Here is a 57,671-nt window from a genome sequence, read left to right as displayed (position 1 = left end):
ACCGGAGAACCTGTCAGCGACATTTTGCCATTTAAGACCGACTTCGAAAGATTTAGTTTGTTCTGGGTCAAAAGCATTTCTGTCTGAATCAAGCCCAGGATTAGGTCTGAAACCTTCAGCGTAGCTGGTGTAAACATTGATATTGTCATCCAATTCATAGACAAAACCGAAACGAGAAGATACTTCAGTTTGATCTTGCTCTTGAGACTCATTATCCAGTTTATTGACAATGTGCTGATTAAAGCTATCGACTCTGAAGCCCAATAACAGCTTGGCTTTATCAGTCAACTCAATTAAATCTTGGGCGTAAAAACCAAGGCCTTTTTGCTCTTCAAAGGTTAAGGTTGTTGGTGTGGTTTCAGGCTGATACATGGTGTAATCAGGGTTATTAGGGTTGATTGAGTATGTCGCATCGCCTGAACCCCAAGCGGTTCGCCACACTCTATAATCAGTATCTAGCTGGAAGTTATAATAATCTAACCCAATTAATAGATTATTGGTCATTCCACCAAGCTCTACGTCACCGCTAACTTCAAAACGCGCCGAGAAGTCTTGCGCCTGATAATCACGCTCTCTTCTTTGTCTTGATAAGGTATTTGGGTCGCTATAAATCAGCTGGCGGCCGTCAGATAGTTCAGCATCTGAAGATTGACCTTTAAAGGATGAATCCCGATAAGCTAAACCGGCTAATAAGTGCCACGAGTTATTAAGCTGATGATTTAATAGTAGTTGGTGTCCTAGCGCTTCAACTTTATGGGCTCCGTCTCGGGTATCACCATAAAATGCGGCAGTATCGACAGCGTCAAAATCATTATCTAATACATAGACACCGCGATCTAACGGCTTGCTTTGATGTAGAATTTCCATTTCATAACTTAAGCTGGTGGCGTCAGAGATATTCCACAAAAGTGACGGGCTTAAATTCAAGCTTTCAATATCAACATGGTCACGAAAGGTATCTGAATCTTCGTAAAAGCCATTGATGCGGTAAGCAACATCGTCACTAATGCCTTTGGTGTGATCAAATTCCACTTGTTTTTGATTGAAATTACCTAAGGTTCCCTGAATATAACCTTGTTCATCAAATTGCGGCTTTTTAGTGATGATATTGACCGTGCCACCCGGTTCACCTTGTCCGTACAGTGCTGAGCCTGGCCCTTTCATTACTTCAATGGTTTCAATATTGGCGGTATTTCTGTTGCCGTTATAACCTCGCGAGTTAAAGCCATTTACTAAGTAACCTGTCGGGTTATTTTCGTCGCCCGAAAAACCGCGAATAGCAAAGCTATCAAACATACCGCCAGAGTTATTTTGCCTTACGATACTAGGCGAAAAGTCCAAGGCGTCCATGAAACGAGTAATGCCCTCGTTTTTGATGGTATCGGCATTAATTCTATCTACTGCTTGGGGAGTATCAATCAATGGTACGTTGCCTCGGTAAGGCTGCCAAAGTCTATTTACCTCAATGCGCTCAATATCATCATTAGTTTCTGAGGTTGGGTTATTGCTATCTTGCGCTAACGCACCATTAGAAATGACAATAATTGAATATAGAAAATGCTTTTTCACGTGCTTTGCCCTATCAAGGATGGATTAAAAAGGCAATGTTATAACATATCATTTATTTCGTCAAAGTGAAGCCAGTAACAAACAGTCACTTTGGCCACTTAAGGGTTTTGAAATACATAAAGCTATTGAGAACGGCAAACAGAAAGTCCGCTGCTGGTACTTTTTAGCGGGGACAGTGAAAAACCAGTTAATCCCAAAGGAGTTTCGAGGTTCAGAAAGGGCGCATCTGGCTTAAACAGGAGATCTTTATTAATCCCATAGTTAAATACAAATAGTTAAATACAAATAGTTAGATGCAGAATGTTAAATAAAAACATTTAAATACAGTAGGTTAGGAGTAATCTGTTAGGTGGAATTAATTAGAGACAAATAGTTAGGTGCAATTTATTAGGTGGGATTAATTTGGGACATATAGTTAGATGCGATTTGTTAGGTGAAATTAATTCGAGACAATTAGTTAGATAGCATTATTAAACTATAAATAGTTAGCGGCAAATTGCGCTAATATCGCACCTTTTTCCTGTCGATTTAGAGTCCTTATCAAAGGCTATTTTAAGTTTTACCATTGAGTGTGTTACTGCTGCAGATAAGTTCACATTTTCAATCACGAAACAGCCTTTCGACTCGCATCTTTTATCAAAACCTATGTGTTCATCACCATGGGATCCTATTCCGTAGCTGTCAATAACGATAAAGGCGGGCGCGTTAAGTAGAATTTGCTCAATAGCATCACTGGTTAGCGCAGTATTCATAACGCCATAGTTTGGCGTGCCGTAACCATTTTGCTCAATGTTTGCGGTAAAAAGTACCAATGCTTTGTCTGCTAACGCTAAAGGCTCTAAATCATCCACTGACGGCATTTCGTGAGTACAATTTATAACAACGACATCGACTTCATACTGTGCTTCTAATGGCTCTGAATCGTAACAATCAATATGAGTACCTATGTGACCAAAAGCGCCGACGGCGTCAGACTGCTTTTTTGCCCATTCATAGGCAGGGTGGCCGCTTTCAATAACAAGGCTTAGCTTTTGTTCATGCATATGTCATCTCTTTAGGATTCATCGCCAACGAGTATTGGGCGGGGGCAACTAATGGGCAATATATAGATTATTATATGATTATATAAGCAGTAGTGTCCTAACTTATGTGTCCTAACTTATGTGTACTAACTTAGAGGTTATGGCTATGCATTGATTACTCTGTTGCAAGCGCCAATGATAAGCAAACTTTAAATCAGACAATAAAAAGCCCCTTAGAATATTAATCCTAAAGGGCCGATTATTGCTCTATGTTGCAAGAGCTGTTTTGCGCTAACAAAACATCAAGGGTAAACGTCCAACGGATTTAGCAAGCAATTGCATACTTAATGCGTCTTTAGTTTTATTGCTGCTAACACTCACCTAAATTGTAGGTATTGATGCTAGCAACAACATAATAGCGTTTAGTACGATTTGTGCATTTCAACAAAGATACGTTTGTAGCTGTTGATTACGCGATCAAATAATTTAGTCATCTTTTAAATCTCCACTCAGTAATAATTTCAAATTAGTAGAGTTGGGGATGTAACTTGAAATCCATTCTGTTCAAGTCCAATCGACCTTCTCTCAACACGGGGCGAATATTAAAGCCTGCCGATGTTTTTCTCAAACGAGTTAAATTAATCTAACGCATTAGCAAAACTAATGAATGAGGTGTGGGTGCCTGCTTTGTTTTCGAACTATTATTTTTATTTGTTATTTATATTCAATAGTTTAATTATTTGAATTAAAGCTGTAAGGGTTAAAATATATATCCCATGGTTTTGTTTTGATCTAATTTTGTTACTTAGGCTAAATTCATTAGCAAAACATGGATTAGGGAACACTATTTTAAAAAAATGTAAAAAAATTCCTAGCAATATTTGGGGTATTAGTCAATACATAAAAGTTGGTAGTTTGCGCTATTGCCCAAAACCCACAGAAAACCCATTAAGGGTGGCAAGTTTGATTGATTTGAATCAAATTTAGATGATATAAAATAGAGGTGTGCACCATTAATTATTTTTATAAGTAACTGTTTTTGCTGATTTTATGATTTTGGTGGGCTTGGTTTGTTTGCGCTGTGTCACCCTTTACTATCTTGGTGTGATAAACGTCTCACTATTGTGGTGCTAAGGCGAAATAAACTAAAAACGAAATTGAGTTACGGTAGTCTTAAAATAACAATTCATTAACCTGTTTTTTTGGGTGCTGCTTTAGATTAATAAATTTATTTCCTGCAATAACACTTTTGTTTTTGAGGAAGTCGACATGACATTTGGATGTACTGGGTAAGGAGTCGCCAATGATTATTGAAGAGGTTGTTGAACTGTCACGGTTACAGTTCGCGCTAACAGCCATGTACCACTTTATATTTGTACCTTTAACCTTAGGTCTAGCGTTTATTTTGGCTATTATGGAATCCGTTTACGTGATGACTAATAACCAAATCTACAAAGACATGACTAAGTTTTGGGGTAAGTTATTCGGAATTAACTTTGCTTTAGGTGTTACCACCGGTTTAGCAATGGAATTCCAGTTCGGTACTAACTGGGCGTATTTCTCACATTATGTGGGTGATATTTTTGGTGCTCCACTGGCGATTGAAGGCTTAATGGCTTTCTTCTTAGAATCTACCTTAGTGGGTATGTTCTTCTTCGGTTGGGATCGCTTTAGTAAGCGTCAACATTTAGCGGTTACTTGGTTAGTTGCTATCGGCTCTAACATGTCAGCTTTATGGATCCTGATTGCTAATGGTTGGATGCAAAACCCAGTAGGGTCAGTGTTTAACTATGAAACAATGCGTATGGAAATGACCAGCTTCGCTGAAGTACTGTTCAACCCTGTTGCGCAAGTTAAGTTTGTTCATACAGTCGCATCAGGTTATGTTGCCGGCGCGATGTTCGTCTTGGCAATTAGTTCTTACTTTATCCTTAAAGGTCGTGATTTACCGTTTGCCCGTCGCTCGTTTGCGATTGCTGCAAGTTTTGGTATGGCGTCAATCCTATCGGTAATGGTACTAGGCGATGAGTCTGGCTATGAAGTAGGTGAAGTACAGCGCGTTAAATTAGCGGCAATTGAAGCGGAATGGCACACTGAGCCAGCACCAGCGGCCTTTACTGCAGTGGGTTTCCCAAATCAAGAAACCATGCACACTGACTACGCGATTAAGATCCCATACGTAATGGGGATCATTGCAACGCGTTCTTTAGATGAGCAAGTGACTGGTATTATCGACTTAATCGACGAGCATGAAATTCGTATCCGTAACGGTATGATTGCTTACTCTTTACTAGAACAACTTCGCGCAGGTAATGAAACAGAGCAAATTCGTGCTGATTTTGAAATGACCAAAGGCGATTTAGGCTATGGTCTACTGCTAAAACGTTACACAGAAAATGTAGTCGATGCGACAGAAGAGCAAATTAAAGCTGCCGCTAAAGACTCTATTCCTAACGTTGCCCCTATGTTCTGGTCATTCCGTATCATGGTTGCGTGTGGCGTGATTATGCTATTGGTATTTGCTGCGGCATTCTGGCAAAGCACCCGTCATAAAATTGAAGAAAAACCATGGGTATTACGTGCAGCGCTATACAGCTTGCCACTACCTTGGATTGCAATTGAATGTGGTTGGTTTGTGGCAGAGTATGGTCGTCAACCTTGGACCATTTCAGAAGTCTTACCGACCTTTATGTCAGCATCAACGCTAACGCCAGGTGATATATGGTTCAGTATCATTTCAATCACTGTGTTCTACTCAATACTATTAGTGATCGAAATGTTCTTAATGTTTAAGTTTGCTCGTCTTGGCCCATCATGCCTTAAGACAGGTAGATATCATTTTGAAAACCAAGATGCTTAATCTGAGGACCTGATTATGTTTGATTATGAAATGCTAAGATTTATCTGGTGGGCTCTGGTTGGCGTATTGCTAGTTGGATTTGCTGTGACAGATGGTTTTGATATGGGTGTGGGTGCGTTATTACCAATTATTGGTAAAGACGACACTGAGCGCCGTATCATGATTAACTCGATTGCCCCTCACTGGGATGGTAACCAAGTTTGGTTAATTACTGCAGGTGGTGCGTTATTTGCCGCTTGGCCAACAGTATATGCCGTGTCGTTCTCGGGTTTTTATGTGGCAATGATGTTGGTGTTATTCGCCTTATTCCTGCGCCCTGTTGGTTTTGATTACCGCTCAAAAATTGAAGATCCAAAATGGCGTAAGTCGTGGGATTGGGCCTTGTTTGTCGGTGGTTTTGTACCTCCATTAGTTATCGGTGTTGCTTTTGGTAACTTATTACAAGGTGTACCGTTTGAGTTCGATGAATACCTACGTGCAACTTATCAAGGTGGCTTACTAGGCCTACTAAACCCATTTGGTTTATTAGCTGGCTTAATCAGTGCACTTATGATGATGATGCAAGGTGCTTCATGGTTACAAATGAAAACCGAAGGTGAGCTACGTGTTCGCGCTGCTAAAGCATCACAAGTGTGTGGTTTGTTAGTGACAGTGTTGTTTGCTGCTGCGGGTGTTTGGTTAGTAAATGGTATTGACGGTTATGTGGTTACTTCAGTAATCGATACTGCTGGTCCTTCTAATCCAACGGCTAAAACTGTTGCTATAGAAGCAGGCGCATGGTTAGTTAACTATGACAAGTATCCTCTGACTATGCTGTTCCCAGCATTAGGTTTGTTGATGCCAATCTTGGTGATTCTAGCAAGTCGCTTTAACCGAAGTGGTTTTGCATTCTTATTTAGCTCACTAGCTATTGCAGGCATTATCGTGACATGTGGCGCATCAATGTTCCCATTCGTCATGCCTTCATCGCTTGATCCAAATGTGAGCTTAACGATGTGGGATGCAACCGCAAGTGAAATGACCCTTAATGTGATGACTTGGGCGGCGATTATTTTCGTACCGACAGTATTAAGTTACACCATTTGGACTTACTACAAGATGTTTGGTCGCTTAAACCGCGACTTCATTGAAAAGAACAAAGCATCACTTTATTAATTAAGGAGCCATTATGTGGTATTTCGCTTGGATTTTAGGTGTATTACTGGCCTGTGCTTTTGGCATCATTAATGCGCTTTGGCTTGAAAACACTGAAAACTTAGACCGTATTAGCGAGTCTGAAGCTAAAAATAAGTAAGTGTTTTAAGTTGTAAAATATCAAACCCTGCCTAGTGCAGGGTTTTTTATTGTTTAAAATTAGCTGATGGGTGAAATAAGGGAAGCAAGCTTACAAAGGTTGAATGAGTTATCGTTTTTAAAGCGCTTAAATAGACTGGTACTGGGCTGCGGTAATAAACTGACCAAAGCTTTCACACCAAATAATGATGGTGTTGTAAGTTGCGATATCCACCTCTTTTGGTATTGGCACTAAGAAATTGTTGAAGGTTTTGATGTCGGCCACTTGCACCATCGTTGATTTTAAACGGTTAAAATCCGCTTCTGTTTCTACAAACTCTTTGGCCAAATACACTTTAAAGTCAGGACCTGGTGACAGCTTGCCATTCAGTGCAATAAATTCATCGCCTAGGGTCACTTTGCCTTCGCCCCAATGCAATGCGTCGCTATCTTTGAGGTTACGGCTGAATTGACCTGTAAAGCGTTGCACTGAGTCAATTGACTGCACTTGCTCGCGACTTGGTGCATCTGGTGCAGTAAGAATAGGCAAAGCATAAATACCCGCGCCAAAGCCAATGGCGAGTACGAGTGCATGGGTTGAAAGTAGTGCGATAACGGTGCGTTTTTTCATTCTGTACCTGTTCTGTCATTAAAGTGGTAGTTAATCGTAACCTCATTATCAAATAAAGGGGCATGAACTTTACCGTTCATGCCCCTTATAACGACCTGAGTTAACAATCTTTTATTACAAACAAATGATTAAATTTTAAAGAAGTTAATCTTGGTTTTTAGCTCTCCTGCTAGCGCTGTTAGCCCGTCAGCGACTTCAACGGTTTCTCCGGCGCGCTCTTGCCCTTCATTGGCAAGGGACGATATCTGATGCAAGTTGCGGGTGATTTCATCAGCAACGGCGCTTTGCTGCTCTGTGGCGCTAGCGATACTGCTAGAGAAAGTGGCAAGTTCACCAATACTGGCTGTGATTTGACTTAACTGCTCACTGGTTTGCATTCCCTGTTTGGCTGAAACACCTTGTCTTTCTCGCTATCAGAAATACCTGGGCCGTTATCACTAATGATAAAACCGTTGGCGGTTAGCTCAACGTTAATGGCGGCATTAACGCCTGCGTATTTAGTGGCGTTTTCTAATAGATTATATATGGCCCGAAACAGCAGTGTGGCATCCCTTTGAATAGACAAGCGCAGGTTTTTTTATTGTTTTTTCCTTGTTCTAAATTAGTAGGCTGCTGATTCTCATTATTTCCCCAATAAGGCCCATAACCCACTAGGTGACAGAGGGACTTTTTATTACAATAGTTATTTCGCTACCAGAGAGTTGATATGTCCAATAATGCCGGTGCCGAGATTGCGCTAATCCATTTGTTTGTGCATTTAGTCAATGCGGGTAGTTTTACTCAAGTGGCCAAAGAGCTGCAAATGCCTGTGGCTACCGTAAGCCGCAAAATTTCGAAGCTTGAAGCCCACCTTAATACGCAGCTGATTATGCGTAGTACTCGGCGAATTCGCTTAACAGAAGAAGGCGGGGCATTGTTTGAACGCTATCAAGGGGTGATAGCGCAACTTGATGTGCTAAACCATCCATCGAAAGCGAAGCCCGAAGGTACCCTGCGTTTAGCTACGCCAATTTCTATTACCTCGATGTTGCTGATGGAAGCGATAACCGAGTTTTCTATCGCGTATCCTGATATTCAATTGCACATTAGCCAAAATAACCAGACCATTGATTTAATTGATGAAGGTGTTGATGTCGCCATTGTAGGCGGAGCGCAGCCAGATTCATCTTGGGTGTCTAAGTTATTTGGGGTGCTGCATTATGGTTTGTTTGCCGCGCCTAGTTATTTAGACAAAGCGGCAGCAGTGAGCCATCCTAAGCAGCTAGTTGAGCATAATTTAGTAAAAATGTGGCCGCTGTTTAATTGGGTTTTAATTCATAAACAGTTGGGGGAGTTTTACTATGAGGGCCCGGCAAAACTGACCTTATCGGATATTCACGGCGCGGTGAAAGCAACTGTAGCAGGAGCGGGGATCATGTATGGTCCCACTAAGTTTGTTGAGCAAGAAGTGGCATCTGGGGCGTTAGTGCCAGTGCTACCTCAGTGGCAGGGTGAGACCCGGCGTATTTCGCTGTTATACCATCAGCGCAGTCATCAGCCACTAAAAGTACAATTGTTTTTAGATTTTATGTTGTCAAAGTCAGCCTCTATATTTGGCTAGCAACTGAACTGTTGCTAGCCAAAAACAGGGTGTAGTTTGTCGATAGATGCCTAAACTAAGTAAACATCTAAACTACAAGCCCCATGGGCACCGACGACTAAGGCTTGCTCAATATCGGCTGTCTTTGAAGGGCCTGCAATAAACACCCCAAATGACGGTACAGCACTATTAATTAACTTCATCGCTTGATGCATGTCTTGTACTATGTCGTCGGCAGCAATGGTGATAATCAGGTTTTCACAGATAAACGGCGTCACTCGATGGCTTTGGGGTAACGATACCCAAATTGCGCCATTTTCAGCTACTGCTATCTCGCCTTTCAGTACGGTAAAGTCAATGTCTTGCATCGCATGGGCAGTGTCAGGCTGCTGACGGTTGCCGCTGACGCCATCAACCATTGATAACACTTGTTTACCTTGGCTGATCAGCTCATGGGTATAGCTGTTTAAGGCAGCAATACCACCTTGTTGAATCAGTTTACCGGCAACGGCGCTGAGGTTAGTGTTAAATGCACTGACTAAGTCCATATCTCGTAATGGGATATCGATAACTGGCATAGTGGCTGTTGCCACGGCAGATTTTTGCAATGCTGCCAAAATGGTATTTTTACTGGACATATTATTGGCCTCTATTACGTTTAAACCAAGCTTCAAAGCTCGACTTTGGTGCCTGTGGTAATTCGCGGTATTTACCCCAAGCGCCAGAAAATGGCTTTAATAAGCTATGGGGTAAAATACGTAATGATGTTCTTGCCGCGCTCATTGAGCAGTTCATCGCTGTGGTACTACTCATAAATTTACCGACTAATGGCATGTAATGCTTTTTGCCATAAGGTAAGCGGTTTTGCTCGGCTTTAATGCGGCGGTGGCGGGCAATAATTTTATCCAGCGGCACTTGTGTTGGGCAGACAAAGCTACAACTGCCACAGAGAGTACATCCCCAAGGCATAGAGTCCGTTTTGTCGTGCTGCGCGCCTACTGCAATCCCAATAGGGCCAGGGATGGTGTAGTTATAGCTATAACCACCAGAGCGGCGATACACAGGGCAGGTATTTAAACAGCCACCACAACGAATACACTTCAGTGACTCGGCTAAAATACTGTCTTGCATCATTGCGCTGCGGCCATTATCAACAATAATAATGTGCATCTCACCATCTGGCTTTGGCGCGTTGTAGAAAGACGAATAAGAGGTAATAGGTTGGCCAATGGCATTTCTAGCTAAGGTTCTTAATAGTACCCCAGCACTGTCTAAATTGGGCACGACTTTATCAATGCCCATAGAATGCAATTGCAGCGCAGGTAAGTTTGCCCCCATATCAGCATTGCCTTCATTGGTGCACACCATGACGCCACCTTGATCGGCAATGGCCATGTTGACCCCTGTCATTGCCGCATCAGCAGATAAAAATTGCGCTCTTAAATGGGCGCGAGCTGCGCGGGTCAGGTAAGTGGGATCAGACTCACCAGCAGTGGTGCCAAGCTTGTGGTGAAATAGTTCACCCACTTCTTCTTTTTTCATGTGAATAGCAGGCACCACAATATGTGATGGCGGCATACCGGCAAGCTGAATAATGCGCTCACCTAAATCGGTATCAATAACTTCAATGCCGCGCTCTTCAAGGTACGGGTTTAAATGACACTCTTCAGTGAGCATTGACTTTGATTTGACCAGCTTTTTGACATTATGCTTTGCCAAAATACGATGGGCAATTTCATTATGCTCAGCGGCATCTTTAGCCCAATGAACCTGCACGCCATTTTCAAGGCATTTAGCTTCAAATTGCTCAAGATATTGGCCAAGGTTACTTAAGGTATGCAGTTTAATTTCAGAACCTAATTGGCGTAATTTTTCCCACTCAGGAATTTGCTTTGCAGCGCGATCGCGCTTTTCTCTGAGTAACCATAAGGCTTTTGAATGCCAATCGACGCGAGACTCATCGCGGCAAAAAATGTCGGCCTTTCTAGCGTGAGTCGCTTCAGATGAATGATTGTTTGACATAGCAAAGCCTCCTATAGAACTGAGTTAATTATTTGCGCGATATGGCGAGTTTGGATCGGTAATTGTTGGCGGCGGATCATGCCATCAAGGTGCATTAAACATGATGGGTCAAACCCCACAACAAATTCAGCTTGGGTGGCTGCGTGGGCTTGGGCTTTATCTTTGCCCATTTTTGCCGATACTGCGCCTTCGTCTACGGCAAAGGTGCCGCCAAAGCCGCAGCACTCATCACGGCGATCAGGATAGACAATGGTTAAGCCGTCAATATTTTGCAGCACTGCTTCGACTTTATTAAATTGTCTGCCCATGCTTTCGCTTGGAGTGGCAAGACTCAGCATTCTGATCCCGTGACAGCTCATTTGTAGGCTAACCTTGGTATTCAGAGGTTTCGAAAATTGCTTAATTGGGGCAATGTCATGTAAAAATTCGGTCAGTTCATACAGCTTGCTGATAACCTTTTGGGCTTCTGGGCTATTGTCAAACTCATGGAAATTTTCTTTGGCAGCCACTAAGCAAGATGCAGCAGGGCAAACAATGGCATCACACTCAACATTTTTAAAAGCGTTAAGTAGCTTCATGGTGGTGTTTCTTGCTTCGTTAAAGCAGCCTGAGTTAGTCATCGGTTGGCCGCAGCAAGTTTGACCTGAAGGCAATATCACTTCATGGCCAAGCTTTTCTAATAATTCAAGCGTAGCAACGGCGACTTCTGGCAGCATTTGATTGACGAGACAAGGTATAAACAGTGCAATTTTCATAGCATATTCTCTGTTAAGAATAAGAGTAACTGATAGGTCACAGCGCTAATTAAGGTCATAAAAATAGCGCTGTGACATTTAGGAGGATTAATGTACTGTTTTAAATTTGCAAAAAGTAGAGGTAAAAAAGCAAATGTGCGGGTTTACTTTCTCATAAATGCAATAAGTAATCGATGAGGGTTAGGGCATTGCTAATTAAGTAATTGGTTTTATAGTCGCTTTGCCAAATACCTGATGATTTTACTCTATGATCATTTCTGTTTGGTTTTAACAAGATGACTGTTGTTTAAGTGTCAAAAGTCACTTGCCTTGGTTCATGTGTGCGTTTTTGTGTTTATCGCTTATGCTCTTAAGGTATCAACTTGGGATCTTGCTATGAACTACGATGTCTCTTTGCTCGACATAAAACTGTTTTTAATGGCGCACCAGTTTGGCAATTTTTCTGAAGTTGCTCGCAGGCTGGATATGACGCCGTCTTCAGTGTCACGCAAAATGAATCAATTAGAAGAGAAGGTCGGTACTAAGTTACTCCACCGTCATACGCGGGCTATTTCATTAACTGAAGAAGGTATTGCTTTTGCTAAGCACAGTGCTGAGATTATCCGTCAGTATGATTTAGTATCTCAGCGGATAGAGCAAAAAGCTGATAGCCCCCGTGGCACTGTTAAAATTAGCGCGCCAGTGGCTTTTGCTCGGTTACATATTTCTCCTTTTTTATCCGAGCTGTTAGAGCTGTATCCACTCTTGAATCTGGAAATACATCAAACCGACAGTTTTATGGACCCCGCCCAAGAGGCCATTGATTTACTGGTGCGCATTGGGGTGCCACAAAACTCATCAATGCGGATGAAACAATTTGCCACCCAAAACTATGTCATGGCAGCAAGCCCAAGTTATTTAAAATTACATGGTGAGCCTAAAACCCCAGAAGAATTACTCGGGCATAATTGTCTGGTTTTTATTGGCACTAAGGGCTTACAGCGCTGGTTTATTGGTATTGAGCAACTTGACGCATTTGATGTCAGTGGCTCACTTTACAGTAACAATGCCGATACCTTAGTGTCGGGCGCAGTGGGTGGCAGCGGGATTGTGCTGTTTCCATCTTGGCTTATCAATGAAGAATTAAAAGCCGGAAAGTTGGTCGCCATTATGAAAAATTACCGTGGCTCCACTTCAGCTGAGCAGCAAACCGTAAGTGCTTTATATCTTAATACTGACAAATTAGCCCCCAAGGTGAGGGTGGTGATTGATTTTCTCGCTAAAAAATATGGCACCCCTTGCTACTGGGATCGCTGATTTCATATCAATGCTTTTGCACAATAATGACTGACTAGTCTTCAGCTAACATTTGACGCGGTTTATTCAGCTTTGTTATGACTTTTCTGGGGGATATTAGTTTGCTGGTGATATTTTTTAGTAAAGGAATAAAAATAAATACCGCTAAACCAACCACCATGATATCGCTCATAAAGACCCCTAAAAGGCTTTTAGCGGGGATCTGTATCAGCTGTAATAACGGCAGCATAAACATCGGCACAATCAAGGTTAATGGAAAAATAACGGCCAATACGTGAAGGTATTGATTCACAGTTTGTTTGGTGAAAATGTTCATTGCAGGACTCCTTAAAATAGATGACAGGAGTTTAGCGAAAATCTTATTACTGATTAAGCCACCTAGCTTACTAACAGTTATGCAGAAATTGCACAGATGAGCTAATTTACCAAGCTATAAACACGAAAACGGCGCTTAATAGCGCCGTTTTGTTATAGGTATAACCGCCTTTATATTAGACGCTTATTGGCTCAAGGCTTGGTTGCTGCAAGGCTTTTTTCTTCATTAATAATAGGTACATAGTTGGCACCCAAATTAACGATAACAAGGTGGTGAGTAAGGTGCCGCCTGCAATCGCTATTGCAAAGGGAGGCCAGAAACCGCCGCCTGCAATAATCAGTGGTAAGAAGCCGCCAATGGTGGTGATAGTGGTTGAGCCAATATGTCTGCCGCAGCCGCTAACAATGTTGATGATGGTTTCAAGGTTGCCAAGTCTTGCCTCTGGCATGTCTTCAAGTTCTGCCAAAATAACGATAGCGGCATTAATGGCCAGCCCCATTAGGCCTAATAAGCCGATAATCACGGTAAAGCCAAACGGAAACCCAAACACATACACTGCCAGCAGACCAAGCCCTGCTGATTGAAATGCGCTTAATAAGATAATCGCAGTTAATCTAAATGAGTTAAAAGACAGCACCACTGTTGCCAGTAATAAGGTCACCACCACTACGATGTTTGACAGTAAATTGCCCACCGCTTCATTGCGTTTGGCGCTTTCACCGCCGATCTCGATATGGTAACCCGCTGGCAACTCAATTTGGGCGAGTTTATCTTTAACATCATTTAAAACTTTTCCGGGTAATACGCCACTGACAATGTAGGTTTCAATTGTGTTAACCCGCTCGCCATTGCGCCTTGGGATCCCGCCGCGACTGACATTGATTTCATTGTGGGAAATGGCTGACAGCGGAATAATATTGCCTTTATTAGACAGTAAATTAAGCTCAGATAAACGAGTGGCTTGCTCTCTTGAGCTATCTGCTAACCTTACTCTTACTGGTAGCGATTCAGTTTGCTCTAAAATACTGCCGCCTATGATACCTGTGGTAGACATTTCAATTTGTTTGGCGATATCAGTTAAGCTTAAGCCGCTCATTAAGCTGGCATCTTCATTGATTTGCATCCACACCTTTGGTGAGCCTGCACTTAAGGTGGCGCGGGTATGGATCACATCTTTGGTTTGCATAAACAAGCCGCGGGCCTGTTCTCCTAGCTGAGTTAATACATCTAATGATGGCCCGTAAATGCGTAATTCAACTGGGGCGTTAAATGGTGGGCCCTGTTCTAGTTTTCTCACTAAAATTTGCGCTTGGGGAAAAGCATCATCAAACTCAGCTTGTAGCGATAAAATCAGTCGATTCGCCGCATCAAAGTCGGTCACTTTGACCATGGCTTGGGCGTAGTTAGCCGCCCCTTGTTGGCGCTGGGTCAGGTTGTAATAAAACGATGGCGTATTGCCGCCAATGACCCAAGTGCTCATTTCAACATCTTCAAGCGCCCGTAAACGCTGATCAATTTGTTCAACTTGCTGACGGGTATTGGCTAAGCTCACATATGGCGCTAAATACACTTCAATTTGAAACATATCCCGATCCGATGGCGGGAAAAACTGCTCGGTCATTTTAGTTGAAGCAACAAAACCGACAACCGGCAAAATACCAATCAGCACAGCGGTGATCACGGGTCTTTTTAAGCCAATGCGTAAACTGGTTTGAAAAGCATGACTAAGACGCGGGAAGGCCATGCCTTTTTGATACCACGCCATAGACGCATTATCTTGGCTAAAACGCCCCGCCAAACCAGCAATGATGGTGTGTGAAATTAAGTATGAGCCCAGTAGAGCAAACATCACTGAAATGGCGATACCACCAACAAACTCACCTGCTGCGCCGGGCATTAAAACTATCGGAGCAAAGGCCAACATGGTGGTAATGGTTGAGCCCGCAAGCGGCAGCCATAAGTGGTGCAAGGTTTTACTCACGGCTTCAAGTTTACTTAAGCCTTGTTTGCGGCGCTGGGCAATAGCATCAACAATTACAATGGCGTTATCCACCATAATCCCCAGTGCCACCACTAAACCAGTGACTGACATTTGGTGGATGGGCAGTCCGGTGTACTTCATACAGGCGAGGGTAAACAAGGCCGTTAGCGGCAGTGATAATGCCACAATCAGCGCATTTCTTAGCCCAAGGGTGAGCATCAGTACCAGTAAAATAATCACAAAGCCTTGGATTAAATTAATGACTAAATCCCCTAGGCGCACACTGGTATAGCCTTGTTGATCAAACAGCCATTGCACTTGAATGTTAGCCGGTAAGTTAGCGCTAAAGTCATCGACCACTTGGCTTACTTGCGCTTGCCATTGATCAACTCGGTTATCGTCAAGCATTCGGGCCGACACCAATACCCCTTCAGCGCCATTAATCAGCGCAATGCTGGTGGCAGGTGTTTTAGGTTGACGGCTAATATTGGCGACATCACCTAGGCGAATGATCTGACCATTAGTATCAATTTTTAACGGCACTTGGCCCACGCGAGTGATTGAATCAAGCTCGCCTGATACTTCTATCAGCGCTTTAAAGGTAGCGTTATGGATTTCACCAGCTGATATTTTACTGTCTGCATTAGACAAAATAGCGGCAATAGCAGCGGGAGTTAATTTAAGTTGACTGATTTTATTGCCATCAAGCTCAACCAGAATTTCTTCATCTGGGGTGCCAGACAAGTTGACGAAGTCAGTGCCATTAAGTACCCGTAACTTGCTTTGCAACTCTTTAGCATAACGCTTGAGTACGTCAGTTCGAATTGGGCTGTCGTTTTGCCACACTAAGCCTAAAATCGCGGTGTTGGCGTAACCTGTTTGGTCATCCAAAATGCTGTTTTGCGCCGGTAGCGGCAGTGTAGATTTACTGTCGGCGACTAAATCACGGGCTCGAGACCAAACCGGAGCTGTGTCAGTTACCGTGTCTTTAAGCTCTAACTGGATAACGGAAATGCCCGGGCGCGAGGTAGATTGCACTAGCTTTAATTCTTCTAAGCGGCGCAGTTGATTTTCTAACACTTCAGTGACCAAAGCTTCCACTCGCTCAGCCGATGCGCCGGGGTAATGAGTCACCACCGAAGCAAAGCGGTTGGTAATGTTAGGGTCTTCAGTGCGGGGTAAACTGCTAATGGCGCCTAACCCCGCCACCAATAGCAGGGCAATCATTAAACTTGCTAGCCTGCCATTTTCAACAAAGGCCTTAATCATAATGACCTCGCAACAGTTTGTGAGCTTGGGCTAACAATTTGGCCAACCACCAATTTATGTAAGCCCTGAGTGACTATGACATCATTTTTATCAATCGCGCCATTAATAAAGGCTTGTTGCTGGTTGGTGTAAATAATATCAACGTCGCGGCGCTCTAGTTGGGCTTGTCCGTCAGCATTTTTGGTGACCACAAACACATTCCATAAGCCTCGCATACCATCAGTGAGTGCGGAAATGGGCACCCAGTAACCGGCGCTATTGACCTGTTGTTGGTATTCAAGATAAGCGATTTCACCATTGATCATGCGGCTGTTATTGGGTAAGTCTACCCGCAGCTGCACAGTGCGAGTGACCGCATCGATTTCTGCGCTGATCCCGGCAATGGTGCCAGTGTAGGTTTGATTGCCAACAGTGATGTTGACGCTTTGATTGGTTTGCATGGTCATCGCGACCGTGTTTGGCACCCCAATATAAGCCTGCTGCTGGTTGTTACCAATTAAGGTAAACACCGGACTACCCAAGGCGATAACTTCGCCGATATTATGGTGACGCTTACTGATGTTGCCATCAAAAGGCGCCACTAATGTGGATTTTGCTAGCTTTAATTCGGTGGCATGAAGCGAGGCTTGTAGGCGTTTTTGATTGGCTTGCAGGCTGGCGACTTGCTGCTGGCTTTCATCAAACTGCTGCTGGGATACATACTGCTTTTTCTTCAGCTTAACGGAGCGATTAAAATTACTTTGCGCTAAATCTAAATCGGCTTGGGTTTGCAGTAGTGACGCCGCTAATTGTTGCTGCTCAGCCTGAAGTAATTGGGTATTAAGCTTGGCCAGTTGTTGCCCTTTAATGACGCTATCGCCACTATCAACAACAATGTCGCTTAATTTGCCCGCCAGTTCAAAGCCTATGGCGGTGGTATCGCTTGAGCGCACAATACCCGTGTATCGCTGCTGCTGAAGGTAACTGCTACTGGCATTAAGTGGCTGGGTCATCACATTAGGAATAGTCACTGTTGCCGTATTGGATATTGCGGCCTCATTACAGGCCGTTAACAAAATCAAACTGATGATAATGCCAAGCTTATTGACGCGACGCTGTAGGGTGACCTTATTCATGGTGAACATTCCTATTGCTATTGCAACTTCCTTAATTTCAATTAAACCAAGGCTTAATAGCATTGACCAATTGAATACATCATGTGATGCTGGGCTAATAAAGAACTAGACTGTCTAGTCTATTTGGGTTTTAGTTTATTTCTATAAAACTAGACTGTCCAGTCTAATTTGTGATTAAATGTTATTTATTGTTAAGGCGTGGTTGCACTTATAGCGAAAACAAACATAAATACAAGAAGATGTGATTATGATAAATGAGGCAAACTCAGCACCGTGCAATCATGGTGCGGTGAAAACTCGTAGCGAACAAAAACGAATGCGGATTTTAGATGCAGCCATTGAGCTTTTTTGCGTGCAAGGTTTTCCTAATACCAGTATGGATTTGGTCGCGAAAAAAGCTGAAGTCTCTAAGCAAACGGTGTATTCACACTTTGGTTCTAAAGATGAGTTATTTGTCGCGGCGATAGAATCTAAGTGTGTGGTGCATCAACTGACCGGCAACTTATTAAGTGACTCACTCAATGCTGAGCAAACAATAGTTACCTTTGCGAAACAGTTTAGTGATTTGGTTGTGAGTGAAGAAGTATTAGCAGTTTTCAAAACTTGTCTTGCTCATGCTGATAGCCATCCAGAGCTATCAAAGCTGTATTTTGATGCCGGCCCTAAGCATATTTTAGCCTTGCTGGCGGATTACTTTACCGCGGTGAATCAGCACGGTGAGTATTATTTCCCCCAGCCCCATGACTGCGCCGTTCGCTTAAGTTTAATGCTTTTTGGTGAGCTGAAGCTGCGTTTAGAGCTGCGCCTAGATGCCACAGACTTAATGCCTAAACGGGCGCAATATATTGAAGATACCACGGAGATGTTTTTAAAAGCCCATCGAGTGTAGCAGCGGTAAGCTGGGTTATCGCAAACTGGCTTAGATAACATGGTTTTCAGCGCTGAAAAGTGTCATAAAATATTGAAATAGTGATCCAATTTAAAAGCGTTCCAGTATAGACGTTATGATTTATACCTGATAATTCGATCGATATAATAATGAGAAAGGAAGCGATTAATGAAAACGATTTCAAGTTTGTCCCTCGTGCCAGAGCAAACTGCCTTTGAAGTTAAAAAGCGTTATTCAAAAAGGCTTTCTATTCCCTATGTTGCCAAGCTAGCAGCAGTGTCTAGCTTAGCGTTTAGCGCAACCGCTTCTGCCTACGATTACTCACCGTTTAAGTTTCATGTATCGCGCACTTCAACTGAAGCGGCTCAAGTCGGCAGCTCAGATACCGAACTGCAACGTGATGTATGGCGCATGAAGCTGTCGGCATCGATGCCTATTGGCAAAGAGTGGTCTATCGGCGCCAATGTAGGTTATGACAACCTCGATTATGGCTTTAAAAATGTTGGCGCAGGCCTACTGCAAGGTAACGTTACCCCTTGGAGTTCCATCAATAAATACAGTGCCGGTTTATCTTTAAGTTATCGCCCTAATGCCCAGTGGATGTTTTTATTCGCACCGAAATTACAATATTCCTATGCTAATACGGCATCGTCTTCAGATGCGCAAAGTTATGGGGTTGTGGCTTCAGGTATGTACCGCTTTAAGTCAGGTAACATGCTTGGGGTTGGGGTGGCGTACTTAAATGATATCTCTGAAGTAAAAACCATTCCTTACCTAGCGGTAAAATGGAACATAACCGACAAACTGTCGTTAAGTAATCCATTCCAAGCAGGCTTTAGTGGCCCAGCAGGTTTGGAGCTATCTTATAAACTTGATGACAAATGGAATTTTGGTTTAGGGGCTTCAAGACGTACCGAGCGCTTTCTAGTGACTGATGCTGAGCAAACTATTGAAGTAGAAGAGTGGGTTAGTTTTATTCGTGCGGGCTGGAATATCAGCAAGAAAGTATCGATTAATGCCTATGGTGGTTACTTCTTTGCTGGTGAAATGGAGCTAAGTCAACCTAAGGTGTCTGATGATATTGAAAATCAAGCGGCAGCAGGTTTAGCCATTGATATGAAGTTTTAAGCTTTATTAACTAGCCTTTTGGCAAAGGTGTTACATAAAACTAGCTATAAAAGCGACCATCAGGTCGCTTTTTTGTGGCTGTGGATTAAGCGTTATTAACAGCGTTTATTTTGCCAACATGTTTTTGCGTAAGCTTTTTTGAGCAGGCTCATCGCCTAGCCAAATCTTGATTAACGCTTGTCTAAACGCTTCATTGGCAATTGTGGCTTGTTCTTGACCATTTTTAAAGCTGGTTACCCCAGCGTCTTTATGGGTGACAAAGGTAAATTGATCGCCTTTGCTGACTTCTTCGTTAAATAGTCCCATAAACGCATCAATACTGCTTTGAATGGATGCGCTATCGCCATTGGTGGCTGCATCAAAACCTTCGACAATGGCATCAGTCATTTTATCTGCGGTGATCATTCCAGAAGTGATATTGAGCCTAATCACTGATATCGGCTGGGCGATAACCGCATCTACATTGGTTGCAGGTGTTGCTAAGTACAAGCTGCCAACATATAAGTCCATAAAGAACTTGCTGCGCACCCCTGCGCCATTAAGGGCAAGCTGTTGCTCTGCAATCATCATATTATCCGCCAGCTCAACACCTGAAACGGTTTTAGCTTCAGCCATTTGTGGTAACACTAACGCAGCGGTGAGGGCAATTATTGAAAGTCGTTTCATGGGCAACTCATTTTATAAAGTGTGATTTATACGGGCTGTATGCTGATTTTGCACAACAAGACTACGAACGCGTTCCTAGCTTATATTGGCCATTTTGCTCGAACATAATGGCTTGTTTCTTTTTCGGGGCGATCAAAATTGGACCATCATCGAAAAACAAAAAGGCTTTCCAGTTTTGAGCAAACACTGCCCAGGTGGTTTCGATGATTTGGTATTTTTCATAACAGAAAAATACTTGGGTATCGTCACTCCAGTCAATAAACTCAGCAATCGGTTCTGGCAGGGTATTATCTTCAGAGTCCCATGCCGCTTGCCAGTGCTCGGTTTGCTTCCAAGCATCTTGCTTAGCGGCCCAGTCACCCTTAGAAAATAATTCAGCACGATTACACTTATTACTTATCCATTGATTCCAAACCATCATGGCACTTTTGTCCGTTAACGGTTTGATTAATGCTTTGTCTTCATCAGCAACAGGCAAATCTTTATGGTTAAAAATCCACTTGCGCTTATACACATCTAGCGGGATGTAAGTGTGTGCCAAAAATAGCTCCTAGGGTTTAAAGGGTAATTAAGTGGCCAATTATAACTTTTCGCTATAAATAGTGCTAGCTATTGCCTAGCTTTGGGATAAGAACACAGAGAAGGGCTTTATTGAGGCTGGCTTGTTTTGGGAACAGCCTGTATTGCATCGCTTGATATTGAAACAGGCAGATTGAAGCAGGCTCATTACACAAGCTTGCCAAGAGGGTTATCATGACTTCAGTGCGCCCAATACAGCGCACTGAGATCAGTTTTCCCTATAGCGGCTTATAATTTAAAACGGCGAATAAGAGAGTGAAATACCTTGATGGTTTTTTCTAACTCTTCACTGGCATTGAGTGACTTATTGGCCGCAGAGCCCGTATCTGTTGCCCCATCAGCAATTTCAATAATTTGCTGGTTGATGTGCTCTGCAACAGCGCTTTGCTCTTCAACTGCTGAGGACATTTGAAAGGTCATATCGGTAATATTCGTCACCGCACCTTTTATTTTTTCCAGTGATGAGCGAGTTTTCTCAACTACTTCAAGGCCATTTTTAGTGGCAATTTCACCTTGGTGTGACATATCAACAGCGGCATTAGTACGAGCCGACAACTGCTTAATGACACTGTGGATTTGGTCGGTTGATTCACGGGTTTTTAAGGCAAGGGCGCGCACTTCATCGGCGACAACACTGAAGCCACGGCCTTGCTCTCCAGCCCGAGCCGCTTCAATGGCAGCATTGAGAGCCAGTAAGTTGGTTTGTTCAGCAATGGAGGAAATTAAATTGGCCGCTTGACCGATTTCTTCAGTTGAGGTGGCTAACTCTTTAATCGTAATAGCAATGCTGTCAACCGCATGACTTAGCTGGTGGATTGAGCTTAGGGACTCATCGGCCAGCGCTGCGCCAGAATCAACAAAGCTAATGGCATTTTCTGCACTGTGAGAGTTTTCTTCAATTTTTTGGGCGACTTCTTGAATAGCTTGGGACATCTGGGTGATCGCTGAGGCAATTTGTTGAGTCGCTAAGCCTTGATGCTCTACCGCTGCTTGAGTCACTGACACTTGAGTTTTACTGATATTGGAAATTTTGTCTAAGCCACTAACTGACTCATCGATACGAGTTAATGCTGTGCGGCAGCGGGCTATTTCACTAATGAAAGCCATTTTAGCTTGGGCGCTGGTGCCAGTATCATCAAAGTAGGTTTGGGCAACAGTTTCATTGGCAAATGATTTAGGGCTAATTAATAGTAGTTTATTCCACTGACTAGCTTGTTGCTGCAAACTCCAGCCAAGGCTTACTAGTCCAGCGATTAAGCTGGCTGTAGCCGCGACGCTGTTACCTTGCCAAGCAAGCATTAAGGTGAGTATTAGTGAGGGCAGAATAATTGGTAATGCTTTAGTGAAGCCCAATTTTAGGCGACTGCGCAGCGATGATGCTGACTTGCCAGCATTGATGCGCGCATAAGCACTGCTCGCACGTAGTTTTTCATCGGGTTCAGCTTGCACACGTACCGACTCATAGCCCACCAGTTTATTACCATCATAAACTGGAGTGACAAAAGCACTCACCCAGTAATAGTCTCCATTTTTGCGGCGATTTTTTACCAGCCCCATCCATACCTTGCCAGACTTTAATGTCTGCCACATAGTTTCAAATACCGCTTTGGGCATATCTGGGTGGCGAACAAGGTTATGCGGCTGACCAATTAGCTCTTCTCGGCTATAGCCACTGGTGTCGATGAATGCTTGGTTACAGTGGGTAATAACCCCTTGTGGATCAGTGCTGGAAATTAATGCTTTATCAGGTGAGAACAGATATTCTTTATTACTTGTTATACGTGCTGTCATATTTTTTCTTATTATTTTGTGACTAAGATCAAGTAAACTTGAGTGGTGTGATTCTGACCTCACTTTAAGGTAAATGCAATTTAAGCAACAAATAATAACAGTGTAAATTCCGTAAGTTACGACGCTAAAATCGAGAAGGGATTTAAGGTGTATTAAAAGCAGCTATTAAAACAAGCGTTTAAATATTTTGATAACATTCAACGCGCGATTCAAATTGTTACATTTAACGTGGTAATATTTGGATTTTTTTAGCATTAGTTGCTGATTTTAAATACCTTACCTATCCCCAAAAATCATATTGTGAAGACAAAAAAGCCCTGATGTCGCGAGCTACATCAGGGCTTTGTTACTGTTATCAATAAATCAGCGGGCTAGTATTACAAACCGTTGATGTACTGATCAACCGTTGACTCTGGCACCATGGCGGCAAGTTCTGACTTAACGTTTTGATTGCCTTGTAGCAATTGCTCAAACTGTTTTATCAATGCCAGCTTGTCAGGTGAGACTCGACTGCCTGCACCAATGTTGGTTAAATCAATCATGAAGCCGTCAAATAAATCAGCTAAATCGTCAACGATATCCATGTTCAAGAATTGGTCTTGATTATAAATACTTGGGTAGCCAGCTTTTTGCTTATCAATGGCAAAAGAGTCACCTTTTAAGTTTTTAATGCTGGTGGATTTATCACAAGACAGCATACAACCATTATCAATTCGTGGTTTTTCACAGCCAACACTTTGTTGGAAGAAGCATTGTCTGCTGGCCATTAACAAAATTGGATGATAAATGCTGTAAAGCATTTTAAAGTCTTTAGGTCGGGCTAATTGCTTCATTTGTTGGCGGTTAATTTCATTTGAAATAAACGCACCGCTACAATCAAAGCCTTCTTTTAAGGCTAATAAAGCGTATGAGTTGGTGGTATTTAAAAATGGTCCAGCAATCCATTTAACACCTAGCTTTTGGGCGTGATAAGCAATACCTGTATTGTTAGTTACGATAAGCTCAGGTTTTACTTGTTGTAAAATATTAAGCGCTGCATCGTAATCTTTACCAATCAATACTGGCGGGAACCATGGAATTAAGCGTGGGTTTTGCTTGAAGAATTCCACATATTTAGTGCAGCCACGTTTATAGGCATCTGGCAGTTTGAAATAAATATCAGCATCGGTTGCTTGGGCTAGTGCCACATCCGCTTCATCACAAATCAAAATAGATAACTGTGGCTGGGCTGTTTCAGCGTCAGCTTTTACTGCCACTTTAGGGTGGCGTTCAAGTTTTGGTAACTCAACCGTTGGGATCACTTCAATGCCATCGTTTAAATAAGCTAACAGCTGATTTTTAAGGGTGGTGATCTCGCGATATGGAATACTTAAGCCATCTGCTAAACCACTGCAATCTAAGCTGATTAATTCATAATTGGCGTTATTGATATTTTTAAAACGCTTTTCAATGGCTTCTTGGTCAACACTGAGTTTTTCGCTTGGCAGCATACTACTGCTTGAATGCAGCACTAAGGTTTGCTGCTCTGCCGAGGCCAGTTTACTGCTCATTTGTTCAGTGGTAACAGTCAGGCTTAAGGGCTGACCTTGTTCACTGGCAAAGGCCAATGATAGCTTGATTTTCTCAATACTTAAGTGGGCAATTTTATCATCCACAGAGGCATTAATTTGCTGCTTATCGATTTGCAATTGCTGCTGGGCATCGTGGATTTGCACCACTGAAATCGACTCACCTTTTTCTGCTTTTAATTGGTCAACCAAATGATTTTTAGAGTTATCCCGTGGGTTATCAATAAACATTGATTGGTTTAAATCGCCGCGTAAAAAGGCGTTGGTAAAGTCGCGGTTAAATACTTTATATAAGCGCTCGCCATCTTGGGTCAATTCACCTGTTTCAACATAGCCATCAATTTGCTTACGGAAACTATCAATCACAGTATGTACGTAACTGGCACCTTTAATACGGCCTTCAACTTTAAATGAATACACTCCAGCTTCAATTAACGCCGGTAGGTCAAAAAAGGCGGAGTTATCTTTAATGTTTAGCGGAAAATTATTACCTGATTCAGTGGTTTCATACTCTTCACGACAAGCTTGGCTACAGCGGCCTCGGTTACCTGAGTTACCCGCGCTGGCTGAGGTTGAGTAACATAAACCTGAAAACGCCACACATAATGAGCCATGGACAAACACTTCAAGGAGCATGTCATGCTCGCGGCCAACTTCTGCAAGGGTAGTGATTTCACGTAAGTTTAATTCACGAGATAAGTTCACCCGCTCTGCGCCTAAATGCTTTAAAAACGGGATTTGGCCTGCATTGTGGGTAGTTAACTGGGTTGAAGCGTGAATAGCTAAAGTCGGAAAATGTTTTCTCAGTACATACAGTAAGCCCAAATCTTGCACAATAACGCCGTCTAAGGTGGTATTTACCAACTTATTAAGTAACTTCATTAAGGTTTTAAATTCTTGCTCAAGAATAACGATATTCAAGGTTAAGAAGATTTCGCAGTCGTACTGATGGGCAAGTCGAATGATCCCAACCAATTGGTCAAAAGAAATATTAGCAGCGCGATTACGAGCGTTAAAGGTATCTAAGCCGCAATAAACAGCATCTGCACCAGCAATAATTGCGGCTTTAATCGCCTCGACATCACCGCCAGGGGCTAATAATTCAATCTTAGGTTTCATGTTTTAGACTTGCTCCGTTAATTTTAATGCAGGGATGTTACCCGTATATTTTACTAATGAATATGGTTAAAGTAGATAATTAATTAGCCAGTGTGCATATATGTAGTTGGGATTAACATATAACAATGAATAAAATCATAGATTTACCTGTACTCTATTCTCTAAGGAATTGCCCCTTTGCCATGCGAGCAAGAATTGCCATTTATAAGTCAAATCAGCCTATTTGGCTTAGAGATATTGTATTAAGTGACAAACCCGCTGAAATGTTAGCTGCTTCCCCTAAGGCCACAGTGCCGGTGATCGTGACCCCAAAAGGGCAGGTGATAGAAGAAAGTTATGAAGTGATGTTGTGGGCATTAAGCCAAAGCGATCCTGATGATTTACTGTTTGCCACTGACGCCGCTAAATTTGATTCGATGCTTGCGCTTATCTATCGTTTTGATAGTGAATTTAAGTCCTGCCTTGAAAACTACAAATGCGCCAAACGCTATAGCGAATCAAATATTGTGGAATGTCGTCTGGCCTGTGAAGTCTACCTACAACAACTTGAGCTGTTGTTATCCGAGCATGAATTTTTGTTTGCGGATCGTGAGAGTTTAGCTGATATCGCATTGTTACCTTTTATCAGGCAATTTGCCCGAGTAGAGCGGCAATGGTATTTGCAGTCGCCATATCCACATGTAAGAGCATGGCTTAATGCTTATCTGCAAAGCAAAATGTTCAGTAAAGTGATGACTAAATATCCTCTATGGCTTGAAAGCCGACAAGATGTAATATTTCCTGATTAACACTTTTAGCTGCTATTGAGCGCATAGTTAAAAACAAAAAGTTAAAACAAAAAGCCCGCAAATGCGGGCTTTATCTGTAGTTAACACAAGTGCTTAAAGCACTCATGTTAAACCAGTTGAGCTAATATAAGTGCTAATTAAAGCGCTACGTTAATCCACACTAAACGGTGGTCTGAAGACAGCCACTTTCCGCCGCCCTTACTTTTACCTGTACCAACACGTTCGTCATTCATCATCAAACGACCTTCTTCAAAAGTCGCCGGCCAGAACACCCCTGAGTCAGTGACATTTAAATCACTTGATGGAATAACATGGTCTAAGCGTAAACCTGAAGTACTGGTTACCGCATCTGGGTATTTAGTGTCCCAGTTTTCAGGTTTACATTCGCCGTTAGACAAACACTCTGGTCCGCCTAAGCTACTTGGTGCGTAAATTCCGTGAGTAGCAAGTTGGTTAACTTGATCGCTATACATTAAGTCTTTAATGGTATCTAAATAGCCGTCACCGCTTTCAGGATCGGCATTTAGATCACCTAAGATAACGAATGAGGCGTCATCTTTAAGGCCACCTTTTTCGCCTTCGTCATCATAAATGTAACTACCATCTCCAGAGGTGTAATCGTCCCAGAACTTAATCTCAGCGCGGTTAAGTGATTTATTGTTATCCGTCAGCGTGTCAAAAACAGGTGGTGTTGGATGAGACAGTAATAAGTGAATCACTTTGTCGCCATCTGCTGTAGGAATAATAATAGGCGCATCAACGTGGTTTTTTGATGACAAAGGTTTGTCAGCCCAAGCTTCAGCAGTGTACCACTCATCGCCACAAGCCATTCCTTCCGGAATTGGATTGTTTTCATCGTCACAATTAATAATTGTTGGGTTAGTTTCACCAGGCATATCCTTCCATTTAAAATCTTGGAATGTGCGGATATTATCTGTATCAATTGGGTATTGAGACAGTAAGCTGAATGCATATTGACCGTGGTATAAACCGAAGCCCCAGGCGTCATTAGGTAGCGCTATTTTGCCATCACGGTTTAAATCGTGACCACTTAATAGACCTGTGTTTGTAGCGAAGTTTTCAAAGTAACCAAATTGAATAGGCTCAAGCGCTTTGAACTCTTCTGCTGTAGAGCCATTGGCATTTTGTGGTACTGAAAGGTAGTTTAAGCGGAAACCTTGAATCGCTTGCTGGTCTTCTGCTGTGCCGTCATTGTTGAACTCGCCCATCCATAAAACTGCTGGACGTTCTGTTTGGATAATGGCTGCAACATTACGGATTTGAATGACTTTTTCAGCTAAAACGAGTTCATCTTCAGCAAGTGTGCCTGCAAACCATTTCTCCATGAGTTCATCTTGTGCTGCAACGGTAAGCGTCATCTCTGCTACAAGATCTGTGAAAGTGCTTCTGTCAAAAGATAAGTTATAAGCACCGATACGAACATCTGTGGTTTCAGGTGTAGGCTCGCCTGGGTAGTAATTATTAGTTTCGTCATTACAACCAGCAAGTAAAGCAACACTCACTGCCATGGCAGCCGCTGTTTTTAACACTTTCATTTTAAACCCCATTATTATAAAAATATGCCTCCTTTTTTGGAAGCTAAGGGATTTTAAACACCTGAAAAGCTGGCTAACAAGTATAAATTGAAGTTGTGACTAGCTTGTTGCCGCAGGGCTTTTTATTTTAAAGTTACGTTTCGCGCTTGGTGTTATTGTGTTTTTGTTTGGTTGTATTTGTTGGGGTTTATCAGCAGTAACTAAACTGATACATACTGACATTAGCTTTTAGTATGCTAGCGTATAAGCGAAACAAAGCGCTTTAATGAAAACTACTTTCACTTTTAGATGCTGACTTTAAAACCCAATGAGCTGCTAATTAATATTTTTTAGTTTATGTGACAATAAATAATGTAAATTTCCGGCTGCTTATTCAGCAGCGCGAACGATTTAATTAATGATTTTAGGTTGCACCATCAAGTGCCTGTCATTTCCCTATTTTGTAAAACATATAAAGAGGTAAATCATGAGTCGCTTGTTTTCTTCTGATAGCAAACAACAACATCAGAGCCAGCTAGATAGTAAGTTGCCAGATGCTAGTAACAAAGTGCCTTTAGGGAAAAAGATCTTCGGCTGGTTAAAGCAAATCGTCATACTGATTGTGTTCGTGATGGTCATTACGGGTTTAATGGATTTATGGCGCGGCAAAGACATTCAGCATGATAACTTACCTGAATTACAGGGAGTAACCCTTAATGGTGAAAGGGTCGATGTATTGGCGATTAGCCAAGATAAGCCGGTGTTGGTGTATTTTTGGGGAAGCTGGTGCCCAATATGCCGCACAGTAAGCCCAGCCGTTGAAACCATGTCGGCTTATTATCCGGTGATCAGCGTGGCAATGGCGTCAGGCAACAATCATGAAATACAAGCTTACCTTGATGATAAAGGCTATAGCTTTGAAGTGATAAACGATCAGCAAAGTGAACTCAGCAATGACTGGTCGGTACAAGTCGCGCCAACCATTATGGTATTTAATAAAGGTAAACTCACATCCTATACAACAGGGATGACTAGCGTAGTGGGCCTGTGGTGGCGCATGCTGCTGGCATAATTTAGTTGTTGATAGCTAATCAGTTGTAGATAGTTAATCGGTTGTAAATAGTAAAAGCTCCCAAAGCAAAAGGTTCGAGAGCTTTTATTATGATATTTAAAACGAGTTAACAGAGATCTTTTATGGTGGTAGAGCTACCATTATCCATCACTGAACGAATACCATTATCTCGTGATGCGACACTGGCATACATCTGACTGGTACCAATAATTTGATGATTAGCCGCTTTAAGGTTGAAATAGGGCTTATCATTTTTAGCGGTTTCTTTAGTGAATTTATCTTCGCTTTGAGAATTGACTTGCACCGAGGCGATACCATTATTAGCGCCACTTTTAGCGGCATATAGCTCACTGGTCAGTATCACCTCGCCATTGCCAGCCTTTAATGCAAACTTGAACTGACCATTATTGCCTTTGCTTAACTCGAACCATCCAGACATAACACGCTCCTAATTACAGTGCTTATAGTGCTTATAGTGCATATAGTTAGTGCATACCAAAAATGGTATGCACTATGTTTTATGAAATTAAGTCTAGTAAAAAGAACGTTTAGCGGTAGCAACTTTAGTTTGAGATTTAGGTAAGGGAACTGAGTAAGCGGCGGATATCGTAAGTGGGGTAAGCAAGAGGCTAGTTGATTCACTGAGTCGTTATAATGCGGGGGATAAGGTTTTATTGGATGAGCAAAACGACCTGTAGCTGACAGGGTCATCGCTTTCTGTCGTGAGGCTGAGCAGAGGTCTAAACAAGAGTTACAACAGTCAGTGCCACTACAGCTTTCGAGGAAGTTAACAGCCAACTTATTCCCTTAATGACTCTGGCTGCTAGTTAGCACGACAAGCTTGAGGTGTATTCATGTGATGATTGAGAAACATAATTAGCAACACATTAGCAAGTGCGAATGTGGTTAATATCCCTTATGTTAGTTTTTTACTAAGGAAGCTAACCCTTTAAGGATTACCATGAATAAAACCCTCATCGCATCATTATTAGTCACTGCCACAAGCCTGTGTACTTTTTCATCTATTGCAGCACTTACCCCCTTTCAAAAAGATGTCCTCAAAGTGATGAAAATGGAGCATCGTACTGAAGCTGATAAGGAACGCGATGATAACCGAGTGCCATATCAGGCTTTAGCGTTTTTCGGCTTAGAAAAAGATATGAAAGTGATAGAGTTTGCGCCAGGAAATGGTTGGTATAGCAAAATTCTCGCACCACTGCTTAAGGATGATGGCGAGCTACATCTGGCGTATAAAAAAGAATGGTTAGAGGGAATGAATGACACGCTAGCGATTGATGTCATGAGCAAAGCTAAGAAGCTGCCGATTGAACTTGATTGGAACCCAGAGGCGCGAAGCTACAAATTAGGTACGATTGATTTTGGTATGACTGACGCTGATATGATGCTGAGTATTCGTGAATATCATAACTTTAACCTTGAGGATAAAACCAAATTAAACAAAGCCACATTTGATGCATTAAAGCCTGGTGGGACTTACGTCATTGTCGATCACTCTCGTCGTCATATGATGCCAGAAACGGATGAAATGCGTCGCCGTGAAGATCCCATCGATGTCATTTTAGAAGTTCAAGCTGCAGGATTTGTATTAGAAAAATCATCAAAGATGTTTTATCGACCTGATGATGAGCTACGTTATGAAGTGGGTCGCAAATCGGTGACAGGTAATACCGATAGATTCACCTTGGTGTTTAAGAAACCTAAATAAATTATTCAAGTTAGATTGACGAAGCCTAAATAGTACTTGAAGTCAGTTTTTTGCTTTCAGAAAGTGTATTAAGTCTTTAATTAAAGATCCAATACAGAACTTCGATGATTAGTCATCATGTCAACGATTTGACGCTTGATTTTTTGAAGCTATAAAATTGCTTTTTACTAATAAATTACATTTAAATTAAATGAAATATTCAATTTTTAGACTAGTACGATCAATGTCTCATAAATAAAAAAAATATTTTAAGTCTATAAATTTTAAGATTTTTATAAACCTATATCGTAAGCTGCATTATGCTTGGTAATATACAGTATTTTCAATATAATAGATTGAAAGAATTTTTGGTGTGATTTTTGCTTTGTTTGTGTTCAGTTGTAAACTTAAAGTGAAATATTAAGAATTAATACAATAATAACTTGGAGAGTACATGTTTGATAATCAATCTATTCTGATAACAGGCGGTACTGGCTCGTTTGGACAGAAATATACCAAAACTATTTTAGAGCGCTATAAGCCTAAAAGGTTAATTATTCTGTCGAGGGATGAGCTTAAGCAATACGAGATGCAACAGGTATATAACGACCCTTGTATGCGATATTTCTTAGGCGACGTACGCGATGCAGATCGGATGATGCAAGCTTTTAAAGATGTTGATTATGTTATTCATGCAGCAGCAATCAAACAAGTTCCCGCAGCTGAATACAATCCAATGGAATGCATTAAAACCAATATTCATGGTGCAGAAAATGTCATTAAAGCTGCTATCGCAAATAACGTTAAGCGCGTCATCGCACTTTCTACTGATAAAGCTGCTAATCCGATCAACCTGTATGGCGCAACAAAGCTTGCGTCAGATAAATTATTTGTAGCAGGCAATAACATTGTCGGTGAAGGGCGTACACGTTTTTCTGCGGTACGTTACGGCAACGTAGTCGGTTCACGTGGCTCAGTAGTACCATTTTTTAAATCACTTATTGAGAATGGTAAAACCACACTTCCAATCACACATCCCGATATGACTCGATTTTGGATTACTCTCCAAGACGGCGTTGATTTTGTGCTGAAAAACTTCTCTAGAATGCAAGGTGGTGAGATTTTTGTACCTAAAATTCCTTCAGTACGCATTACTGATTTGGCAGAAGCCTGTGCTCCAGGAATGAAACAGGAGATTGTCGGTATTAGACCTGGCGAAAAAATGCATGAAATCATGTGTCCAGGTGATGACTCACACCATACTATCGAATTTGATGATCATTTTGTCATTACACCAAGTATTGCATTTTTTGGTAAAGACCATGATTACTATACGAATAAACTAGGTGAATCAGGTGAACTCGTGCAGTTAGGATTTGAATATCACTCAGGAAATAATCCAGACTTTCTATCCGTAGAACAAATAAAACAACTTGAGGATAATTAGTCATGATTCCTTATGGGCGTCAATCCATTTCACAGCAAGATATTGATGCCGTGACCGATGTTTTACAATCTGACTTTCTTACTCAAGGGCCGCAAGTACCTCGATTTGAAGCTAATATAGCCGCTTTTACACATTCGAAATTCGCAGTAGCAGGAAATAGCGCAACATCATTATTGCATGTCGCTTGCCTTGCCCTAGGTGTGACCTTTAAAGACACTGTCTGGACAAGTCCAATATCTTTTGTTGCTTCATCAAACTGTGCTGTTTACTGCGGTGCGACTATAGATTTTGTTGATATTAATTATGAAACAGCCAACCTTTGCCCAAAAGCATTGGCAAAAAAGTTATCACAGGCAGCATTAAATAATAGCTTACCTAAAGTTATTATAGCGGTACACATGGCTGGTCATAGCTGTGATATGCAAAGCATTGCGCAACTGGCTCGTCAGTATGGAGTTAAAGTCATCGAAGATGCTGCACACGCAATAGGTGGCAGGTATCTTGATTTCCCTATAGGTAGTTGCCAGTTTAGCGACATTACTGTTTTTAGTTTTCATCCAGTCAAAATTATCACTACAGGTGAGGGAGGCGTTGCAACGACTAATGACGCTAAACTTGCAGAAGCGATGAAACGTTCATGCAGTCACGGCATCACTAAGCAGTCTGAAGAGTTAATTAATTCGGATGAAGGTGACTGGTATTATGAACAACAATCATTAGGTTTTAATTATCGTATAACTGATTTACAGGCTGCTTTAGGCAATAGTCAATTATCATCGCTTGAGAGCTTCGTTGAAAAAAGAAATAGTTTAGCTAAACGTTATGTTGAACGATTAAAAAACACCAATGTTCAAATTGTATTACCTCTAGAAGAAACGGTTAGTGCCTATCATTTATTCATTGTTTTACTGCCCCAAAAAGTTGACCGTAAAGAAGTATTTAACGAAATGAGGCAAGCAGGAATAGGTGTGCATGTGCATTACATACCAATTCACCTTCAACCTTTTTATCAAGAGTTAGGTTTTACAAAAGGTGATTTCCCTCAAGCTGAGTCATATTATCAATCGTGCCTGACGCTACCCATTTTTCCAAGTTTAACCGAAATTGAACAAGACTTAATTTGCGAAAAACTCAAGGGGTTACTTAATTGAAAATAGCAATTATTCCTGCTCGTGGCGGTAGCAAACGAATTCCTAAAAAAAATATTCGTCACTTTTGTGGAAAGCCTATCATCGCCAGATCAATTGAGGCAGCTGTTGAGTCAGAGTTATTCGATCATGTGATTGTGTCGACTGATTGCTTTGAAATTGCAGAGATAGCGAGAAGTTATGGTGCCACGACCCCCTTTATGAGACCCGCTGAGTTATCTGATGACATGGCGACAACCCGTGTAGTCGTCAATCATACTATTAATTGGGTGATTGATAATGTGGGCAAGGTTGATCATGTTTGTTGTTTATATGCCACAGCCCCATTTGTTACAGCAGAGGCTTTAAAGCTGAGTTTTGACCAATTACTCAATATGGGGACCGATTTTTGTTTTAGTGTAACCAGTTTCGCTTCAGCGATTCAACGTGCCCTTTATATGGATGATTCCGGTCATGTAAAAATGTTTGCTCCTGAGCATCGACAAAGTCGTTCTCAGGATCTTATTGAGGCTTACCATGACGCAGGGCAGTTTTATTGGGGTAAGTCTGAGGCATTTTTAAGAGGCGATATTATGTATTCAGAAAAAGCGACTTCATATATCGTCCCAAGATACCAAGTTCAAGATATTGATACAGAAGAAGATTGGCTGCTTGCTGAGCGTTTATTTTTAGCTGGAAGCATGTGACACAGGTTTTAATCCGTACCGATAGCGGACAACATATCGGCAGTGGTCATATCATGCGCTGTTTGACTATAGCCAACTCATTGTCCAGAAAAGGGGCTATTGTCACTTTCTGTTGCCGTAACCATAGTGGTCATCAGGCTAAAGTTTTGGAAGGTTTTAATGTTTTACAGCTTTCTGAATCAGCGCAATATATCCAAGGCGATGGAGATTACCCTCATAGTCATTGGTTAGGATGCACTGAAGCGCAAGATGCCGAGGACACATTAGAAGCTGTCAAGCATAATGGAATTAAACCTGATTGGATTATTGTTGATCATTTCTCTTTAGGTGCACAGTGGGAGTCTCGAGTTGCAACAGAGACTCAATCTCAAATTGTTGTAATCGATGGTTTGAGAGATAGGCCTCATCAATGTCAGATGCTAATAGATCCTACTCTACATAGTCGTTCTTGTTCGCCGAGTGACGGAAGAGTATATATAGGACCTTGGAACATACCGCTTCGTGAAGAATTTAGAGGTGTTAATCCGAGTTTAAGAACACAGCTTAAAAAGGTGTTTGTGTGTTTCGGTGGTGTTGATAAAGATGATGTAACAGGCCAAGTTTGCCAAGTGTTATTGCAGCGTTCACTTCGTCAGGAGTTGGATAGAGTCGATGTGGTGGTGGGGGCTTCGTATCCCCATATTGAGCGACTCGAAGCTTTATGTCGTCAACATGCTAACTACTTGAACCTTGAGGTTCAATCTTCGCAAATATCGCGGTTAATGGAACAGGCCGACTTAGCAATAGGTGCTGGTGGCGGTATTTCTTGGGAGCGCTGTGCTGCTGCTTTACCCGCTTTGTGTTGGACGATTGCGGACAATCAATCTGTACCTAATGAACAATTAGCTAAGTTAAATGCAATCATGAACTTAGGTAAAGTAACAACGGCATTAGAACAACAGCTAGAATCGGCTATTTGGTCATTAATAAATCAACCTAATCAGCTGCAGTTAATGTCACAGAGTGCAAAAGAAGTGATGCAAGGATGGCAAAAAAGAAGTGTGTGGATGGCAGAGTTAATTAACTGAGTTATTCGTAATCAGGAATAAAAGAATATGAGTAAAAAGCGAGTGGTCATTATCGGCGGCGCAGGCAATGGTGCAGTCTTAGCTCAAATCATTATGGATATGCAGCGCGCGGGCGATGCAATAGAGCTAGTGGGTTTTCTTAATGACCATCATAGCGCTGGTGAGTTACTTTTCCACTGGCCTGTACTAGGGAAGTCTTCTCAGTGGCAAGAATTAGATAAAGATATTTTATTTGTATTTGCGCTATTAAGCGTGGGGAAAATGCGTGAGAGAGCAGATTTATTAAAATCTTTAGCTATTCCTTCGAGCAGGATGGCAACTTTAATCCATCCTAGTGCGATGATAGGTTTCGATTCTCAAATTGGCGCAGGGAGCGTGATTTGCTCACAGGTATCGATTCAGCCGCAGGTGAACATAGGCGAAAACGTCTTGGTAAGAGCGGGAGCTAATATTGGACATGATGTGCAGGTATCTAATTATGTTGATATTGGCCCGAATGTTTGTCTTTGTGGATATAGTAGTTTGAGCGAAGGCGTTCATGTTGCAGCAAATGCAGTTGTACGTGATGGGTTAAGCCTTGGTGCTTATTCAGTAGTTGGTGCAGGTTCAGCACTGTTAAAAGATGCTGGCGAAGGTTCGACTTGGTTAGGGAATCCTGCCCGCCGAGTTAGCTAAGTAAAAGGTGGTTAAATGTTCGAATTTAAAGGTAATCGTAATTATTTACATGGAACAGATTTTTATTTGTTCACTGTTGAGTATGCCAAGAAGAACTATCCAGAAGGAGCCAGACTGACACAACTTAGCTTTCGAAAACTTGCTCGTTGTCAATGTGAATTAATGACACAAAAACCTGAAACAGGAACAATTGTAGCAACAGGAAAATTCCATCTAACCGATGGGACTAAAGTCCCGTTTTGGTGGGTTGAAGGTAGTGCTTCAGTCGAAGGACGCTATGAGTTTGATGAAGATGGATTAGTTGCTAACGCACAGATGACAACTCATCCAGCAACAATCAATATGCTTAAACCTTCAGGAAACTATACCTGTATTGAAGTGCTCGTTGCCTTAACTAAGAAAATGCACAATGAGATCGCGCGACCAAGCAAAGGGAAGTGGTTATTTGGCCAACTAAACCTTACGAAAAGTTTACCGATACAGTATGAAGCAGCAGAAATTAGGCTTCAGTCGATGTTACATGACAAATTTTCGGTTTCTGAAGTATGGCTGGATGGACAATTAATGGGGCAAATTAGGTTTATCGTGGAGGGGCAATAATGGATATTGGCATAAAAGCGGTTGCAAGTTACATTCCGTCTACCGCAATTGATAATCTAGAGCAGGGGCGTCAATTTGGTGAATCTGCTGAGTTTGTTGAGTCTAAACTTGGCGCCCTTGTTTTACCTCGAAAAAGTCCGCAACAAGAATGTTCAGATTTATGTGTTGCAGCTATTGAACAACTAGTAAAACAGCAGCCCAGTTTTGAAAAAGACAAAATCGATGCTCTTATTGTTGTGACTCAAAATGGTGATGGTGAAAACATTCCTCACACAGCAGCCATAGTACAAGAAAAAACAGGCCTGCCGAAAACAATAGCCGCTTTTGACGTGTCTTTAGGCTGTTCAGGTTATGTTTATGGTCTTTATATCATCAAAGGCTTACTGCAAGCTGCAGGGCTCAAGCAGGCATTATTAGTGACAGCCGACCCCTATTCAAAAGTCATTGACCCTGCAGACAGGGTCACTTCAATGTTATTTGGAGACGCCGCAACCGCGAGTTGGATTGGTCATGAACCTGTTTTTAAACTGGGTTCTGTGCTGTTTGGAACTGACGGCAATGGAGCAGAAAGTTTGCAAACAAAACAAGGCATTTTGTCAATGAATGGCCGACAGGTGTTCAACTTTGCTTCGGTGAATGTGCCTAAACATATTAAAGCGTTGCTAGAAGATAGCGAAATGTCTGAGGCTGATATTGATGCTTTTCTTATCCATCAGGGAAGCGCCGCGATTGTGGACACGATTTCGAGGCGTTTTAAAGACAAGAACCGCTTTATTAAAGATCTCAAAGATACTGGTAATACCGTTTCATCCTCTATTCCTCTTCTTATTGAAAAGCACGCGATGAGTAGTGAATGGAACAATATTGTGTTGAGTGGATTTGGTGTGGGTTTCTCCTGGGCCAGTGCATTAATTCATAGATAATAAGGAGGCCATTATGGTCAATTTAGAAGTAATTAAAAAAGCGCTAGAAGAATCTGGCGCAGTCGATCTTGAAGCGCTAGCACTTGATGTCACTTTCGAAGACGCAGGATTTGACAGTCTAGACATGTTTAATTTATTTGTGGAACTTGAGCAACTTACAGGCCATCAAGTTTCTGACGAAAAGGTTGATGAATTGACCACACCTGCTGCTTTGATTGCTTACTTTGATAGTTTAAATGACTGATTGGCTCCCGAAAAAGGCCATCATCATTGCTGAATTATCAGCCAATCATAATGGTAGCTTAGAAAGAGCTTGTGACACTATTAGAGCTATGGCAGCTTCTGGTGCCGATATTGTAAAGGTTCAAACATATCGCCCTGAATCATTATGTCTTGATATTGATAATGACTACTTTGGTAAGCGCAAAAAAGGCTTATGGAAGGGGAGGACGTTATGGAGTCTTTACCAAGAAGCCGCATTGCCTTATGAATGGCATCAGCCTTTACAAACTCTTACCCATGAGCTGGGGATGGAGTTTTTCTCAAGTCCATTTGACCTTGAAGGGGTGGACTTTTTAGAAAGCCTTAATGTGCCATATTACAAAATTGCCTCCTTTGAAGTTAACCATATTCCCCTGATAGAAAAAGCAGCACTAACAGGTAAGCCACTTATTATCTCTACCGGTGTTGCTGATGATAAAGATATCGAACTAGCCCTTAATACTTGCTTCAAGGCTGGTAACTTTAACGTTGCTTTACTTAAGTGCACATCTCAGTACCCAGCAAGCTTAAATGATGCCAATCTGAAGATGATCACCGATATGCAGCAAAGATTTAAGGTACCCATAGGATTGTCAGATCACACAATGGGCTCACTAGTCCCCATGACTGCAGTGAGCCTAGGGGCAAGAATCATTGAAAAGCACTTTACCTTAAATCGAAATGATGGCGGCGCCGATGGCGCGTTTTCTATGGAGCCCCATGAGTTTCGAGAAATGGTTGATCAGATCAGAGCTGTTGAGTCCTGTTTAGGTGAAGTGAGTTACAAAGTGACTGAAGAAGATAAACTACGCCGCCGTTCGCTCTTTTATTGCCGAAATCTATCCGCTGGAGAAGTGATTGGTGAAGAGGATATAAAAGTGCTGCGTAATGGTAGTGGCTTACAGCCTAAATATATGGAGCAGTTATTGGGTAAAGCCTTAGAACGCAGTGTAAAAGTGGGTGAACCTGTACTTGCAGATGACCTGCCGAATAAAGATGACTGGCAAAACTAGATACAGTAATGAAAGGATGTTTTTCCATGTGGACTGAACAGATTGAACTAATTAGCACAGATATGAAGCAAGCTGATTCCAAATATTTGCCTACCAGCTTTTGGCAATTTGGTGCTAAAGGTTTGCAGCAGGATATTGAAACCAATGGCATTGAGAACTTTCGGGGGCTGAAAAGTGCCTTGTCATTCTTTGTTCCTACCTATACTTTCCATGGTTGGGCATCATCACCTGCAAAGTAACAGGAAATGATGACACTGTGCGAAACGCACTTATCAGGAAATCAAAAAGCAATCCTATCGATGCAGGACTTCTTGTCTGGTGAAAATCATGCAAGAAGTGATTTTCGAGTTTACAAAGCGAGCGATAGTAATAAAAAACCTTTCACTGATAACTTTAATGAAAGCTCAGTTGGCTCACCTGTTGAGCAATTTGAATTTGAACATCGTAAGTTTAGTCGTTCAAGTTTAAACTATTTATTAAGTCTCAATTTTTTAAAGCAACAACTCGCTGATGTACCTATTAAAAAAGTATTAGAAATTGGCGGTGGTTTTGGCTCGTTAGGTGAAATCCTGTTGAGTGATGAGCGAAATGACACTTTTTACTTAAATGTTGATATTGCACCCACTTGTTTATTTTCAACATACTATCTTCAGTCTATTTTCGGTCAAGATAATATTGCTGATTATAAAACCCTGACAACTTGTGATGACTTCTCACTAGAAAATCTATCAAGTCAGTTTCAAGGTGCGGTAATGTGCCCTTGGCAGCTTCCAAAAGTGACCGGTGAGCTGGATTTGTTTGTTAATTTTATCTCGTTTCAAGAAATGGAACCGGACATAGTTGAAAACTATTTGGGTCATGTGTCGCGATTAAACTGTAAATATGTGCTTTTAAGGAACCTAAGAGAAGGTAAGCAACTTGCCATAGATGGAAAACGAGCAGGTGTTAAAAAGCAAATTAAGGGAGAAGATTATGATGTTTTCTTACCTGATTATGAATTACTTGCCACCAATGTTCATCCATTTGGCTTTGAAACCATAGACGGTTTTCATTCAGAACTGCGTCTGTATAAACGTAAGAGCTAAATCGGGAATAAAGAAAGGTTGGTATGGTCTCCCCACAAGGACTCGAACCCTGATCGATCGCTTAGGAGGCGACTGCTCTATCCTGTTGAGCTATAGGGAGACTGTGCGTAATTATACAAGTTTTCTTTTAGTTTTAAAGGTTTTATAGCTATTTGTTAAATACTGACTGGCTTAGCTGTTTATCTTTTAGCCAAAAGTGCAGGGTAGGGGATAAAGCTTCATCAATTTATGAATGATTATGGCTTATTTAAAGCTGATATAAACTCAGTTTCTGGCTTAGTTTTTAAGTAATATGGGTAGCTCATATTCTAAATAATCAGCTAAGCATATCCAATCATGCTTTTCCTGAGATGCAAGGATCTCAGGCAGTATTTTCATAATATTAACTGCGTTATGATGATTTTTAAGTAACGGTTCGAGTAAGTTTATACACTCTCTAAACTGTTGCGACGCACTTGCTTCTTGGCCTAATCTAAATTTAATGGCTGTCGAAATACATAAGGTAGATAGCTCATTTTTTGCAGCATCTGCATTCGAACCATGGTTATTATGTTGATTGGTTTTCATATTACCGACTCCCTGTAAGCCACTCCGTTTATTTTGGCGCCGTCTTTAGTAGATTTATAAAATTGGACTTGAGGTTTCGATTTTATATACAGTTCAAGGTATCGAAGGTAAGCCCTGAAGTTGAGGTCAGTGGCGACTTTATTACCATTACCATCTAGAACCCAATGTTTATTCGAATAATTAATGGAAGGACCTAGTTCGCCATCTTTCCAAAATGCATGGGTTTTATTATGTGGATAGCTAAAGTCACATCCATATAGATTAATCTCTGTGAGCCCGAGTTGAACAGCGAGATCAATTGCTGGATGTATAACGCTGCCATTGGTATAAAGTCTTATTTTTGGCATGCGTGAGTGTAGGTCGTCAAAGGTTGCTCTGTTTGTATAAGCGTTATATTTTTTTCCGCCCCATTGGTTAATGACTATGGGATCTGTATTTGGAAAGTAAACTAAAGATATTTTTTCTGACAGATTTTCTGGTAAGTGCTTTAGAGTAATATTTTTATCAATAGTGACAACAATATCCGGAATGATCCCTTCATTTTCTAAGGCCATAAGCGCCGTATCAACAGCGATCATTAATGGTCTAATTTTAATGGGTAATTTACGCTGTTTTTTTAGAATCTTATACTGACTTTCAAGGGTTGGACCTGTGGCGATGATACTTGCAGCTTTTTGATAAGGAGCTATCACTATTTGTTCGGCACTAGGATCTCTTTGTAGAGCAATCATATTTTGGGTATGTCGCGCTATCATTTTAGCATCATTTACTTGGTGCTGGTTATTGGCGAATTCTCGATTGTTTTCTAAAACCAAGAAATCTCTTAATACACTATTAGCTTCATCTGCCAGCGCCAAATCAGGGGTGATAGCAATATAGTTCTCTGCTAATTGATATTGTGACGGAATAAATAAATTAACTCTTGAGTCTGCTAGCCATTCACTTTGGTCTGTGTAGGTGAGTAATAATGCGAAAAGACTAAGGTTTAGTGGTGCTACATTAATGATGTTTAGATTGCTCTTATCAATGAGCAAGCTGGGAACATCTCCCATACCAACACCATAAAGAGTGACCGTATTACAATTAGTATCTAATTGGTCTATGTACAGTTGCGCTTCAGCCATGCGGTTGTGTCGGCTACTTAATTGAATTCCATTTACACTAATTGTTTGAGTATTCCCTGTTACAAGAGATGCAGAAAAATTCTCTATTGAATTTTGATCTAATTGAGTTGCCAGTTTAGGCCACCGCTGCTTAATTATATTTAAATTAGATAGAAATAGTTCACTCACTTTGGGGACTTACCTTATGTCATCAGGCTAATTGTGTTAGATAGTTGGATGCAGTTAAATTGTCAGGATTAAACGATAGTATTTGTTCAAAAGCTGATTTGGCTCCGTTTATTTCACCTAGGCCTGCGAGAAAAATACCAAGTTTGATTAAAGTGCTCTCATCGGTAGGGTATTTATCTAAAAAGTCCAAATACATGTCTAATGCTTGTTGGTTATTACCTTGTAAAGATAAAATATGAGCATGTTGTGGTAGATATTCATCGCTATATTGTGTGAGTTCACTAAGCGTTTTCTCTGCTAAATCAAGATCGTACAACTTCAGTGAAAGAAATAGAATTTGTTTTCTCTCTATTTCAGTTAACTGAACATCTGCAATTTTCTGTACTGATTCTAGGGCTAATTCAAAACGTTTTTCGATGATATAAAGATAATGCTCTGCTAAATGGAATAATCTGTCCGCCGTTTCATTTTCTTTCATTAAGGGCTCTAAACCCTTCAATAGTATTCTTAAGCCTGTGGCATTATTATTTTTTTGGAGGTCTAATATTTTTGTTTGAGTATTGACCAGTGATTGATTGGATTTTTGCATTGAAAAGTAAGGATGCGATAGACTCGTCAATTGTTGATGGTAGTTTTCTTGTAGTGCTTCTATTAGATGAGTGTCCTCCTTTGAATAAGATATTTTAGACTCTTCAGTTTGGGATGCTAGCCAAATATTGACTCTGCCTGGCTGATTATATTTGAGCCAGCCTTTATGCAGCAATGAAATTGATGCGGTTTCTTTTAATTCTTCTAGTCTCAACTCAACATAATCAATAGATTCAGCAATTGAACCAATTAAAGTAGAACTAATGACTTTAAAAGCATTGTAATATTGGTAAGTCATGTCATTCATCTGATCAACAGTCCAATCCTCAGTATCTTTTGTGGTTAAAAATTTAGAAAACTCATAATAACCATAGAATTTGATAGCATTGGTGTATTCGGCAAAATTGTTTTTTAATGTGTTTTCAATTGACTCAATTTTAGCGTTTATTTTTTGATGTTTCTTTGGTGTTTTTCTATTACTTACTAACTCTGAGTTCAATTCAATAGCTTTAATACATAGGCAATTTATTCTTTTGAAGTCAGTAAGTGCTGATGAAAGTTCATCATGTTTTTTCACAAAGAATTCTGCTTGGCTCGAACTCAATTCATCCACCAGAGCTAACAATTGCTGTGGATTTATGTTAGCAGGAATAATCTTGACGCTATCAATCGGTTGGTAATCGATACCATCAACTTGAGCAGCGTTTATTGATAGGTTAGATATTGTAACATCAGGGTAAGATTGAGCTTCTTCCTGGAGTGCTTGTGCTGCATAAACCAGCTGTATAGGTGTTTCTGCTATTTCACCTGCATAGGTTTCTACCCATTCGTTAATGGCACTATTACTGGTGCCAGCTTGAGCCTCAACAGTTCCTTGTGCATGAGTAATTCCATTATTGGAATGGCAAAAATCAACTCCAGATAACAGGATATTTTTAAAACCATATTCTATGGCAATTCTTAATGCACTATTAGTAACAGTAGGTCCAATGGTTGGAATATTATTTGGCTCGTTTACCCATGGTAAAGCCTCTCCTATATAGAGAGATGTCCCTTGCCATTGACTAACAATTCGGTGATTAACATGATGAGAAGTAATAAATAAACTTTCTTTGGAAAGCGACATCATGTCTCGGTTCACTTCAAAGCTATGCTCTTGAGGATCAACAGAAACAATAATATGTGCTGGAATTCCTGCTTTGGAAAGTATTGCAGCCATCCGAGACACTGCAATAATGAACAAATCTTGATAGTTGTTTTTTATCCAAGCTATATGGTTATCAAAGGATGGGCCTCCACCAACAATGATAGCCATTTTTCCCGTAAATTTATTATTTAATATCGATGCAGGGATATGATTATCACAAACATTCTTTAGCTGTTGTGTTACAAATATTTTCTGTGTAAAACAACTTTTCTGCAGTGATGTATGCTGAGATATTATCCGATGTGCTGTATTGAAAAATTCAATATATTCTTCAATGATGCCGGATGAGACTGCAAGAGAAAGCGTGATAATTGATTGATTCTTTATTAAAAAGAGATCGTCTTGACTTGATTCTAAGTGTTCAGACAATTGTTCTAGATTAAATATTTTTATGTAGCTACTTTTATTTTTTGGTATATCTACGTTAAGTAAACTTAGGACTACAGGTAACTCTACAAAAATATATTTGCTACCACTTGGTCTATCATTCTCTAATATATAGTTAACCAATAAGCCTGAATCAAGACCAAAAATAATATGGAGAGTATCCTCTTTAAAAATGTCCCTGCTATATTTTTGTTTATATAGTGTTTTTGAGTCAATTTTTTCAAATGTATTTCGATTTACACTGGGTAAGTAATACTCACCAAACTGGCTGATAGAAAATTGATTTTTAATCACTGAATGTGTATCCATATTTTTGCCTTTAGTATTAGCCATCTCAATATATTTAAATCTTAATCACGATATCTTGTATTTGAATATTCCCTGTTGCGTCTATGCCTTGTAATACTGCGGTGGCACTTTCTTCTGATACTTGATCAATGGTGACTGTTGCGCGGTTTGGTGTGGCAACGGCGCGCATTAAATTCACTCTGTCAGGGATGTTTTGTTGCAATACAATTTGAAAGCTATCACCGGCTCTCACATGGTGCTTACGGCCTAAGTTAATAATTATTCTATTGCCTTGTTTAGCCACAATTTGTCCCAGCAGTGGGCGACAATTTAGCAAATTATCAATGTCAGCAGTGCTTTGCTGCATAAGCTGGTTAACCGTTTGGCCATAGCTTGAGCGCCAAAAACGTTTAGTGGTGGGTGATACGGTTTCGTCACGTTCAAACTCCCACTGCGCCTGTGCTGAGTAATCTTTACTCCAGACTTTTTCACCGCTAATAGCGTGATACAAAGTTAACTTAAAGCTGATTTGTCTTTGTGGATAGCTTGTAAATAAGCCAAACATTAATCCTGAGGTGGGCTCGGTTGACATATCGAGGATTTCTGGTTGTAAGATATATTGGCTATCGGTGATTTCGCCTAACCAACTTGGGATGCGATTACCTTTAAAATTGATTAACTCATTGCTGTGATCTAGTGCTTCATCGGCGTGAATGCGGGCAAAGCTATTATGGGAGTGACTATTTAGTAGCACGCCATACTGTTGTGATAGTGCTTGAGTAAAGTTTAATAACTGACCATAACGTAATTGAGCGCGATCTTGAATACTGGCCTGAGGCACCATTATTGCCGCTCTTAATTGCTGACCTCGGCATTGCTGAGCTGAGTCGTCTTGAAGATCTAATCTTAGTAATACAGTAATGTCAGTGCTGGTGAGCATTTCAGATACCAGTTCAATATTATTGTCTTGTCCTATATGACTAAACTGAAATGCATCTTGGCTTAACTGCCCCTGACCCATGCTGTATTGGCTATTAACGTTAACACCAACCCCAGCTTGCATGCTGGCATAGCTTAATGCTTGGCTTATTGCCGCTTCACGGGCTTTGTCGACATTACCATTGATGATATTCGCATGGCCTGTTACTTCAATAATTTCAGCTTTTAACGGCAGACTCAAGATACTGACAAACAGCAATATGGCTGCGGAGTAGAGTCGCTGGGTTGTTTTACTGCATATTTTCATATTAATCACTTGCTTAAAGATAACGATGAACGACTAATACAGTGCCAAGTTTATGGCGTTAAAGTACTAGGAGCGATTGTTTGAGAATAAATGCAAAGAATGTGCCTGTTATTGGTTTTCAATATATAAGTCGTTAAGCCAATGCTGAAAGGGATTAATTATCTAAAGTTTTTATCCTGATTGCCGATAGTGTTTTTAGAATTCATTTTTAACCTTTAGGCCTCAAACGCCTTAGCCCATAGCAATGCTTGAGTTAAATACAGGAATGCAATATGCGCCGAATTGGTTTACTTCCAATCATGATGTTGATGACAGCTTGTGCTGGCTCACAACCGACAGAGTATGATGATTTATCTTATGTCAATGAAGGCTATGAGATGAATTTTTGGTATGAGTCTGAGCCCAAAACGGATCATGTTATTCACTACGATATTCAGCAGTCAGGCATAGCGCCCAAAGCTGGGGTTAACCGCTTGGCGGAAAAAATTGTCAATGAATTAGTGCTACAAAACGACAGCTTACGAGCTGATCAACCACTGCTGATCACCACACCTGTCATGCTTGATGATTACGGACAAACTAATTTGCTGGGGCAGCAATTGCAGCAAGGCATGTTGACTGCATTTCATGCCAATGAATTTAATCTTGTTGATATGAATGTGGCTAGTTCACTTCGCGCCACTGCGGAGGGTGAGTTTATTTTAACCCGCGACTGGAAGCAGCTTGCCACAGATTTAGCGGTATCCCATGTGGTCGTAGCCACCATGGGCACTACCTCAGAGGGTGTGGTGGTCAATGCCAGAATTGTCAATAATAGCAATAATCGAGTAGTGTCAGCGGTACAAACCTTTGTTAAAACCCACAGCCTGCCAGGCTATTTAACACCTGCCAATAAGGTGATTTCAAAAGACGGCATCTTGTATCGAAACGAGCATGCAGGTATGGCAAGCGTGACTATTTTAGGAGATAACCAATGAAGGCAATACTGTTTGCAGCCCTGACAGCAGCACTCACCTTGTCCGGGTGTGCGGTAAACGACAAGTATGTGCAATGGGAAACCGAGGCGCCTAAACAATTTCCTAAACTAACCGCTATTGGTTATGCGCCGTTAGCAACGCAACCGGCAACAGAGCAATCTCACAAGGTGTTAATGGCGATGCAAGCGTCTAAAATTGCCGCTTATCGTGAACTGGCTGAGCAAGTGTATGGCCAGCAGATTGATGCCAGTAGCCAGGTCGATGATTGGTTGCTGAATAAGCAAACCGTTACCGCCAGTGTCTCGGGCATGATTAAAGGCGCTAAAGTGGTCAAAAGCTATCCGGCTGGTGATATGTATGTGACTGAGTTAGAACTGGATTTTTCACAGGTATGGAGCCTATATCAGCAGCAAAATAGGCCTAGAACGATTAAGCATGTGACTTACTTTTAGTTAAATTTAATTATTTAAATCCAGTCATTTAAATTAACTTAACTGAAGAACAAAAAAAACCGCTCTTTGAGCGGTTTTTTGGTTTTTAAAACACAATCTAGCAACTCGCAGGGCAGTTAATTACCGCCTCGATTATGCTTTAAGGTTTTGCCCTAAAGAGGAAATCGTTGAAGTTCGGCCTTTGTCATTATAGGTCAGGCTTGATGCATTACGGCTCATTTGCAGCGCTTGAGAGAAGCGATTAAGGCTGGCTATATTAAGCTCAATTAAGCTGGCATTTTGACTATTGATGGCCTTGCACTCGTCTAGAATCGCTTTGGCTTCTTCGACTTTAACAATGAGTTCTGGCTCAGCGTTTAATAATGCTTTTTCTGGGTGAGAGGCTAACTTTTCATCATTAAGTTTGAGGTTGTTTAGGCAGTCAACCTTGTCTTTTGCCAGTGACAGTAGTTTATCTGCGTCACGTTCAGTAAGGGCTAATTTTTCTTCAGATACAAGTAATTTCAGCGACGACAAGGTGTCGTGCTGAAAAGATAACAGCTGTAGTAATTCAGTCATAAGTTACTCTTTATTAAAACCCACATTACCCGTTAAGTAATGTGTGGCCGATAATATCAAGAGTAACGATGAGGTTACTCTTGGTCGAAATTTAATCCGTCAAGATCAGCTTCAAAGCTAGCAATGTTAGCAGCTAACTTTTCAGGATCGACTTTGTAGCGACCTTCTGAAATTGCTAATTTAATTGCATCAACTTTGCTTTGGTCAACTTCTGGTAAAGATGCCATATTACTCTGCACTCCCTGCAGCTGCTGCGCTTGTGCAGTAATACTGACCGAATCCGTTTTTACTGGGGCAGCCGTGGTCTTAGCCGCTGAGTCAGCTGTTTGCGTTGTTGCTCCTGCGTCGCGATTGGTGCGCAACTGAGCATGAGAAGCTGTTTTTAGATGGTTAATATCAATTGCCATGTGAGGCTCCAGCGTAATGTTAGGGTTTTCCAAACAGGTTATCGGCCTTGTCAGAAAAAACTTTAGAATATTTTACATTCTAACTTCAACTTCGCCAACGCCTGTGACAATGACATCTAATCGCCTGTTAGAATTGCTATTTCTGACTCTAATAGCATCGCCAATATTACCATCTCTTAGTGCTTCTCCGGCAGTTTTTATTTCAAATGCGTTTGTTTTAGCATAAATAGATACCGAATCTCCTTTGCAAACAAAGCATAAATTATTGTTTAGCAAAGGCGCTTTAGCTGACACACGCCTTTTTGAGCGGGTACCGAGTAATTGTGAGATCTCAGAAAAAAACTGCCCGCGGATACTGTGTTGGTCAACATAGTTAATTGCCACATTATCTGCTGTGATTAACTCACCTTTTTCAATAATTCCCAATGCTGTCACCACTGGATACATAACCTCAACTTTAACCGAGATAAACATTTGCCATGGGTAGTCATAGTCAGGGCTGATACAGCTAATTTTGACTGTGTTGGTGCGGCTAATTTCGCGGTCACTGGCCATTTCAACACTAATGGGTGGCAAACATCTTGGCGGTGTTAATCGGCCATCAAGATTTTGCGGGCTAATGTTGATCACCGCATTGGGCTTTTTAGCAATTTTTTTTGCTACTACCTCTTTAGCTAATTCAGTAATGGTCGATAGAGAGTAAGTTATGGTGGCATCTTCACTGGCGTTAACCGGTAAAGATAAAAAAATAATGATCAATAGTAGAATGTTTTTCTTCATAATATTCTAACTAGCTTGATTGGCCAGGTTACCTCTAAACTTCAATTTTAATTAGCAATGATAAGGCTAAACATTCTCAATGTTATCTTTGTCAGAAGTTTGACTTTTTTCATTGAAATCGTCGCTTAAATGCGATGTGACCACAATCAAGCAAAAACTATGCCTATAGCTAAATTTAAGCGCTAAACCAGCAAATTGGCATAAATTACTGTGTTACAATTTGCGAAAATGGTTTTACTGTCGCTTTAAAACACTGATTAACAGTGAACTCTAATAATAAATCCCACTAGGGAAAGCATTCATAAAACAAGGCAGGGTTATGTCGAGCATTCTTGATTCAGTTAATAAACGTACCCAACTGGTAGGCCAAAATAGACTGGAGTTACTGCTTTTTAAACTTAATGGTCGCCAACGTTTCGGTATCAACGTTTTTAAAGTAAAAGAAGTATTACAGTGTCCGCCACTGACAAAGTTACCCCGTTTAAGCCCAATGATTAAAGGCATTGCTCACATTCGGGGCTCGACTATTTCAGTGATTGATTTAAGTGCGGCAACCGGTGGCCGTCCGTTGGCATCGACTGAAAATTGCTTCATCATTATTGCTGAGTATAACCGCAGTATTCAGGGCTTTTTGGTTAGCTCAGTAGAGCGCATTATTAATATGAATTGGGAATCAATTATGCCACCGCCACAAGGGGCTGGGCGCAACTCTTATTTAACTGCAGTAACCGAAATCGAAGGTGAATTGGTTGAGATTTTAGATGTTGAAAAAATTCTTGATGAAATATCACCAGTAAAAACGGAATTAAGCCAAGCTGCCAGTGATGCTATTACCATTGATAAAGAGCAGCATTACCATATTATGGTGATTGATGACTCTGCAGTTGCTCGTAAGCAAATTATCCGTTCATTATCGTCATTGAACCTGCAAATTGACACCGCTATTGATGGTAAAGATGCCTTAGAGAAATTAAAAGCGATTGCCACTGAGATGGATAATGTTGCCGATGAAATTCCACTGATTATTTCAGACATTGAAATGCCAGAAATGGATGGCTATACCTTAACGGCGGAAATTCGCGACGATCCAAAACTTAAAGATATTAAAGTGGTGCTGCATACTTCATTAAGTGGCGTGTTTAATCAGGCCATGGTTGAAAAGGTCGGCGCAAACGACTTTATCGCTAAGTTTAATCCCGATGAGTTAGCGTCAGCGGTCAACAAACATCTCATTTTATAATAATTCAATCGAAAACCTAGGGCTGATGATTCACCATAGGTTGTAGATTTCACGTTTGTTACCAAGCGCTCGGTAACCAAACAAAGCGGCGGCTTTAGATTGCAAACAATGTAAAGCGCCTCTTTAAAATAGGATGTAAAAGTGCCGAACAAATCACTTGCTGAAGCAGAATATAATCAGTTTAAGCTTTTTTTAGAGCAACACAGTGGCATTGTATTAGGTGACAACAAGCAATATTTAGTAAAAAGTCGCTTAGCGCCTTTAATGGGCAAGCATGATTTGCCCTCATTATCGGAAGTGGTTAAGCGCTCAATGAAGCCAATGGAGCGGCATTTACGGGCGGAAGTGATTGACGCTATGACCACAAATGAAACTCTGTGGTTTAGAGACAAATACCCGTTTGAATTACTTCATGATGCTTTATTACCTGAATATAGCCGCTTAGGTCGGCCGTTAAAAATATGGTCAGCCGCTTGCTCGTCAGGGCAGGAGCCCTATTCATTGGCAATGACTATTTTAGAGTATCAGCAGCGTAAGCCGGGGGCATTGCCTGGTAGCGCGACGATCCAAGCCACCGATTTATCACCTTCAATGCTAGCGCGTTGTAAAAAGGCCGAATATGACAGCTTAGCCTTAGCCCGTGGGCTATCAGATGAGCGAAAGCGACAATTTTTTGATCCAATGCCGTCAGGTCATATGAAAGTGAAAGATAATGTTCAGCGGTTAGTGAATTTTAGAAGTCATAACCTGCTTGAAAGTTATAGCTTATTGGGTAAGTTCGATATTATCTTTTGTCGTAATGTGTTGATTTATTTTTCTCCAGAGGCAAAAGCTAAAATTTTGCGGCAATTTGCTGCCGCCCTTAATCCCAATGGGATTTTATTTTTAGGGGCGTCAGAATCTATCTCAGGCTTATCTGATGAATTTACGATGGTGCGTTGTAACCCAGGGATTTACTATCAAAAGAAAAATATATTGTAAGTTTATGAATTAATATGTTTTTAGTTAATAAAATGCCGACTTACGTCGGCATTTTTCATTTTTATCCTTTCTCATCTTAAAACCGCAATATTTTGGCATAAGGTTTGCTTTGTTAGTGACAGTTAGCTGATGGAGGCAATTTTATGGCGATTAATTTTGAAAATGGTTTAGGGGTACATCAATACTCGTTGGGCATACGTGCTCAAAGGGCTGAAGTGCTATCTAGTAATATCGCCAATGCCAATACCCCGGGTTACAAAGCCCGTGATGTAGACTTTGCCTCTGCCATGAATAGCGCCCGCTCTCATCAGCAAGGGCTGCAAATGAGTCAAACAACTGACAAGCACTTTGACCTTAAAGCGTTAAGCCAAGAGCATGTGCAGTTTCGGGTGCCAAATCAGCCAGACACAGGTGACGGTAATACGGTGGATATGCAAGAAGAGCAATCTGCATTTATGCAAAACTCTTTGGAATATCAAATGTCACTGGGCTTTCTTGAAAGTAAGTTTTCTGGCATGCGTAAAGCCATTAGAGGTGATTAATTATGAGTCTTTTTAATATTTTTAATGTGTCAGGTTCGGGTATGTCTGCGCAATCGGTGCGCTTAAATACCACCGCCAGTAATATTGCTAATGCCAACACAGTATCAAGCAGTGTCGGTGAGACCTATAGAGCTCGTCATCCTATTTTTGAGGCTGAAATGGCCAAAGCCAGTCATCAGCAAAATAGTTCTCATAGTGTCAGTGTTAAAGGCGTTGTAGAAAGCGATAAACCGTTATTAAAAGAATTCTCACCTAATCATCCAATGGCTGATAACGATGGGTTTATTTATAAACCCAATGTCAATGTGATGGAAGAAATGGCCGATATGATTTCTGCTTCTCGGTCATATCAAATGAATGTTCAAGTGGCTGATGCCGCCAAATCAATGTTGCAGCAAACGCTTCGTATGGGTAAGTAATATGAATTTAGTTGGAGGTAAACAATGAGCCTCGTTAATCCTTACAGTAGTCAGTCATTACCGCAGTTGCAGACGTCTACCACGGCTTCCACCGTCTCCACTAATTCAGTGGCGACAAACTCACAAACTACACAGGTATCAGACAGTAGCTTTTTAGATAGCCTAACTGCTGCGCAATCAGCTAGCACCACCGAAACTGGTGAAGCTAAAAGCCAAGAGCTAACCCAATCGGATTTCTTTGCGCTTTTGAGTCAACAGCTGTCAATGCAGGACCCGTTTAAACCTGTTGAAAACGATCAGATGATCGCACAAATGGCGTCCTTCGCGACCGTTGATGGTATTGCCAACTTAAATGCTGAAATTTTGAATTTGAACAGTGTGATGAGCTCAAGTCAGGCATTACAAGCCTCGGGCTTAGTGGGGCAAAAGGTGCTCATTCCATCAGATATTGGCCATGTCTCAGAAGAAAACCCAGTCATTAACGGTGTCATTAGTACGCCACAGCCAATCGATACCATTACCGTCACCATTGAAGACGAGTCAGGCCAAGTGGTTAAAACCTTTGAGGTTGATGGCTCTGCAGGCGGCAACATTGATGTCAGCTGGGATGGCCTTGATAAAGATGGCGAACCCGTAGAAGAAGGCATGTATGCCATTAAAGCTAACGGTAAAGTTGATGGCAACGCCGAAGATTTAGCGGTTTCAACTTATGCCCATGTCACTAGTGTGTCTTTAGGCAGTGTCGCCAGCGGTCCGATCCTTAACCTCAGAGGCCTAGGTGGTATTCAATTGTCTGATGTACTGGCAGTGGCAGAAAGTTAATAACACAAACAATAATAAGCTGCCAGAAATCTGGCAGCCACACAGAACCTAATTTAAAGCGCTAAGAGGTGATTTATGTCGTTTAATATTGCATTGAGTGGTATCGCAGCTGCTCAAAAAGATCTCAACACCACGGCTAATAACATTGCCAACGTCAATACCATTGGTTTTAAAGAGTCTCGCGCTGAATTTGCCGATGTTTATGCTAATTCAATTTTTTCAAATGGTAATACCGCAGTGGGCGGCGGCGCAACCACAACTCACGTAGCGCAACAGTTTCAGCAAGGTAGCTTACTGTTTACCAACAACTCCTTAGATATGGCTATTAGTGGCGGTGGTTTCTTTGTTACTTCATCTGAAGCGGGCAGCCAAGATCATGCATTCACCCGTGCAGGTGCATTTAAAGTAAACTCAGAAAGTTTTATGACAGATTCAGCCGGTAACTATTTACAGGGTTTCCCTGTGGATGATAAAGGTAATTCGACCTCGGTCAGTTTAACCACCACTCAACCGATTAAAATCCCCGATACTGCAGGTAGCCCTGTGAAAACTGGTAATGTGGGTTTTCAAATGAACCTCAATGTTGGTGATGAAGAACTTGATCCCGCAAAGTTTGATCCAGAAGACCCTGATACATTTAATAACTCAACCTCAGTGACGATTTATGATTCACTTGGTGAATCCCGCATCATGACCACTTATTTTGTCAAGCCAGAAGGCGGTTCCCATACTGGTGAGAATAACTGGGTTGCCTTTTATGCTGTTGATGGTAAGCAAGTGGATATTGATGCACCAACGGGTGGTACATATAAAACAGATACCACTGATGATGGTATTGCTGATTCAACTGGTACCGCTGAAACCGCAGGCGGTTGGAAGGGATCGGTACTTACATTTAATGATGCCGGAACTTATACAGGATCTGATCCTGCGGTAGTGTCTACGGTTGAACTAGGTAGTAATGGCGCAGGTGTTATCGGCACCGGCGCTGACGGCTCGCAAAAGGTGAACATCGATTTTAATAATCCTACTCAATACGCCTCACCGTTTGAAGTGACAGAGTTAACCCAAGATGGCACCACAGTCGGGCGCTTAACCAATGTCGGTGTCGGCGATGACGGTTTAGTAACAGCCAGTTACAGTAACGGTTCAACCGTGCCATTAGCTCGGGTAGCATTAGTACGCTTTTCTAATGAGCAAGGCTTAACTCAAGTAGGTAATACCTCTTGGAAAGCCAGCTTAGACTCAGGCCCAGCACTAGCAGGTGAGGCCAATAGCGGCACTTTTGGTAGTATTCGCTCGTCAGCACTTGAGCAATCAAATGTTGATTTAACCACCGAGCTGGTGGATTTGATTTCAGCTCAACGTAACTTCCAAGCCAACTCACGTACCCTTGAAGTGAACAATACCCTTAACCAAACGGTATTGCAGATCCGCTAATTAATCTCGCGCTTTAGTAAACTCGCGCTTTAGTAAACTCGCGCTTTAGTAAACTCGCGCTTTAGTAAAGAGTTGCCGCCATGGCAACTCTTTGCCTTATTGTTCACCTCATTCTTCACCTCGTAACTACAGCCATTAACCTGCCCAATATTGCTTATCTTGTAAATTTCCCCGCTGTTTATAACTGCAAATTTCATCTAAAACTCAAACCCTTAATTTTTTGGCACGTTGATTGCTAGTTCTGTGTATATCTTTTGTTATGAAGAAAGTTTGACGGAGCGGTAAATGGACAAATTACTTTATGTTGCCATGAGCGGCGCTAAGCAGAATATGAATGCTTTGGCGGTGCGAGCCAACAATTTAGCTAATGTGAATACTGACGGCTTTAGAGCTGATTTGGTTCAAGCACGCTCTATGCAAGCTTTTGGCGAAGGTTTACCGACTCGTGTTTTTGCAATGACAGAAAGCCCCGGGCATAACTTTGACTCAGGCCCACTTAAAACCACAGGTCGTGATTTAGATATTGCCGTTAAAGATAAAGGCTGGATAGCTGTGCAAGCTGCTGATGGCGGTGAAGCCTATACCCGTTCAGGCAGTCTAAATTTTGACACTACCGGCTTACTCACTAATGCGCGTGGCAATCCGATTATGGGGGAGGCTGGGCCAATTGTGCTGCCACTGCCGGTTGAAAAAGTGCAAATCTCCCCTGACGGTATTATCTCGGTTAGACCCCAAGGCGCCACAGCCGACATAGTCGAAGAAGTTGCGCGGATTAAATTGGTTAACCCCAACAACGCCGACATGATGCGCGGTGAGGATGGCTTGTTTCGTTTAACCACAGGGCAAAACATCCCTAATGATCCCAATGTTCAAGTTGAAAGTGGCGCAGTTGAAGGCAGTAATGTCAATGCGGTATCTGAAATGGTGGCGCTAATTGATATTCAGCGCCAATACGAAATGCAAGTGAAGATGATGAAAAACGCCGAAGATCTTGATCGCGCCTCGTCAGCTTTAATGAGAATTAGTTAGGAGTAATTATTATGCATCCTGCTTTATGGATCAGTAAAACCGGCCTAGATGCCCAACAAACCGACATTTCGGTTATTTCTAACAACGTGGCCAACGCCAGTACCATTGGCTATAAAAAAAGCCGCGCAGTGTTTGAAGATTTGCTTTATCAAACCGTTAACCAAGCGGGCGGCGTCAGTGCTGATAACACCAAACTACCTAATGGCTTAAACCTCGGTGCGGGTACCAAAGTGGTTGCCACGCAAAAGATGTTTACCCAAGGCAATATGTTAACCACAGACAATGCCTTAGATCTAATGATTGAAGGTCCAGGCTTTTTTGAAGTTGAAATGCCAGATGGCACCGCAGCTTATACCCGTAACGGCCAATTTAGCCTAGATGAAAATGGCCAAATTGTGACCCCAGGTTCGGGTTATGTCATCCAGCCTGCCATCACCATTCCTGATGATGCCACTTCAATCACAGTGTCATCTGAAGGTGAAGTTTCAGTGAAACTTTCAGGTGCTACAGAAAATACCGTCATTGGTCAGTTAGCCATGAGCGACTTTATTAATCCATCAGGGTTAGACCCACTAGGGCAAAACCTTTACACCGAAACCGGTGCCAGTGGCACGCCGATTCAGGGCACGGCTTCATTGGATGGTTTAGGGGCTATTCGTCAAGGGGCGCTTGAAACGTCAAACGTTAACGTGACTGAAGAACTGGTTAACTTGATCCAAAGTCAACGTAATTACGAAATGAACTCGAAAGTGATATCAGCTGTTGATCAGATGATGTCTTACGTAACACAGAACTTATAAGCTTTGATGATAAGAGAGGGGATGATGAATAAGGTTTTAGTCTTAGCATCAGCATTTGTGATGCTGGGTTGCAGCTCAACTCAGCAAAAACCCATAGCCGATGATCCATTTTATGCGCCTGTTTACCCAGAAGCGCCGCCAACCCAAATGGTGTCAACGGGTTCAATTTACATGGATCATCAATCATCCAGTTTGTACTCGGATATTCGTGCCCACAAAGTGGGTGACATTATTACCGTATTGCTTAATGAGTCGACCCAAGCGAAGAAAAGTGCCAATAACGAAATTAAAAGAGGCTCTGATTTAAGCGTCGATCCGGTTTATGCTGGTGGCAGCAATCTGTCGATTAAAGGAATACCGCTAGATTTTCGTTATTCAGATGACATGAATACCAAGCGTGAGTCAGATGCCGATCAGTCAAACAGTTTAGACGGCAGCATCTCAGCCAATGTCATGCAAGTGCTTAACAATGGCAATTTAGTTATTCGCGGCGAAAAGTGGATTTCAATTAATAATGGTGATGAGTTTATTCGCGTTACTGGCATGGTACGTAGTCAAGATATCACTCCTGATAATACCGTTGAATCCACCCGTGTTGCCAATGCTCGGATTCAATATAGCGGTACCGGCACTTTTGCCGATGTCCAAAAAGTGGGTTGGTTAAGCTCCTTCTTTATGGGCCAATGGTGGCCTTTCTAAGGAGTTAACCATGAAAATCAAATCCCTCATTTTATTATTGCTCAGCATGGTGTTGCTGTCACAGCCAATTCAAGCCCAGCGCATTAAAGATATTGCCAATGTCCAAGGGGTGCGAAGTAACCAATTAATTGGTTATGGCTTAGTGGTGGGGTTACCCGGCACAGGTGAAAAAACCCGTTATACCGAACAAACCTTTAGAACCATGCTAAAAAACTTCGGCATTAATTTAGCCGATAATGTTAACCCTAAAACCAAAAATGCCGCTGTGGTAGCCGTGCATGCAGAAATGCCTGCCTTTATTAAGCCCGGTCAAAATCTTGACATCACGGTATCAAGTATTGGTGAAGCAAAAAGCTTACGTGGCGGCACCTTGCTGCAAACCTTCTTAAAAGGGGTTGATGGTAATGTTTACGCCATTGCCCAAGGCACCTTGGTGGTCAGTGGCTTTAGCGCAGAAGGTCAAGACGGTTCACGGGTGATACAAAATACTCCTACCGTTGGGCGTATTCCTAGCGGCGCTATTGTGGAGCGCAGCGTGATGTCACCTTTTGCCAGTGGCGATCACCTCACCTTTAACTTGCGCCGTGCAGATTTTTCAACCGCCAAAAACATGGAACAAGCCATTAATGATTTGCTTGGCCCCGGTATGGCAAGGGCGCTTGATGCTACCTCGGTGCAAGTGAGTGCGCCTCGTGATGCATCCCAAAGAGTGTCATTTTTATCGACCCTTGAAAACATTCAAGTTGATATGGCCGATGAGTCAGCCAAAGTGATAGTCAATTCGCGTACAGGCACCATAGTGGTGGGGCAAAATGTACGCTTAATGCCAGCAGCTGTGACCCATGGTGGCTTAACCGTCACCATTGCTGAAGCGACCCAAGTATCACAACCTAATCCGTTTTCGGATGGTCAAACGGTTGTTACAACCGATAGCACCATAGATGTTGCCCAAGACGATAGCCGAATGTTTTTATTTGACCCTGGCACCTCGCTCGATGAGCTAGTCAGAGCGGTAAATTTGGTGGGCGCTGCCCCTTCAGATGTACTGGCAATATTAGAAGCGTTAAAGATGGCAGGCGCTTTGCATGGAGAGCTTATCATCATCTAAAAATTGTCGGTATGACTATGGAAAAGCTGTCAAATTCATCGAACTATCTGGATCTAGGGGGACTAGATTCATTACGTTCCAAGGCCCAGAAAGACGAGAAGGCGGCATTACAAGAAGTCGCCAAACAGTTTGAAGGGATATTTATTCAAATGCTGATGAAAAGTATGCGTGAAGCTAACGCAGTCTTTAAATCAGACAGCCCGATGAACAGTGAAACCACCGAATTTTTTGAAAACATGCGCGATCAACAAATGTCGGTGGATTTATCAAACAAAGGTATGTTGGGCATCGCAGACATGATGGTGCAGCAACTTTCTCCCCAAGAAAGCGGTTTTACCCCAGCCTCAGTGCTGCGCGGTAATATTGACGCTAACAGTGCACAGTCATTAGTTAACTCTACGAATAAGCCG

The 57,671-nt window shown here is 41.6% G+C and carries 58 protein-coding genes and 1 tRNA gene (2 of these 59 running past the window's edge); 34 read left to right on the top strand and 25 right to left on the bottom strand.

Annotation, left to right across the window (positions count from 1 at the left end; translation table 11 throughout):
- On the bottom strand, window positions 1–1,569 hold the 5' portion of the coding sequence (locus tag Q4591_RS05520; RefSeq protein WP_303459829.1) for a TonB-dependent siderophore receptor. It extends 546 nt beyond the left edge of the window; 1,569 of the gene's 2,115 nt are visible here — the first part of the coding sequence; it begins with the start codon at window positions 1,567–1,569; the stop codon falls past the left edge of the window.
- 485 nt (window positions 1,570–2,054) lie between these two features.
- Complete coding sequence (locus tag Q4591_RS05515; RefSeq protein WP_102475426.1) at window positions 2,055–2,612, bottom strand: hypothetical protein; 558 nt, start codon at window positions 2,610–2,612, stop codon at window positions 2,055–2,057.
- A gap of 1,282 nt (window positions 2,613–3,894) precedes the next feature.
- Here Q4591_RS05515 and Q4591_RS05510 point away from each other — a divergent pair.
- The 3 genes from Q4591_RS05510 to cydX are packed head-to-tail and all read left to right on the top strand — an operon-like array spanning window position 3,895 to window position 6,745.
- A complete protein-coding gene (locus Q4591_RS05510) occupies window positions 3,895–5,451 on the top strand; it encodes a cytochrome ubiquinol oxidase subunit I (protein WP_102438741.1) in 1,557 nt (518 codons plus the stop codon).
- A gap of 15 nt (window positions 5,452–5,466) precedes the next feature.
- Window positions 5,467–6,606, top strand: a complete 1,140-nt coding sequence (gene cydB, locus Q4591_RS05505) for a cytochrome d ubiquinol oxidase subunit II (protein WP_102438739.1) — start codon at window positions 5,467–5,469, stop codon at window positions 6,604–6,606.
- Window positions 6,607–6,619: 13 nt separating this feature from the next.
- Window positions 6,620–6,745 (top strand): cytochrome bd-I oxidase subunit CydX, encoded by a 126-nt coding sequence (gene cydX, locus Q4591_RS05500; protein WP_102438737.1) that lies wholly within the window; start codon window positions 6,620–6,622, stop codon window positions 6,743–6,745.
- Between the two features lie 126 nt (window positions 6,746–6,871).
- On the opposite strand, the gene Q4591_RS05495 is transcribed toward cydX, so the two are convergent.
- The 3 genes from Q4591_RS05495 to Q4591_RS05485 all read right to left on the bottom strand — a co-directional run bounded on the left by Q4591_RS05495 (window position 6,872) and on the right by Q4591_RS05485 (window position 7,919).
- The gene (locus tag Q4591_RS05495; RefSeq protein ID WP_303459827.1) at window positions 6,872–7,354 is read right to left on the bottom strand and encodes a DM13 domain-containing protein; all 483 of its coding nucleotides are present in this window, start codon (window positions 7,352–7,354) and stop codon (window positions 6,872–6,874) included.
- Window positions 7,355–7,482: 128 nt separating this feature from the next.
- The gene (locus Q4591_RS05490) at window positions 7,483–7,731 is read right to left on the bottom strand and encodes a hypothetical protein (protein WP_198590838.1); all 249 of its coding nucleotides are present in this window, start codon (window positions 7,729–7,731) and stop codon (window positions 7,483–7,485) included.
- Window positions 7,710–7,919, bottom strand: a complete 210-nt coding sequence (locus Q4591_RS05485) for an ATP-binding protein (protein WP_241901017.1) — start codon at window positions 7,917–7,919, stop codon at window positions 7,710–7,712. The genes Q4591_RS05490 and Q4591_RS05485 overlap by 22 nt, the downstream gene beginning before the upstream one ends.
- A gap of 141 nt (window positions 7,920–8,060) precedes the next feature.
- On the opposite strand from Q4591_RS05485, the gene Q4591_RS05480 reads away from it, so the two are divergent.
- Entirely contained in the window at window positions 8,061–8,954 is an 894-nt protein-coding gene (locus tag Q4591_RS05480; protein WP_102519877.1) for a LysR family transcriptional regulator, read from the top strand.
- A 50-nt stretch (window positions 8,955–9,004) separates the two neighbouring features.
- On the opposite strand, the gene Q4591_RS05475 is transcribed toward Q4591_RS05480, so the two are convergent.
- The 3 genes from Q4591_RS05475 to Q4591_RS05465 are packed head-to-tail and all read right to left on the bottom strand — an operon-like array spanning window position 9,005 to window position 11,710.
- Window positions 9,005–9,571, bottom strand: coding sequence for an LUD domain-containing protein (locus Q4591_RS05475; RefSeq protein WP_102475424.1), 567 nt, complete (start codon window positions 9,569–9,571; stop codon window positions 9,005–9,007).
- Window position 9,572: 1 nt separating this feature from the next.
- Complete coding sequence (locus Q4591_RS05470) at window positions 9,573–10,955, bottom strand: lactate utilization protein B (RefSeq protein ID WP_102438728.1); 1,383 nt, start codon at window positions 10,953–10,955, stop codon at window positions 9,573–9,575.
- Between the two features lie 11 nt (window positions 10,956–10,966).
- On the bottom strand, window positions 10,967–11,710 hold the full coding sequence (locus tag Q4591_RS05465; RefSeq protein ID WP_076540150.1) for a (Fe-S)-binding protein: 744 nt from the start codon (window positions 11,708–11,710) through the stop codon (window positions 10,967–10,969).
- A gap of 375 nt (window positions 11,711–12,085) precedes the next feature.
- On the opposite strand from Q4591_RS05465, the gene Q4591_RS05460 reads away from it, so the two are divergent.
- Window positions 12,086–13,006: a LysR family transcriptional regulator gene (locus Q4591_RS05460; RefSeq protein ID WP_303459825.1), complete on the top strand. Its 921-nt coding sequence runs from the start codon at window positions 12,086–12,088 to the stop codon at window positions 13,004–13,006.
- Between the two features lie 34 nt (window positions 13,007–13,040).
- On the opposite strand, the gene Q4591_RS05455 is transcribed toward Q4591_RS05460, so the two are convergent.
- The 3 genes from Q4591_RS05455 to Q4591_RS05445 form a co-directional block, all read right to left on the bottom strand.
- Complete coding sequence (locus Q4591_RS05455) at window positions 13,041–13,322, bottom strand: hypothetical protein (RefSeq protein ID WP_102475422.1); 282 nt, start codon at window positions 13,320–13,322, stop codon at window positions 13,041–13,043.
- Window positions 13,323–13,497: 175 nt separating this feature from the next.
- Window positions 13,498–16,572, bottom strand: coding sequence for an efflux RND transporter permease subunit (locus Q4591_RS05450; RefSeq protein ID WP_303459821.1), 3,075 nt, complete (start codon window positions 16,570–16,572; stop codon window positions 13,498–13,500).
- A complete protein-coding gene (locus tag Q4591_RS05445; protein ID WP_303459819.1) occupies window positions 16,569–17,687 on the bottom strand; it encodes an efflux RND transporter periplasmic adaptor subunit in 1,119 nt (372 codons plus the stop codon). The genes Q4591_RS05450 and Q4591_RS05445 overlap by 4 nt, the downstream gene beginning before the upstream one ends.
- Window positions 17,688–17,934: 247 nt before the next feature.
- Here Q4591_RS05445 and Q4591_RS05440 point away from each other — a divergent pair, with 247 nt between their 5' ends.
- Entirely contained in the window at window positions 17,935–18,576 is a 642-nt protein-coding gene (locus Q4591_RS05440) for a TetR/AcrR family transcriptional regulator (RefSeq protein WP_303459817.1), read from the top strand.
- A 168-nt stretch (window positions 18,577–18,744) separates the two neighbouring features.
- The gene (locus Q4591_RS05435) at window positions 18,745–19,704 is read left to right on the top strand and encodes a DUF6268 family outer membrane beta-barrel protein (protein WP_303459815.1); all 960 of its coding nucleotides are present in this window, start codon (window positions 18,745–18,747) and stop codon (window positions 19,702–19,704) included.
- Between the two features lie 105 nt (window positions 19,705–19,809).
- On the opposite strand, the gene Q4591_RS05430 is transcribed toward Q4591_RS05435, so the two are convergent.
- The 4 genes from Q4591_RS05430 to Q4591_RS05415 form a co-directional block, all read right to left on the bottom strand.
- Window positions 19,810–20,370, bottom strand: a complete 561-nt coding sequence (locus Q4591_RS05430) for a chalcone isomerase family protein (RefSeq protein ID WP_303459813.1) — start codon at window positions 20,368–20,370, stop codon at window positions 19,810–19,812.
- A 61-nt stretch (window positions 20,371–20,431) separates the two neighbouring features.
- Complete coding sequence (locus Q4591_RS05425; protein WP_102475418.1) at window positions 20,432–20,911, bottom strand: DUF2947 domain-containing protein; 480 nt, start codon at window positions 20,909–20,911, stop codon at window positions 20,432–20,434.
- Between the two features lie 266 nt (window positions 20,912–21,177).
- Complete coding sequence (locus Q4591_RS05420) at window positions 21,178–22,740, bottom strand: PAS domain-containing methyl-accepting chemotaxis protein (RefSeq protein ID WP_102519875.1); 1,563 nt, start codon at window positions 22,738–22,740, stop codon at window positions 21,178–21,180.
- Window positions 22,741–23,117: 377 nt separating this feature from the next.
- A complete protein-coding gene (locus Q4591_RS05415) occupies window positions 23,118–25,427 on the bottom strand; it encodes a peptidase U32 family protein (RefSeq protein ID WP_303459810.1) in 2,310 nt (769 codons plus the stop codon).
- 125 nt (window positions 25,428–25,552) lie between these two features.
- Here Q4591_RS05415 and Q4591_RS05410 point away from each other — a divergent pair, with 125 nt between their 5' ends.
- Complete coding sequence (locus tag Q4591_RS05410) at window positions 25,553–26,215, top strand: glutathione S-transferase (RefSeq protein ID WP_303459809.1); 663 nt, start codon at window positions 25,553–25,555, stop codon at window positions 26,213–26,215.
- Window positions 26,216–26,352: 137 nt separating this feature from the next.
- Here Q4591_RS05410 and Q4591_RS05405 read toward each other — a convergent pair whose 3' ends face one another.
- A complete protein-coding gene (locus Q4591_RS05405; protein ID WP_303459807.1) occupies window positions 26,353–27,771 on the bottom strand; it encodes an endonuclease/exonuclease/phosphatase family protein in 1,419 nt (472 codons plus the stop codon).
- A gap of 466 nt (window positions 27,772–28,237) precedes the next feature.
- Here Q4591_RS05405 and Q4591_RS05400 point away from each other — a divergent pair, with 466 nt between their 5' ends.
- Entirely contained in the window at window positions 28,238–28,822 is a 585-nt protein-coding gene (locus tag Q4591_RS05400; protein ID WP_368501203.1) for a protein disulfide oxidoreductase, read from the top strand.
- Window positions 28,823–28,928: 106 nt separating this feature from the next.
- Here Q4591_RS05400 and Q4591_RS05395 read toward each other — a convergent pair whose 3' ends face one another.
- On the bottom strand, window positions 28,929–29,261 hold the full coding sequence (locus tag Q4591_RS05395; RefSeq protein WP_102438708.1) for a YegP family protein: 333 nt from the start codon (window positions 29,259–29,261) through the stop codon (window positions 28,929–28,931).
- Between the two features lie 522 nt (window positions 29,262–29,783).
- Between Q4591_RS05395 and Q4591_RS05390 the strand changes: the two genes are divergently transcribed.
- The 12 genes from Q4591_RS05390 to Q4591_RS05335 all read left to right on the top strand — a co-directional run bounded on the left by Q4591_RS05390 (window position 29,784) and on the right by Q4591_RS05335 (window position 39,432).
- Window positions 29,784–30,548: a class I SAM-dependent methyltransferase gene (locus tag Q4591_RS05390; RefSeq protein WP_303459805.1), complete on the top strand. Its 765-nt coding sequence runs from the start codon at window positions 29,784–29,786 to the stop codon at window positions 30,546–30,548.
- Between the two features lie 433 nt (window positions 30,549–30,981).
- Window positions 30,982–31,974 (top strand): UDP-N-acetylglucosamine 4,6-dehydratase (inverting), encoded by a 993-nt coding sequence (pseB, locus tag Q4591_RS05385; protein ID WP_303459803.1) that lies wholly within the window; start codon window positions 30,982–30,984, stop codon window positions 31,972–31,974.
- 2 nt (window positions 31,975–31,976) lie between these two features.
- The gene (gene pseC, locus Q4591_RS05380) at window positions 31,977–33,125 is read left to right on the top strand and encodes a UDP-4-amino-4,6-dideoxy-N-acetyl-beta-L-altrosamine transaminase (RefSeq protein WP_102528965.1); all 1,149 of its coding nucleotides are present in this window, start codon (window positions 31,977–31,979) and stop codon (window positions 33,123–33,125) included.
- Window positions 33,122–33,808 (top strand): pseudaminic acid cytidylyltransferase, encoded by a 687-nt coding sequence (pseF, locus tag Q4591_RS05375; RefSeq protein ID WP_303459799.1) that lies wholly within the window; start codon window positions 33,122–33,124, stop codon window positions 33,806–33,808. Before pseC ends, pseF begins: the two co-directional genes overlap by 4 nt.
- The gene (gene pseG / locus Q4591_RS05370; RefSeq protein ID WP_303459796.1) at window positions 33,805–34,875 is read left to right on the top strand and encodes a UDP-2,4-diacetamido-2,4,6-trideoxy-beta-L-altropyranose hydrolase; all 1,071 of its coding nucleotides are present in this window, start codon (window positions 33,805–33,807) and stop codon (window positions 34,873–34,875) included. The genes pseF and pseG overlap by 4 nt, the downstream gene beginning before the upstream one ends.
- A gap of 27 nt (window positions 34,876–34,902) precedes the next feature.
- Complete coding sequence (locus Q4591_RS05365; protein ID WP_303459793.1) at window positions 34,903–35,550, top strand: NeuD/PglB/VioB family sugar acetyltransferase; 648 nt, start codon at window positions 34,903–34,905, stop codon at window positions 35,548–35,550.
- Between the two features lie 15 nt (window positions 35,551–35,565).
- Window positions 35,566–36,150 (top strand): hypothetical protein, encoded by a 585-nt coding sequence (locus tag Q4591_RS05360; RefSeq protein WP_303459791.1) that lies wholly within the window; start codon window positions 35,566–35,568, stop codon window positions 36,148–36,150.
- The gene (locus Q4591_RS05355; protein ID WP_303459789.1) at window positions 36,150–37,073 is read left to right on the top strand and encodes a ketoacyl-ACP synthase III; all 924 of its coding nucleotides are present in this window, start codon (window positions 36,150–36,152) and stop codon (window positions 37,071–37,073) included. The genes Q4591_RS05360 and Q4591_RS05355 overlap by 1 nt, the downstream gene beginning before the upstream one ends.
- 13 nt (window positions 37,074–37,086) lie before the next feature.
- Window positions 37,087–37,317, top strand: a complete 231-nt coding sequence (locus Q4591_RS05350) for an acyl carrier protein (RefSeq protein ID WP_102528971.1) — start codon at window positions 37,087–37,089, stop codon at window positions 37,315–37,317.
- Window positions 37,310–38,347, top strand: coding sequence for a pseudaminic acid synthase (pseI, locus tag Q4591_RS05345; protein WP_102528972.1), 1,038 nt, complete (start codon window positions 37,310–37,312; stop codon window positions 38,345–38,347). Before Q4591_RS05350 ends, pseI begins: the two co-directional genes overlap by 8 nt.
- Window positions 38,348–38,373: 26 nt before the next feature.
- The gene (locus Q4591_RS05340; protein WP_303459783.1) at window positions 38,374–38,586 is read left to right on the top strand and encodes a hypothetical protein; all 213 of its coding nucleotides are present in this window, start codon (window positions 38,374–38,376) and stop codon (window positions 38,584–38,586) included.
- A gap of 6 nt (window positions 38,587–38,592) precedes the next feature.
- A complete protein-coding gene (locus tag Q4591_RS05335) occupies window positions 38,593–39,432 on the top strand; it encodes a putative sugar O-methyltransferase (protein ID WP_303459781.1) in 840 nt (279 codons plus the stop codon).
- 24 nt (window positions 39,433–39,456) lie between these two features.
- Here Q4591_RS05335 and Q4591_RS05330 read toward each other — a convergent pair.
- The 5 genes from Q4591_RS05330 to Q4591_RS05310 all read right to left on the bottom strand — a co-directional run bounded on the left by Q4591_RS05330 (window position 39,457) and on the right by Q4591_RS05310 (window position 45,007).
- Window positions 39,457–39,532 (bottom strand) — tRNA-Arg (locus Q4591_RS05330).
- Between the two features lie 176 nt (window positions 39,533–39,708).
- Entirely contained in the window at window positions 39,709–39,999 is a 291-nt protein-coding gene (locus Q4591_RS05325; RefSeq protein ID WP_303459779.1) for a hypothetical protein, read from the bottom strand.
- Window positions 39,996–41,291 (bottom strand): motility associated factor glycosyltransferase family protein, encoded by a 1,296-nt coding sequence (locus Q4591_RS05320; protein ID WP_303459777.1) that lies wholly within the window; start codon window positions 41,289–41,291, stop codon window positions 39,996–39,998. The genes Q4591_RS05325 and Q4591_RS05320 overlap by 4 nt, the downstream gene beginning before the upstream one ends.
- Before the next feature lie 22 nt (window positions 41,292–41,313).
- Window positions 41,314–43,782 (bottom strand): 6-hydroxymethylpterin diphosphokinase MptE-like protein, encoded by a 2,469-nt coding sequence (locus tag Q4591_RS05315; RefSeq protein ID WP_303459774.1) that lies wholly within the window; start codon window positions 43,780–43,782, stop codon window positions 41,314–41,316.
- A gap of 34 nt (window positions 43,783–43,816) precedes the next feature.
- The gene (locus Q4591_RS05310; RefSeq protein ID WP_303459770.1) at window positions 43,817–45,007 is read right to left on the bottom strand and encodes a flagellar assembly protein T N-terminal domain-containing protein; all 1,191 of its coding nucleotides are present in this window, start codon (window positions 45,005–45,007) and stop codon (window positions 43,817–43,819) included.
- Window positions 45,008–45,279: 272 nt separating this feature from the next.
- Between Q4591_RS05310 and Q4591_RS05305 the strand changes: the two genes are divergently transcribed.
- Window positions 45,280–45,984, top strand: coding sequence for a FlgO family outer membrane protein (locus Q4591_RS05305; protein WP_303459768.1), 705 nt, complete (start codon window positions 45,280–45,282; stop codon window positions 45,982–45,984).
- Window positions 45,981–46,436: an LPP20 family lipoprotein gene (locus Q4591_RS05300; protein ID WP_102530793.1), complete on the top strand. Its 456-nt coding sequence runs from the start codon at window positions 45,981–45,983 to the stop codon at window positions 46,434–46,436. The genes Q4591_RS05305 and Q4591_RS05300 overlap by 4 nt, the downstream gene beginning before the upstream one ends.
- Before the next feature lie 132 nt (window positions 46,437–46,568).
- Here Q4591_RS05300 and Q4591_RS05295 read toward each other — a convergent pair whose 3' ends face one another.
- The 3 genes from Q4591_RS05295 to flgA all read right to left on the bottom strand — a co-directional run bounded on the left by Q4591_RS05295 (window position 46,569) and on the right by flgA (window position 48,181).
- Window positions 46,569–46,994 carry a flagella synthesis protein FlgN gene (locus tag Q4591_RS05295; protein WP_102440679.1) on the bottom strand — a complete coding sequence of 142 codons (426 nt, stop codon included), beginning with the start codon at window positions 46,992–46,994 and terminating at the stop codon, window positions 46,569–46,571.
- A 74-nt stretch (window positions 46,995–47,068) separates the two neighbouring features.
- Window positions 47,069–47,401: a flagellar biosynthesis anti-sigma factor FlgM gene (gene flgM, locus Q4591_RS05290; protein WP_102440678.1), complete on the bottom strand. Its 333-nt coding sequence runs from the start codon at window positions 47,399–47,401 to the stop codon at window positions 47,069–47,071.
- Window positions 47,402–47,473: 72 nt separating this feature from the next.
- Window positions 47,474–48,181, bottom strand: a complete 708-nt coding sequence (gene flgA / locus Q4591_RS05285) for a flagellar basal body P-ring formation chaperone FlgA (protein ID WP_102440677.1) — start codon at window positions 48,179–48,181, stop codon at window positions 47,474–47,476.
- Window positions 48,182–48,500: 319 nt separating this feature from the next.
- Here flgA and Q4591_RS05280 point away from each other — a divergent pair, with 319 nt between their 5' ends.
- From Q4591_RS05280 to flgJ, 11 genes are all read left to right on the top strand, one after another.
- The gene (locus Q4591_RS05280) at window positions 48,501–49,421 is read left to right on the top strand and encodes a chemotaxis protein CheV (protein WP_102440676.1); all 921 of its coding nucleotides are present in this window, start codon (window positions 48,501–48,503) and stop codon (window positions 49,419–49,421) included.
- A 141-nt stretch (window positions 49,422–49,562) separates the two neighbouring features.
- Complete coding sequence (locus Q4591_RS05275; RefSeq protein WP_102519869.1) at window positions 49,563–50,402, top strand: protein-glutamate O-methyltransferase CheR; 840 nt, start codon at window positions 49,563–49,565, stop codon at window positions 50,400–50,402.
- 143 nt (window positions 50,403–50,545) lie between these two features.
- Window positions 50,546–50,944 carry a flagellar basal body rod protein FlgB gene (gene flgB / locus Q4591_RS05270; protein WP_076540181.1) on the top strand — a complete coding sequence of 133 codons (399 nt, stop codon included), beginning with the start codon at window positions 50,546–50,548 and terminating at the stop codon, window positions 50,942–50,944.
- A gap of 2 nt (window positions 50,945–50,946) precedes the next feature.
- Entirely contained in the window at window positions 50,947–51,363 is a 417-nt protein-coding gene (flgC, locus tag Q4591_RS05265; RefSeq protein ID WP_102439333.1) for a flagellar basal body rod protein FlgC, read from the top strand.
- Between the two features lie 24 nt (window positions 51,364–51,387).
- On the top strand, window positions 51,388–52,185 hold the full coding sequence (gene flgD, locus Q4591_RS05260) for a flagellar hook assembly protein FlgD (protein ID WP_303459765.1): 798 nt from the start codon (window positions 51,388–51,390) through the stop codon (window positions 52,183–52,185).
- 75 nt (window positions 52,186–52,260) lie between these two features.
- Window positions 52,261–53,625, top strand: a complete 1,365-nt coding sequence (flgE, locus tag Q4591_RS05255) for a flagellar hook protein FlgE (protein ID WP_303459763.1) — start codon at window positions 52,261–52,263, stop codon at window positions 53,623–53,625.
- A gap of 285 nt (window positions 53,626–53,910) precedes the next feature.
- On the top strand, window positions 53,911–54,654 hold the full coding sequence (gene flgF, locus Q4591_RS05250; RefSeq protein WP_076540191.1) for a flagellar basal-body rod protein FlgF: 744 nt from the start codon (window positions 53,911–53,913) through the stop codon (window positions 54,652–54,654).
- A gap of 11 nt (window positions 54,655–54,665) precedes the next feature.
- Entirely contained in the window at window positions 54,666–55,454 is a 789-nt protein-coding gene (gene flgG / locus Q4591_RS05245) for a flagellar basal-body rod protein FlgG (RefSeq protein WP_102439330.1), read from the top strand.
- Window positions 55,455–55,478: 24 nt separating this feature from the next.
- On the top strand, window positions 55,479–56,153 hold the full coding sequence (gene flgH / locus Q4591_RS05240) for a flagellar basal body L-ring protein FlgH (RefSeq protein ID WP_102439334.1): 675 nt from the start codon (window positions 55,479–55,481) through the stop codon (window positions 56,151–56,153).
- 10 nt (window positions 56,154–56,163) lie between these two features.
- Window positions 56,164–57,261, top strand: a complete 1,098-nt coding sequence (locus Q4591_RS05235) for a flagellar basal body P-ring protein FlgI (RefSeq protein ID WP_102439329.1) — start codon at window positions 56,164–56,166, stop codon at window positions 57,259–57,261.
- 17 nt (window positions 57,262–57,278) lie between these two features.
- Window positions 57,279–57,671, top strand: partial view of a flagellar assembly peptidoglycan hydrolase FlgJ gene (gene flgJ / locus Q4591_RS05230; protein ID WP_102475410.1) — the beginning only. The gene runs 744 nt beyond the window's last position; only the first 393 of its 1,137 coding nucleotides appear in the window; its start codon is at window positions 57,279–57,281; its stop codon lies beyond the right edge, outside the window.

Source organism: Shewanella sp. 3_MG-2023, from assembly GCF_030548765.1.
Taxonomy (GTDB): domain Bacteria; phylum Pseudomonadota; class Gammaproteobacteria; order Enterobacterales; family Shewanellaceae; genus Shewanella.
Note: the sequence above shows the minus strand (reverse complement) of the source record. Positions and strands in the feature narration are given on the sequence as shown.

Bases quoted from the DNA above. Each gene is read 5' to 3' on its own strand.
- Q4591_RS05515 (WP_102475426.1), bottom strand. From the start codon at position 2,612: ATGCATGAACAAAAGCTAAGCCTTGTTATTGAAAGCGGCCACCCTGCC.
- Q4591_RS05510 (WP_102438741.1), top strand. From the start codon at position 3,895: ATGATTATTGAAGAGGTTGTTGAACTGTCACGGTTACAGTTCGCGCTA.
- cydB (WP_102438739.1), top strand. From the start codon at position 5,467: ATGTTTGATTATGAAATGCTAAGATTTATCTGGTGGGCTCTGGTTGGC.
- cydX (WP_102438737.1), top strand. From the start codon at position 6,620: ATGTGGTATTTCGCTTGGATTTTAGGTGTATTACTGGCCTGTGCTTTT.
- Q4591_RS05495 (WP_303459827.1), bottom strand. From the start codon at position 7,354: ATGAAAAAACGCACCGTTATCGCACTACTTTCAACCCATGCACTCGTA.
- Q4591_RS05490 (WP_198590838.1), bottom strand. From the start codon at position 7,731: ATGCAAACCAGTGAGCAGTTAAGTCAAATCACAGCCAGTATTGGTGAA.
- Q4591_RS05480 (WP_102519877.1), top strand. From the start codon at position 8,061: ATGTCCAATAATGCCGGTGCCGAGATTGCGCTAATCCATTTGTTTGTG.
- Q4591_RS05475 (WP_102475424.1), bottom strand. From the start codon at position 9,571: ATGTCCAGTAAAAATACCATTTTGGCAGCATTGCAAAAATCTGCCGTG.
- Q4591_RS05470 (WP_102438728.1), bottom strand. From the start codon at position 10,955: ATGTCAAACAATCATTCATCTGAAGCGACTCACGCTAGAAAGGCCGAC.
- Q4591_RS05465 (WP_076540150.1), bottom strand. From the start codon at position 11,710: ATGAAAATTGCACTGTTTATACCTTGTCTCGTCAATCAAATGCTGCCA.
- Q4591_RS05460 (WP_303459825.1), top strand. From the start codon at position 12,086: ATGAACTACGATGTCTCTTTGCTCGACATAAAACTGTTTTTAATGGCG.
- Q4591_RS05455 (WP_102475422.1), bottom strand. From the start codon at position 13,322: ATGAACATTTTCACCAAACAAACTGTGAATCAATACCTTCACGTATTG.
- Q4591_RS05450 (WP_303459821.1), bottom strand. From the start codon at position 16,572: ATGATTAAGGCCTTTGTTGAAAATGGCAGGCTAGCAAGTTTAATGATT.
- Q4591_RS05445 (WP_303459819.1), bottom strand. From the start codon at position 17,687: ATGAATAAGGTCACCCTACAGCGTCGCGTCAATAAGCTTGGCATTATC.
- Q4591_RS05440 (WP_303459817.1), top strand. From the start codon at position 17,935: ATGATAAATGAGGCAAACTCAGCACCGTGCAATCATGGTGCGGTGAAA.
- Q4591_RS05435 (WP_303459815.1), top strand. From the start codon at position 18,745: ATGAAAACGATTTCAAGTTTGTCCCTCGTGCCAGAGCAAACTGCCTTT.
- Q4591_RS05430 (WP_303459813.1), bottom strand. From the start codon at position 20,370: ATGAAACGACTTTCAATAATTGCCCTCACCGCTGCGTTAGTGTTACCA.
- Q4591_RS05420 (WP_102519875.1), bottom strand. From the start codon at position 22,740: ATGACAGCACGTATAACAAGTAATAAAGAATATCTGTTCTCACCTGAT.
- Q4591_RS05415 (WP_303459810.1), bottom strand. From the start codon at position 25,427: ATGAAACCTAAGATTGAATTATTAGCCCCTGGCGGTGATGTCGAGGCG.
- Q4591_RS05410 (WP_303459809.1), top strand. From the start codon at position 25,553: ATGAATAAAATCATAGATTTACCTGTACTCTATTCTCTAAGGAATTGC.
- Q4591_RS05405 (WP_303459807.1), bottom strand. From the start codon at position 27,771: ATGAAAGTGTTAAAAACAGCGGCTGCCATGGCAGTGAGTGTTGCTTTA.
- Q4591_RS05400 (WP_368501203.1), top strand. From the start codon at position 28,238: ATGAGTCGCTTGTTTTCTTCTGATAGCAAACAACAACATCAGAGCCAG.
- Q4591_RS05395 (WP_102438708.1), bottom strand. From the start codon at position 29,261: ATGTCTGGATGGTTCGAGTTAAGCAAAGGCAATAATGGTCAGTTCAAG.
- Q4591_RS05390 (WP_303459805.1), top strand. From the start codon at position 29,784: ATGAATAAAACCCTCATCGCATCATTATTAGTCACTGCCACAAGCCTG.
- pseB (WP_303459803.1), top strand. From the start codon at position 30,982: ATGTTTGATAATCAATCTATTCTGATAACAGGCGGTACTGGCTCGTTT.
- pseC (WP_102528965.1), top strand. From the start codon at position 31,977: ATGATTCCTTATGGGCGTCAATCCATTTCACAGCAAGATATTGATGCC.
- Q4591_RS05365 (WP_303459793.1), top strand. From the start codon at position 34,903: ATGAGTAAAAAGCGAGTGGTCATTATCGGCGGCGCAGGCAATGGTGCA.
- Q4591_RS05360 (WP_303459791.1), top strand. From the start codon at position 35,566: ATGTTCGAATTTAAAGGTAATCGTAATTATTTACATGGAACAGATTTT.
- Q4591_RS05355 (WP_303459789.1), top strand. From the start codon at position 36,150: ATGGATATTGGCATAAAAGCGGTTGCAAGTTACATTCCGTCTACCGCA.
- Q4591_RS05350 (WP_102528971.1), top strand. From the start codon at position 37,087: ATGGTCAATTTAGAAGTAATTAAAAAAGCGCTAGAAGAATCTGGCGCA.
- pseI (WP_102528972.1), top strand. From the start codon at position 37,310: ATGACTGATTGGCTCCCGAAAAAGGCCATCATCATTGCTGAATTATCA.
- Q4591_RS05340 (WP_303459783.1), top strand. From the start codon at position 38,374: ATGTGGACTGAACAGATTGAACTAATTAGCACAGATATGAAGCAAGCT.
- Q4591_RS05335 (WP_303459781.1), top strand. From the start codon at position 38,593: ATGATGACACTGTGCGAAACGCACTTATCAGGAAATCAAAAAGCAATC.
- Q4591_RS05325 (WP_303459779.1), bottom strand. From the start codon at position 39,999: ATGAAAACCAATCAACATAATAACCATGGTTCGAATGCAGATGCTGCA.
- Q4591_RS05315 (WP_303459774.1), bottom strand. From the start codon at position 43,782: ATGGATACACATTCAGTGATTAAAAATCAATTTTCTATCAGCCAGTTT.
- Q4591_RS05310 (WP_303459770.1), bottom strand. From the start codon at position 45,007: ATGAAAATATGCAGTAAAACAACCCAGCGACTCTACTCCGCAGCCATA.
- Q4591_RS05305 (WP_303459768.1), top strand. From the start codon at position 45,280: ATGCGCCGAATTGGTTTACTTCCAATCATGATGTTGATGACAGCTTGT.
- Q4591_RS05300 (WP_102530793.1), top strand. From the start codon at position 45,981: ATGAAGGCAATACTGTTTGCAGCCCTGACAGCAGCACTCACCTTGTCC.
- Q4591_RS05295 (WP_102440679.1), bottom strand. From the start codon at position 46,994: ATGACTGAATTACTACAGCTGTTATCTTTTCAGCACGACACCTTGTCG.
- flgM (WP_102440678.1), bottom strand. From the start codon at position 47,401: ATGGCAATTGATATTAACCATCTAAAAACAGCTTCTCATGCTCAGTTG.
- flgA (WP_102440677.1), bottom strand. From the start codon at position 48,181: ATGAAGAAAAACATTCTACTATTGATCATTATTTTTTTATCTTTACCG.
- Q4591_RS05280 (WP_102440676.1), top strand. From the start codon at position 48,501: ATGTCGAGCATTCTTGATTCAGTTAATAAACGTACCCAACTGGTAGGC.
- flgB (WP_076540181.1), top strand. From the start codon at position 50,546: ATGGCGATTAATTTTGAAAATGGTTTAGGGGTACATCAATACTCGTTG.
- flgC (WP_102439333.1), top strand. From the start codon at position 50,947: ATGAGTCTTTTTAATATTTTTAATGTGTCAGGTTCGGGTATGTCTGCG.
- flgD (WP_303459765.1), top strand. From the start codon at position 51,388: ATGAGCCTCGTTAATCCTTACAGTAGTCAGTCATTACCGCAGTTGCAG.
- flgE (WP_303459763.1), top strand. From the start codon at position 52,261: ATGTCGTTTAATATTGCATTGAGTGGTATCGCAGCTGCTCAAAAAGAT.
- flgF (WP_076540191.1), top strand. From the start codon at position 53,911: ATGGACAAATTACTTTATGTTGCCATGAGCGGCGCTAAGCAGAATATG.
- flgG (WP_102439330.1), top strand. From the start codon at position 54,666: ATGCATCCTGCTTTATGGATCAGTAAAACCGGCCTAGATGCCCAACAA.
- flgH (WP_102439334.1), top strand. From the start codon at position 55,479: ATGAATAAGGTTTTAGTCTTAGCATCAGCATTTGTGATGCTGGGTTGC.
- Q4591_RS05235 (WP_102439329.1), top strand. From the start codon at position 56,164: ATGAAAATCAAATCCCTCATTTTATTATTGCTCAGCATGGTGTTGCTG.